Below are 54,942 nucleotides of genomic sequence, written 5' to 3'. Positions count from 1 at the left end.
GCGACAGGCGTCCCGCGCAGGGTTTCGACACCGGCCGGCAAGAGGCCACGACTGGCTCTCGTCAGTTCAAGAAGGGCCTGGCTCTTGCGATGTTCAAAAGCGCGAAGGTCAAGGCTGGCCTGGTCGCGCAGGGCGCGCGTTTCGGCTTCGACGACAGCATGTGCCTTGCTGATCGCTGCAATCAAGGCATCACTGGCGGGGCCGGAAAGACGGTCAACCGGATCGGATGCGGTAGACATGGCGGGAGCCTCGTTCATGCGCGTGCCTTCAGGCTGGAGTTGACGAAGTCAGCGATGCCGATGCCGCCACGGGCGGCAATCTGGGTGCTGATCTGCTCGGCCAGCATGGACTTCCAGATCCCGCCGGCCGTGCCGGAGCCGTAAACGCTCGCGGCATCATCCGGCATCATGCCGTCCACGAACTGCTGCAGGATCATCGCCTCGAACTTCTGAGCCGGCGACAGGGTGCCATGATTGACCGATGTGGCGTTGTACATGGCGACCCGGGCCCCGCCCGTGCCCCCTGGCAAGGCCGGAACGTCTGTGTATTCGCTGTCCACACTGTCCAGCGCATCGGCAAAGGGCGTGCCGTCAACGCCATCCGGTTCACCAGCGGCATAGGCGAGGCGTTCCAGCTTTGCGGCGGCAAGACGCGCGGTGGCCGGTTCGGCGGCGCGGGCAACATCGAGAACGAGATCGGTTGGCGGGGAGATCGCCATTATGCAGCTCCTGCGGCACGGTCCGGAACCGAAGATCCGGAGTTCAGGCTTCCATTGCCTTCGAAACTAGGTCGTCCAGCTTGTGGGAAGCTTGCGCCTCGGTGGTGATGTAGCGTTCCAGGATATCGGCAAGCCGACGGTTTTCTCCAGCCTGATGCTCCAGCCGCGCCACCGTGGCCAGCCGCCGTTCGGTCACTTTGAGCATGCGGCCTTGACGGGCCATTTCCGCCTCCACCTTCTCGCGCGCCTCTGACAGGCGGGCTTGCTCCTCGGCGATGGTCTTCAATCGCTGCGATGCATTGCGAATGAAGCGGTCCTGCAGGGCAAGGTCCCCCTCGGACAAGGCCTTCAGCACGCGCTCCTGCTTTTCGGCAAGTTGCTCGTCCTGCCGGTCGAGGTTGACCAGCATCCAGGCCGACAACTGATGGATTTGGCGCTGGAGCTTGAGGATGCGCCCGATTTCCTTGGCGTTCTTGGACATGAGAGCCTCAACTGAATTTGAGCCAGGTGACATATCCGTCGAGAAACAGGAGAAGGGCTTCTCCCAGTACGACGAACAGGAAGTAGAGCCCGCCCGCTATGACGAAGGGCATGGCGATGAAGTAGATCGGGATCTGCGGGGTCAATTTGTTGGCAAGGCCCAGGGCAAAGTTGACCACAAAGGCATAGATCACAAAGGGGCTGCCGATCCGCAGCGCCAGAAGGAATGTCGCAGCCAACTGATCGGTGAACCGGGCGAGGCCGCTCTGCACATCGAGGCCGGACCCGACCGGAACGGCCGTGTAGCTGTCGGCCAGTGCGCGGATCAGCTCCCAGTGCTGATTGGTGATGAAGACCATGGCCGTTGCCGTCAATGTCATCAGGTTGGCCAGCGGCGGGATCGCCTCGTTGCCCTCCACGGCCAGGCCTGGCATCGTTGACAGGCCAATGGACATGGAAATCAGCGTTCCGATGGTCTCCAGCGCGGCGATGAAGGCGCGGCCCATGAGGCCAAGCAGCAGCCCGACAAACAGTTCGGCCGCTATGAAACGCGTCACCGTTGCCAGTCCCTGATCCGGCATGGCCGCTCGCATCGAGGGCAGAAGCAGCGGCGACAAGGCCAGCGTGATCGCGATGGCCACCAGCAGGCGCACCCGGACGGGCACGCGGTCGCTGCCGAAGCCCGGGATCACCATCAGGCAGCTGCCAATCCGGCAGAACAGCAGGAAGACGGCCAGAACCGTCTCCGTGCCGAACCGGGCCAGGATCATCTCGCCCAGCATGATCAGGAAATGCTGCCGATGGTCGCGACATCCGTGCCTCGCGCGATTTCGAGATGGGACAGGACGGGCAAGGTCGGGAACATCCGCTCCACGATCATGCGGACATAGGGGCGGGCCTCAGGCGCAGCAACGATGGCAAAGCGCTTGCCGCCGCTCATATGGGCTTTCACGGCGGTTGACATCTGGGTGCCGAATTCCTCGACCAGTTGCGGCTCGATGTCGAACTCGACGACATCGCCCTTGCTGTCGCGCTTCATGCTCTGGTGGAAGGCCAGATCCCAGCGGTTGCCGAGGCGCAGGATGTTGAGCGGCCCGCCTTCGGAAAGGTCCCCGCAGATCTGCTGGGCAATGCGCATGCGCACATGTTCCACCACCTGTTCCGACCGACGGACATGCGGCACGATTTCGGCCACCGCTTCGAGGATCAGATGCAGATTGCGGATGGAAACACGCTCAGACAGCAGAAGCTTCAGCACCGCCTGCAGGCCGGAGTACGAAATGTGGGACGGGCAGATGTCATCGATCAGCTTGCGATATTCCGGATCAAGCCGATCCAGCAGGTTGCGCATGTCCTTGTAGGACAGTAGCTGCGGCAGGTTGTTGCGGATCACCTCGGACAGGTGGGTCAGGATCACCGTGTTGTTGTCGGCCGGAACGAGGCCATCCCGCTTCAACTCATCCTGATAGGCCATCGGCACCCAGTAGGCCGGCATGCCGAAGGCCGGCTCGCGGGTCGGCTCGCCCAAAAGCGGCAGGTTGCGGTTTTCCTCGGTCATGACGAGCAGTTCGCCAACCTTCAGTTCCTGCATCGCAACAACAGTGCCGTGGATCTTGATCTGATAGCACTTCGGATCCAGCATCAGGCTGTCGGACACCCGGATGTCAGGCACCACGAAGCCGTATTGCTCGGCGAACTTGCGGCGCATCTTGCCGACGCGGCGGGCCAGTTCGTTGTGGCCGACCAGCAACTGCGAGGCGACCTGCTTGCCAAGGCAAAGCTCGATCTCTGCGGTCTTCAGCGATTCCTTCACGGACTCTCGGCTGTCACGCTTGGTTTTCGCCTCAGCAGCTTCCGCAACCGCCTTTGCCATCTGCTCCGCCGCCGCCTTCTTCTTCGGGATCGAATAGCCGATGAAAGCCATCAAACCGCCAAGGAAGGCAAAGGGGAGAATGGGCAGGCCGGGCATGAGGGCAAAGATGCCCATCAATGCGGCCGCAACCATCAGCGCGCGCGGATATCCGGCAAGCTGGTTGAGAACCGCCGTCTCGGTCGCCCCGCGGGTGCCGCCCTTGGAAACCAGAAGACCGGCCGCCAGAGAAACGATCAGCGCCGGGATCTGGGTGACAAGGCCATCGCCAACCGACAGCTTGGTGAAGACGTCGGACGCCTCCCCCAAGCTCATGTCGTAGCGGGTGACACCGATGACGATGCCGCCGAAAATATTGACGGCGGTGATGATCAGGCCGGCGATGGCATCGCCGCGCACGAATTTCGATGCACCGTCCATCGCGCCGAAGAAGGAACTTTCCTCCTCCAGCTCGCGGCGGCGGCGCTGCGCCTCCTTGTCGTCGATGAGGCCGGCGGAGAGGTCCGCGTCGATCGCCATCTGCTTGCCCGGGATGGCATCCAGGGTGAATCGGGCACCCACTTCCGCGATGCGGGTGGCGCCCTTGGTGATGACGATGAAATTCACCACAACAAGAATCGTGAAGACGATCAGGCCGATGACGAAGTCACCGCTCATGACGAAGGTGGAGAAGCCGTTGATGATATGGCCGGCCGCATCAACACCTTCGTGGCCGTTGGCCAGGATCACACGGGTTGTCGCGATATTCAGCGACAGCCGCAGCATCGTCGAAATCAGCAAGATCGTCGGGAAGGACGAGAAATCGAGTGGCTTCTGGATCCAGAGGGCCACCATCAGGATCAGGACCGACAGGGCGATGGAAAGAGCCAGCCCCATGTCGATCATGAAGGCGGGAATGGGCAGGAAGAGAACTGCCAGGATCAGGGCGATGCCAACGGCAAAGCCAATGTCGCGGCGGCTTCCGTTGGGGGTCTGGCCGATGGCCGTAAGGGCTGTGTCCGACATGCCTCATCTCGTTTCGAGGGATCGCAGCTCCACTATCTGAGGTGAAGCTTGCGTGGGCATGGTGAGGACGAACTGTGCCTCTCGCCCCCCTCCCCCTTGTGGGGAGGGGTTTGGGGGTGGGGGGAGCAGCCTGAAAATCCGTGCGAAATTCTGGTGTTGTTCCGGAACTCTCAGTGCGCCCCATGATCTTGTGGCTTCCCGATCCCCCCACCCCTTACCCCTCCCCACAAGGGGGAGGGGGGCAGCGAGGCCTCAAGTACCGTCTGGCTCCCTATTCGGTTGCCCCTGCCTTCCGGAGGCGACAAGGACGCAGCAATTTACGTCGGGAACCATTGCCCCAAAGCGAGCGTGCTCCTCTCAATCAGAAGCCGTTCTCGATGCGACCGTAGACAAGCGCAGTCAGGGCATAGATTTCCGACCCGATGAACGGGGCAGCGATGATGATCATGACAAGGATCGCCAGGATCTTCGGAATGAAGGTCAGCGTGACTTCCTGCACCTGGGTCAGGGCCTGCACCAGGGCAATGGTGACGCCAACGACCATCGCGGGGACCACCGCCGGCGCAGAGCCGATGATGATCGCCCAGATGGCGTTGCGCACGAGGTCAATGGCATCGGCCTCGTTCATGGTCAGGAGATCTTCACGCCCGGACCAAGCAGGACCTTCTTGCCATTGTCGAGCGCCAGCATGGTGCCATCGCTGTAAACCTCGACCGACTTCACCAGACCGCTGACATTGGTGGTGCTATCCGTGACGGTGCGTCCGATGAGATCATCGACCTGGCCGAAGGACATGTTGGTCAGCATGGTCTCAAGCTTGGTGTTGGTCTTGATCGCCTGTTCGACCTGCGAAAAGCTGGCGAGCTGGGCGAGCTGCTGGGTTGCATCCACCGGATCGGTCGGATCCTGGTTCTTCATCTGCGCCATCATCAGCTGCAGAAAGGCGTTGTAGTCGAGGGTCAGCTGCTCCTTTGCCGATGCCGGGCCGGACTTTCCGGCCGGCGCCGCCTGATTTGGCTGGATGGCTGTTGGCTGGATCACGGTCATCTGTGTCTCTCCTTCAGGCGTGTCACGCCGCTTCGGTTTCGCCGGCATGGGCGCGATCGGCCACCTTGCCACTCATGATCAGGGCTTCGATCGGGTAGAGGCCGCGAATGGTCTTGAGCGCATCGAACAGTCGGTCTTCCGCCATCTGGACCTCGACTTCACCAAGACCATCGACGATGTCACGGTTGGAGAAGGTCTTGCGGGTGGAGGCGATCAGCACCTCGGCGAGGTCCCGGGCGGTGCTGGCGGCGACCGGGTCCATCAGCATCGACTGCAGCACGAAATAGATCTGCCGCAGCGGTGTCGTCGTGTCCTGCGGCTGCAGGACATGGGCCTCCAGCAGGAACACCGCGTTGTTCATGAGTTCCAGGTTCGTCTTGCGGTCCACCCGCAGCACGGCCCCGTTGATGAAGATGCGTTCACCGGCCTTGAGAGCAATATGCATAGAGTTCACCGTGCGAGGCTGTCGCGAATGATTGTGTTGATCTCGATCAGGGCGTCGAGGCTGTCGGTTTCCTGGCGGCGGATGCGCTCCAGTTCCTTGATCACCCAGATGCCGATGGAAATGAGGTCGGCCCGGATCTCGACCGGCAGCTCATTGGTCTCCTCAGCCAGGTTGTCGATGAAGTAGCTCCACAGACGGCGAGTGTTGTAGACCGCCTCGATGGTCTCGCGGGACCGGGGACCGCGCTCCCGCGCCAGCTCCAGCTGGGCAATCACAATGTCCATGGCTTCCCGTTCTTCGGCACGCGGGTCGCGGCCGAAGTCGTCAATCGCCTCGGCATAGGAAAAGTTATACATGGCACCTCTCTTGCGTCGTCATTCGGCTGGGCGCGGCAGGATCGGCCCAGGGCGGAACGGACCGGACGCGTCTCACAGGAAGTTCAGAATGCTCAGTCTCTGGATGCGGGAGCTGACCGCGTAGGTCGTCTCGAGCTGCGTGATCGCGGTGTTGAGGCGCACCGCTGTTTCCTCCTTGTTGACCAGTTCGAGATCGTTGACACGCCGGTTGAGGATGCCTGTCTGGACCTGAAGCCGGTCGCTGGCCGCCGACACGCGGGACTGCGCCAGGCCGACCCCGCCCTTGAGATTGGTGACACCGACAACGGCCTCACCCAGCAGAGAAATCGCCTTGTCGACAACGACCTTGTAGGTCTCCTTGCCCAGCGCTTCCGCGCCAAGGTCCGCCATCATCGTGAAAGCGGCGGCGAGCTGGCGCATCGGCTTCTCGTTGGCGCTGACCGAGCTGTTCAGGGACTCGGCGGGAGAGATCTGCGAGGTCATGGTCTGGTTGGTCGCCGAGGACCAGGTCGCGCCCCACTGCGGATCGGCAAAAAGGGCATCGAACGGACCGTTGAGGAAGGCTGTCATCGCGGCCGGTGTGATCCCGGCGACGCCGGGGTCCGTCTGGTTGAAGCCAAAGGCCCCGTTGAACGCTGTATCCACGGCTGTCTTGCTGGCGGAGGCCGGGGTCGCGAAGTAGTCGGTCACAGGCTTGGTGTCGGTGTTGATGCCGGAGAAGATGTAAGTGCCGCCAAGCTGGGTGTTCAGGCGGGAAATGAGCAGTTTCAGGCTGCCCTCCGCCTGCCCCTTGGCGACCGAGGCCGAGCCGTTGCTGTCGCGCACGGCGACCAAGGTCGCCAGGCTGTCCTGGGTCGTGCTGAGGAGATCCTTCAGCGCGGCCTGCGTCACATCGAGGCGAGAGGCGGTGAGCGCGTTGGTATCGATCAGGGCATCGAGCCGGGTGTGCTCGGCCCGGACGGAGACCGCCTCGCCCGTGCGGGCCCCCAGATCAAGCCCGATGTCAGCCTTGCGACCGGAGGAAATCTCCAGCTGCAACTTGGCGAGGTTGGCGGTCTGGCGCTGCAAGAGGCTCCTCGTGGAGTCCGACAGGGTGAACGTGGAGATGTAGGACGTTTTCATCTTGGGTTACCTCACCGCAGAGAGCAGGTCGTCGAGCATGCGATCAACGGCGGAAATCAGCTTGGCCGCCGCGCCATAGGCCCGTTCGATGTCGAGAAGCAGCGTCATTTCCTCGTCGAGATTGACGCCGGTGGCATTGGACAGGGCATCGGCCGTGCGCGTGACGATGACGGACTGAACCTCGACATCGGCGGCGGAAGACTTGCGCGCTGCCTGGAGCCAGCTGACAGACGAGCCGGCAAAGCCTTTCAGCGTGTCGGTCGGGTCAAGGCCGACGTTGCCATCAAAGACGCGCGGGGCGTTGAGCGCCGTGACATAGTCCTGGATCCGCGTTGCATAACCGGCATTGTTGGCGGGGTTATAGTCGTAGTCCGGGTTCAATGGATCGGAGATGCCACCATCGCGCAGACGTTCAATGCTGCCGCCCTGGTCTGGATCGGCATTTGCATTGATCCGGATGTCCCCGGCCAGACCCGCTGACAGGGTGGCCGTCGCCGGCAGGGCCGGGCCGCCGGAGTAGGTGAACAGGCCGGCCTGGTCAGGCCCGCCGCCACCGGACTGGTCCTGTTCCGCAAAGGCCTCGATCAGGCCGCGCGCAACTTCATCAAGCTGATTCTGATAGGTGACCGCCGTATCATCCCGCAATTGCACCAACCCGTGCAGACGGCCGCTGCCGATCGGCATGATCGCGTTGGGCCCGGCGACCGGAACGCCGTCGATGAAGATGGCATTGCCAACCGTCGTCGCGTTGAAGGTGTTTGTCGGGGCAAAGTTGACGGTGCGGGCCGTGGTCTCGAACAGGGTGACGCCGCTGTCGGTGTAGATGACGACACCGCCGTCCGAAGCCGTCAGGGTCGAGATGCCGATTTCCTCGGACAGGGCGTGCAGGGCCTTGTCGCGGGCATCCAGCGCGTCGGTGATGTCCGCGCCGGACGGCCCCCCCTTGACGATGATCCCATTGAGGCGCTCGACCTGCCCAAGCAGTTCGTTGATGCGGCCGACAGACGTACTGATATCCGCATCGGCCTCGGCGCGGACGCCTTGAACGAGTCCGGTGTATTCGTTGAGCAGCTGGACCGTGTCCTTGGCCGCGCCCAGCATTGTCTGGGCGAGGATGGAATTGCCCGGATCGGACGCATAGTTCTGGATCGTCGTTTCCAGCGTACCGAGCTGGGCGGCCGGGGAGCGTTTCAGCTCGGTGTCGCCAACTGTCTGCTCCAGCTTCTCCAATCCCGCCGCAACCGCATCCTGGGAGGTGGCCCGGGAGGTGGAGCGCAGCAGCGAGCTGTAGAGGGCGTTGTCGGTGGTCCGGCGAATGCCGTCGCTGCGCACCCCACCCACATGCCCGCCTTCGCTGACGACGGTGCTGAGCATCACGGTCTTGCGGGAGTAGCCGGCCTCCTGGGCTCCGGCGATGTTGCGGGAGACCGTCGCCGTTTCGGTCTGGCGCGCGCTCAGGGCCGACTGGGCGACCTTCAGGGCAACGGAAAGGCTCATGTCACATATTCCTTGCTGCTCGGCGCATCAGCGGACGAGGTTGACCAGTTCCTCCAGCAGGTCGGAGCCTGCCTTGAACACTTTCGAGTTCGCCGTGTAGCCACGCTGGGACTCGATCATCGAGGTCAGCTCGGTCGCCAGATCGACGTTGGAGTCTTCCAGCGCACCGACCACGACGCTGCCCAAGCCGCCCTCGCCCGGGAACCCGACGCGGATGTCGCCGGAGTTGTTCGACTGGGTGTAGATGTTGCCCGAGAGCGCCGTCAGCTTGTCCGGGCTCGGCACGTCGGCGAGCGGGATGCGGAAGATCTCCCGACGGGCACCGTTGGAGTAAACAGCACTGAGGATACCTTCTTCGTTGAACTCGACCGTCTCGACCGCGCTCGGCGCATTGCCATTGGCCTCAACCTTGGTGACCGCAAAGCCGGCCGCCAGCGACGTGCCGCCAGACAGATCCATGTTGAAGGTACCGCCGTTCGGGACGGTGATAGCGATGTCTGTCGGGCTGGTTGTGGCAAGTTTGCCGGTGGTGCGGCTGTAGGTCAGGGTCTGGGTGGAGAGTGCCGGGCCGGTGTATGGAAAACCGCCGCCGGGACCAGCTTCAGCAGCGTTGAAGACCGCGACTTCCCAGGTGGATTCGGTCGGAGATATGGCCGTCTTGGAGTAGTAGACGTCCAGCTTCACTTCATTGCCAAGGTTGTCAAACATGATGACGGACGTCTTGGCGGAGAACGTCGCGGTTGCGGCGTTGGCGGACGGCAAGTCGGCTGGTCCGACAATGGCTGCGTCCTCCGGCACGTTGGTCCAAAGGGTTGCCGTGCTCGTGGCGGTTGCCTCGAGCTGGTTCTGCGAGACATTGACATCTTCCAGACCGCCCAGACCGTTGGCGACCGGGGTTGCCGCAACGCCGCCATTGATCGGATAGCCCTGCAGGGTGAAGCCCGCCGTGTTGACCAGATAGCCTTCCTTGTCGATCACGAAAGCGCCGGCGCGGGTCAGGGACTGGGTGCCATCTCGATCGGCCACGACAAAGAAGCCGTTGCCGTCGATCGCAAGATTCAGCGACGACGTCGTGTAGCTCAGCGATCCCTGCTGCGAAATCGCCCGCACCGTGTTGGCCTTCACACCACCGGAGTTGTAGGCGCCGGTGCCCTGGGACAGGACCATCGAGGTGAATTCGGACGCCGCGCGCTTGTATCCGGTCGTGTTCGAATTCGCGATGTTGTCCGCGACTGTGCCCAGCTTGCTGGACTGGGCATTCATGCCGGACACGCCGGTACGCATTACGCCGTAAAGACTCATGGAACGTCTCCCGTTGCCAAAACTTCTGGAGACATTCAACGCCGTCAATCTTGCGTGAAGCTGTTGGGCGAACAAGCGCAGTCAAGTTGGCGAATTTTAATAAATTTTTAACTATAAATTACTGTGTTTAACTTTGAATTTGAGAAATTTATTGTTCACAAAACTTCATCTGTAAGTTTAATTCTGAGTAAATTGCTTTTTCACAGCAGTCATCCCCGCACAAGGCGGGGATGACCTCAATACGCGTGGCGCAGCGTGATCGAAATCACGTTCACAGAGCGGGGCTGACCACAGCATTTGTGCCAACGTGACCCGACACCGCGCGCACGAGGCACTCTCCCGCAAGCCTCGTTCAGGTCTTGCAGAATTTGCTGGCTTCCGGCGTCCACTGACCAAAACCGCTGGCGACCATGTTGGTGATGACCTTGCAGACATAGCGTTTCTGCGCCGGGTCGTTGTTGGGGCCGGCGTGATAGCGGGCGACCGCCATCGTCCAGGTCCCCTGGCGGGCGTGCAACTCGTTCAGAAAGCGGGCCGCATAGCGGACATTGGCGCGTGGCTCCAGCATATGGGCGACCGAGCGGAACTTCTCACCGTGGAAATGATGGTTGATCTGCATGCAGCCGATATCGATCAGCTTCTTGCCGCGTGCTTTGGCCGAGATCACCTCTGCCTCTGCGGCCCGGGCGGTCGCGGGGAACTTCGGTTCTCCCTCAATGTTGAGCGCGTAAGGCGAGAGGGAATTGCGCCGCCCGGTTTCCGTCAAGCCGACTGCGTAGAGAACGCCAAGCGGGATCTTGTAGGCGCGGGCGGCGGCGGCCATTTCCCGCTCGCAGATCGCCTGCCCCGGCGCGGCAAAGGCCACACCAGGTCCAAAGCCGAAAGAACCTGTCTCAGAGATAAACAGCGCCGCTGCGATCGCTGCGACTGTCCGTATGTGCTGCATGTGCTGCTTCTTCCTGGTCTTCCGTCAAGGGATTGTCCTGCTGCTGACCGCCGCGACCATTCTGTGTTTCGCTGCCGTCGCCGGTGCCCGCTCCCCCTGCAGGGCCACCGTCACCGGACTGGGCCGTCCAGCCAGCCTGCTGTCCCTGCAAGGAACCGTTGACCTGGAACATCGGTCGGTCATCGCCAGCTGCCTGGATAGTGATCGTGTCCGCCTTCTGGCCAACGGCGCGGAGCATCTGATCCAGAAGCTGCCGGTCCTGCTTGAGCAATTCCACCGTGTCCGGGTTCTGCGCTGACATGACCACTTCCACCCGGTCACCGATGAGGCGCAGCGAGACTTTCACGCTGCCCAGTTCCATCGGCTGCAGCTGGATCTCGAGTACCTTGACCATCGGGCGGGTCGAGGCGGCAGAGAACAGGCCCGCATTGGCTGAACCTTGCGCGGACGGAGCCGGACGCGGTTCTGACAAAGCCCCGATGATTGCCTCGCCCACTTGCTGAAGTGGCGAGAGCCGAAGTGACGGCGCGAAATGGGTTTCCTCACGCAGCACACGAACCTGACCGACCGCCGCCATGGCGCGCTGGCTGTCGCCGGACCGGGCTTCGCCGGCCGTGACGCTGACCTCTTCAGGGGCCACGGCAAAACGGGCAAAAAGACCGGCATCATCAAGTCCGGACAAGGTCCCTCCGGCCGGCAAGGCAACTGCGGCGGATGTTCCTGCCGATGCAACGGCAGCCTGCCCGACAGCCGGAACACCTCCAGCGACGGGCGGCGAGACCCGCGGATTGGCTCCTGTTTGTGGTCCTGCAAAAGCGGGGGCGCCGGACCGAGGCGCGCCGTACGAACCAGACAAGTTCGGAGAGGCCACTGGTGCTCCTGCAACGGGCACGGACGGGGCCAGGCCCAGCAAGGCCGCCAGCGCGTTTGTATCGCCCGCCACGCCTTGACCCGGGACATTCGTGGTCGGCGCGACAAGAAGCTTCAGGAGACCTGCCGCATCTTCCTGCGGCTGAAGGGCCCCGTCGGCCACCGGGGTCGTCTGGGGTTCCGAACCGGCGGAGGACGCCTGATCTGCCGAAGCGTCCTGATCCTTCGGTTGCGCCACGTCGCGCAACACGTCGGAGAACCCGCTTCCGGTATCCTCGCTGGCGTTCTCCTGACCGCGCCCCGCAACCGGTGCCGGAGCCTGCATGACGGCCGATGTGGTTACTGCCATGTTCGGGCTCCCCCCCGCGTATCGCCCAGAAGGGCTTCAGTTTCCTTGAGTGCAAGGTCCGCCTGCCGCATCACCGGGCGCTGCCAGTCCGGGTCCGCCGGAGCGGACACCTTGGCATAGGCTCCCACATCGCCAATCACGCCCTCGGGCGGATTGGGCCAGTGGCGCACATGGTTCAGCACGGCATAGACGGCATCCATCAGTTCGCGCTCGTCTGCCGCCAGTGCCTTGCGATCGATGGACCACAGCAACTCGCGCGTCTGCATGATGTCGTCCGGGGCGAGAGCGGAGGCCGCCTCATAAATCCGCAGACGCAGTTCCTCCGGTGAGCCTTGCACGACCAGTGGGCGCACCCTGTCCGCAGCCTTGCGGGCAATGTCGAGATGGCCTTGGGTCACCGCCTGGCGTGTAACGGCCAGAAAATAGGCCTGCTGCGCCACTGGCTCGAACTCGGTGAGCAGCGTCTCCAGCAAAGCAAAGCGTCTCTCGTCCGTTCCAAAGCCGAGCCCGTCGAGGGCAAGGCCGAACCGGCGCTGGAAATCGCCGGCATAGATCGATGACTTGAACCGGCGCAGATAGCGGATCGACAGCGACTGGAACCGGTCGATCTCGCCGATCTTGCCAGCCAGGAAGACTTCGCGGCGCAGGGCAGCTTCCTCCACCAGCGTTCCGGGCATCAGCAGCCGCGCCACGCTTAGCAGACGCAGCGCTTCCTGCGGATTGGCCGAGACTTCCAGAGCGGCCCGGACAAGCGCGATCTGACCACCGAGGTTCGGCGGCATGTCCATTGGCTCGAAGCCGGCCAGAAGACGGCGCGCTTCTTCGCCCTGGCCGTCCACATAGGCGATGGCGCCACGCATCAGGTCCATCTCGACAGCCGGCGGCGGCGAAAGCTCAACAAGCTGGCGCATCACCTTCGGGTTGCCGCCGCTCAGGAGGTAGATCACCGCCGCGCGGGCGTTGCGCTGGTCAGCCCAGGTATCCGAAGGTGCTGCGAGAAACTCCGCATTCATCCGGCCGAGCAGGGCCCGCTGGGCCAGGTGCGCCTCCCGACTGCCCTTGGCTACCTCGCCCTGCAGCGCCTGAAGCGTACGAACCAGCTCATAGGGCTGCGTTCCGGCCGGCGCAACCCGTGCGGCCAGACCCGCATTGGGAACCGCCGGATCGGCGCCGCCCGGTGCTGGGGCTGTCAAGGTTTCCCCGCCCGCCGGCAACCCGGTCTCGGCGTTCAGTGACCCGCACAGACCGGCTCCCAGCACCAGGGCCAAAGCCGCAGAGGCCAAAGACGGCCGTTGCCTCCGGCCGAAGTTTGCGATCCTTGCGCACATGCTCATGCCTCGCCCTCCAGAATGAAGATCTCGATGCGGCGATTGACCGGTGCCAGCGGATCTTCGGGCAGCTTGAGGTCACGGTCGGCATAGCCCTCGACCCGGTCGATGCGTGCAGCGTCAACGCCGCCCCGCTGCAGCATGTACAGGGCCATGTGCGCGCGGGCGGTTGACAGGCGCCAGTTGTCATAATCCCTGGACCGGAAAGGCCGGCCATCGGTATGGCCCCGGATGATGATCCGCCCCGGCTTGTTGGCGAGCACGCCGCCGATGCGTTCCATCAGCTTTACCAGTTCCCCGCGCGGCTCGGCCGAGCCGACAGCGAACATGCCGTAGTTCTGGTCGTCGGTCAGGCTGATGAGGACACCTGCCCCCTGCTGCTCGACATTGACCCGGGCGGCCGTGGCACTGAGCGAGGTTCCTTCCGCGCCTTGCAGCACCTGAGCCAGACTGTCGGCAAGCTGACGAGCATTGACTTCGGCAGCAGATGGGATTGCAGGCGTCTGGGCTGCAGGCGCCTGGGCCGGCTGCGCCTGAACACTTTCCGTCGTGGAGGCTGCCGGTGCCTGCGCCGCCACGACCTGGCTGATGGCAGACTGTGCCCCTGCACCTACCTCCGGGTGGCTGCCTGTCCCGTTGCCTGCAGCTGCGGCGTCCGCCGGAACGGAGGCCGTTTCGATATGGGGCGGGCGGGCAACGGCTGTTCCCTCAGGCGCTTCCGCCGAGGCGGCGTAGCTTGCCGTACCTGCCGGCACCTCGCCGGTCACCGCCGCTGTCTTGCCGCCTTCCTGTCCGGCCGTCTCCCGACCGGGCAGGAACTGCCAGTACATCGGATCAAAGGGATCGCGGAAAGCTTCGCCGCCCTGGGCGCCTTCCTGGCGCTGCGTTCCCAGCCCCTGGCTTTCCGGTGCGGCGCCAGAGCCAGGTGTACCGGCGACACCCTCGGCGAGTTGGTCCAACACGGCGTAGGGATCGCGGAACAGGGCAGTTTCCGTGTGGGTCGCCTTGAACTCGCCAAGGCCACGCCGCGCCGCGCTGGCATCGGTCGGGGCGGAACGGGTGGTCATCTCCTGACCGTTTGCCGATCCCGGCGTCCCGTCCGGATCCGGCGGGGAATTCATGATCACGTCGATCTCGGCAGGCTTGCCCTGCTCCGGCCCTGGCATATCGGGATCGTTTAGTCCCTTCCGGGTCTGGGTGGTCGAGGCGAGCTTCACCGGGTTGAAATATTGCGCAACACCCCGGCGGACACTGTCGTCGGTGACGTTGATCAGCCACATCACCAGGAAGAAGGCCATCATCGCGGTCATGAAATCCGCGAAGGCGATCTTCCAGACGCCGTTCTTCACCTGCTCGACTTCCAGAGGCGCCCGGCGGCGTACGATAACGATTTCGGTCGGCTGCAGTTCTGCGGTCATTCCACCTGCTCCCGGGCACTGCGGATCCGGCCGAGCCAGTCCGCGATCTGGGTTTCGATCACCGTATCCTCGAGCACGGCGCGCACTTCCGGCCCCTCGCCAACCACCAGCTTGACCCGGTCCTGCCGGGACCCAAGGCCCTCGACGACCAGTGGCAGGAGGTTTTCCGGGCCACTGACCTCGATCAGGCGACGATCTGTTCCCGCACCCGTGAGAATCTCGGCAAGGGCGACCCGGAAGCTTTCGACAGCCCGTGCCGCCACAGCCTCTTCAAGGAAAGGCAACAGCACCCGTTCGGCTGCTTCAGCGAGCGTGCTTTCGAGGTGCTCCAGGGCATCGGCGAGGTTCTCGCCAAGGCGCTCGGCCTCTTCCTGCTGATGGGCCAGACGGGCCGTCTCTGCCTCTATCTGCAAGGCCTCCACGCGGGTTTCGAGCTCGGCCTCGACCTCCAGTCGTGCGGCCTGGCGACCAGTGCGCACGCCTCGGGCATATTCAGCAGCGAGGCGTTCATCCACGGTCGGCTCCGGCGGCCGGTCATTGCCGAGAATGACATCGGCCATGACGACGTTTTCCTTGCTGAGGCGCGGAAAGCCAGGGCCGGCAAGCTCCGGGATATGCGCCGCGATCGGGCGATGCTGCATCAGACGCGCTCCCCTTCATACATCCATTGCTTGAGGATCGCGGCGGACTGTTCCTCGTCCAGCTCAAGCAGCGATTCGAGTTTCTTGATGGACGACTGGTTGATCTTGTTGGTGAGGTCGCTCAAGAGGGCCGTGTGATCGGGGGCAGCAAGGGCGCGCTGCTCGGAGAACGGCATCCCTTGCGCATCCAGCTCCCCGGCCATGGCCAGTTCGGAGATTTCGGTTGGTGTTTCGGCGCGCTGCGGCACGAGGACGGCAAGAGCAGGACGCAGGCCGAACCAGATCAGCAAGCCGGCAACCGTCATGATCGCAACAGCATTGATCACATTGCCGGACTGGCGCAGCAGCAGCTCGGTGATCGACAGCGGCGGGGCTGGAGCCAGATCACCTGCCCCTTCGAAGAACTCGACAACGGAGACCTTGATCGTGTCGCCACGTGCTGCACTGACGCCGGCAGACGAGGCCACAAGCTGCTCGATCTCGCCGAGTTGTTCCTTGACGGCGACCTCGTCGGGCGTGCCGCCCAGCGCCGCATGCAGGCGGGCCTTGTCGACCAGAACCGCAATTGACAGGCGCTCGACAGAATAGCCGTCCTGCGACGTCTCGATGGTCTTGGAGGAAATCTCGTAGTTGACCGTCTCCTCGCGGCGCTGGTTCTCCTCGCTCGAGCGTTCACCGTTTTCAGCCTGCACGTCCTCCTCGGGCAGGTTCTGCTCGACGGTGGTGGGGGTCTCGGTGCTGGAGTTCTGCGAGGTCTCGTTCTGACGGATGGTACGGACGGAGCGTTCCGTGCGCGATTCCGGGTCGAAGACGGTTTCAGAGATGCGGCGCTTGTCCGTGTTGAGATCGGCGGCGACGCTGACCTGGAAATGGTCAAGGCCCAGGTAGGGGGTCAGGGTCTTGCGGATGTTTTCCTGGATGCGGGCGCTGACGGCCGTCTCGAGGCTGGCCATCTGGCCCGCAGAGGCATTGGCCGGATCCTTGCCCGTGGCGAGCAACCCGCCGGACGTATCAAGCACCGTCACCTTTTCGGGCGACATGCCCGGAACCGAGGCTGCGACAAGGTGGCGGATGGCATCGGCTGTCCGGGTGTCATTCGGGGCATCCGAGCGAATGACGACGGATGCAGAGGGCGGCTGCTGGTCGCGGCGGAACGAGGCCTTTTCCGGCATGACGATGTGAACCCGGGCGGCTCGCACATCCTGCATCAGCTGGATGGTGCGGGAGAGTTCCCCCTCAAGTGCACGGACACGGGTCACTTCCTGCATGAAGGACGTCAGGCCAAGCGAGCCAACATCATTGAACAGCTCATAGCCGGTGCTGCCGCCGCGCGGCAGGCCCCGTTCGGCCAGCAGCATGCGGGCCCGTGCGGCAGCGCCATGGCTGACCATGACTGCGGCCCCGTCCGAGCTGATGTCATAGGGAATGCCGGCGTCCTGGAGCGCGGAGCCGATGCGGTTCACATCGTCGCCCTCAAGGCCGGTGTAGAGGGCCGTCATTTGCGGACGGCTCAGATAGTAGGCGCCCAGACCAACGGTCAGGACGGTGGCAAGTCCGATGAGGGCCAGTGCAACGAGGCGCTTGACACCCAGCTCCATCAGATTGGCCAAGAGTTTTTCGGCATGTTCACGGCCTGGCATTCCATACCCCTGTGCTCGTTCGGTCTGAACCTTGTCCAACTATCGCGGCGCTGGCTGGCGCGAGGCTTGTGTCGCCCCCAGCGGCGCGCAAAAAGGAAGAGGGCCGCGTCCAACAGAACGCGGCCCTCCAGGGTCCAGGCCTTACGGCCGAAGGACTTAGCGGAACAGCGAGAGGATGTTCTGGCTGCTCGAGTTGGCGATCGACAGAGCCTGGATACCGAGCTGCTGCTGGGTCTGAAGAGCCTGCAGACGGGTCGATTCCTTGCTCATGTCGGCGTCGACCAGCTGGCCGATGCCACGATCGATGGCGTCAGTCAGGGCGCCGGCGAAGTCCTTCTGCAGGTCCACGCGCTTCTTCACCGAACCCAGCAGGGTCGCTGCGTTGGTGATGTCACCCAGAGCGTTGTCGACGATCGAGATCTGCTCTTCCAGGCTGGTCAGGTCAGCGGCAGAGTCGGTCAGGGCCGAGATGTTGATGGTCGACACCTTGGCGGTGGTGCCACCAACAGTACGGTCGCGATCGAGGATGCCCGACTGGTCAGCGCTGTCGTAAAGTTCGGTCTCGGTGATATCGATCGCGATCGTGTCGATCGTGATCGCACCGCCGGAGCGGGTGAAGGAGCCAACGATTGTCTTGGTGCCGTTGTAGCCTGCCGCACCGGAGTCGACCGACAGCCAGTTCTCGCCGTTGAACACGGACGAGTCTGCGATGGTCTGCAGCTGACCCTGGAGTTCGGTGATGTCGGACTGGATCTTGCCACGGTCAACACCCGGCTGACGGGCAGCGACGAGCTTGGCCTTGATCTCGTTGACGACATCAACGGTCTTGTCCATGGCAGTGTACATGACGTCCACGGTTGCAGCGCCGAGGCCCAGGGCGTCCTTCACTGCGGAAAGCGCCATGTTGTCGGAACGCATGGTGGTTGCGATCGACCAGTAAGCGGCGTTGTCCTGGGCCGAAGCAACCCGGTAGCCGGTGGAGATGCGGTTCTGCACCTGAGCCATCGACTTGTTGGTTGCGTTCAGGGTCTGGAGCGCCGTCATGGCGGATGCGTTGGTCATCAAGCTGGACATGGTGGTCCCTTTCACATTCAAAATTTTTGAAGGGGACATACCGGGCTTTCACCGGTACGGCAGGGCGGCGTCATGCCTTTGAACGGTGTGTTGGGTTCCGCTCAACCTGTCGTGAGTTCAACCTAGGCCGACATGCTTGTGCGGGGCTGACTTGCTGTGATGGTGATGTGATTATCGAGTTTGAGGCGCGACGCAGGTCTCACGTCATGGTCACCACGCTGTCCCGGTTCGCATCACGGGTTCGGTTGGATCACCCCCCACCGACCGTTATCCCCGCCTTGTGCGGGGATCCGAACAAACGGTTCGGGCCAAGCTGTGATTTCGCGAAATGCACCGAGACTGGATGGATCCCCACACAAGGCAGGGATGACCCTGGAGGTGGATATACGCTGCCCCGAAATGCCAAAAGGGCGAGGCATTGCTGCCTCGCTCCGGGTCGCATCAGAACTCTATTTGCCGGCTAAATGAATGATCTCACCAGACTGCCGACAAGCAGGTTCCAGCCATCGATCAGGATGAAGAACAGCGCCTTGAACGGCAGGGAGATGACCGTGGGCGGGAGCATCATCATGCCCATCGACATGGTGATCGTGGCGACGATCATATCGATGACCAGGAAGGGCAGCGCGATAAGAAAGCCGATCTCGAAACCTCGGCGCAGTTCCGAGATCATGAAAGCGGGAACCAGCACCCGCAGTTCTACTTCTTCGGCAGAAGCAGCCTCGCCTGATGTGACACGGCCGGCCGCCAGTTCGTCGAACAGCACCAGATCCTGCTCGCGCACCTGACTGAGCATGAAATCGCGGAACGGATCGGTGATCCGGTCATAGGCGTCCATCTCGCTGATCTCGTTGTTCATCAAGGGCACCATGCCCTCGTTCCACGCCCGGTCGAAGGTCGGAGCCATGACGTAAAAGGTCATGAACATCGCCAGAGAGATGATGATGAGATTGCCGGGCGTTGTCTGCAGGCCGATCGAGGAACGCAGGAAGGAGAAGGCAATGGAAAAGCGGATGAAGCTCGTCACCATGATCAGGATGCCCGGCGCGACGGAGAGGACCGTCAACAGGGCCATCACCTGGACGATGCGCCCTGCCGTGCTGCCTTCGCCTTGCGGGATCAGATCAGACAGGTTCGGCAACGCCGGAACGGACTGGGCTGCGGCCAGCGCGGTCCCGGCCAGGAGGAAAACACAGGCAAGCCAGAACCGCGTCATTGCACCACCAGGGATTCGAGAATGAGCTCGCGCACCTTGCCACCGGATCGGGCGATGGCCCGTTCATTGAGATCCTCGCGCAGGTGCTGCAGACCGGCGGCCCCTTCGACATGAGCCAGAGTGATGGTGCGCAGATAGGCGAGGATGTCTTCCTCGATATAACCGGCCAGGAGCCCTGGATCTTCGATGTCGGTCTCATCCAGCACGATCGACGCCTGCACCCGGATCCAGGCATCCTGCGGGGCCGAAAGATTGGTCACCAGCGGCTTCAAGGGCCGAAGCCGCGAGGCGGTGGAGTAGACCGGCTGCGCCGGTGCCGGCGTCAAGGCGCTCTCGGCATTCACCGCGCGGCGGACCGTGTCGGTGAAATACAGGCCGGCCAAGGCACCCACGCCAGAGGCAAGGATGGTCAGAAAGACAACGGACCCCAGGAATCCGGTCGTGCTGCCGCCGCGACCGGACGAGGAAAAATCGGCATCAGCCATGGTTCGGCTCCGTCGAAAGAGGGGCATCAGTAGGGAACGACGGCGTCATAGAGCTGCTGTCCCCAGCCGGGCTGCTGGACTTCAGAAATCCGCCCCCGACCGCCGTAGGACACGCGGGCTTCCGCGATCTTGTCGTACTCAATAGTGTTGTTTCCGGCGATGTCACGGGGTCGCACGATGCCGGCCACGTTAAGGACCCGCATCTCGTAGTTGACCCGAACCTCCTGCGATCCGGAGATCACCAGATTGCCGTTCGGCAGCCGGTCGGTGACGACTGCGGCAACGGAGAGTTCGATCTCCTCCTTGCGGTCGATCGATCCGCGCGAGGCGGAGTTGGACCCCGAGGTCCCGTCAAGCGAGGCTTCGCCGCCAATCGACTTGCCATCCCAACCGGCAGACAGTTCGCCGCCAAGACCGATGGTCGAGTTGCGGCCGCGGTTGGAGTTGTTGTCCAGGGTCGCCTTGTCATTGATCGCGATCCTGACCGTCAGGACATCGCCAACACGGCGCGCACGCGGATCGGAGAAAAAGTCCTCGCGGCCGCCGACCCACAGGGAATTGTAGTCCTTGCGCGCACTTGGGCTGAAGGTGTTGAGCGGATAGACGGCCGCCGGCTGGGAGGCGAGCCCGTAGCCCACCGGCGACATGGTCGGCTCGCGGCCGAGATCCTGGAGCTGGCCGGCGCAGCCACCGGCCAGAAGACTCAGGATCAGTACCGTCTGGGGGGGAATGGACAAGCGCATCAGAGGCTTCCCTCGGCTTCGGATTTCGTGAGACCGGCCATCGAATGGGTCAGCTGGGCAGCGCGGGCCGGCTCCATTTCATCGAGGATCTGGCTGGCGGCGCGGGCGTTCAGCTTGACGAGAACCGCAACAGCGGTGTTCTCGTCCAGCGTGGCGAGTTGGGCGGCCGCCGCTTCCGGACGCATCCGCTGGAAGATCGCGACCACATGACCCTCGACCTCGCTGAGCACTTTCTCCCGCCGTTCCACCCAGGCCTCATATTCGGCCCTTTTGCGCTCCAGCTCGTGGATGCGGACCTTCACCTTTTCCTCAAGCGCAATCAGGTTCCAGGTCTGCCAGGCGAGCCGGGCATCATTGGCGGCGTTGCCGGTGTTGCGGCAATACATCTGGGCATCGCTGAGCCCGGTCTGCTCGTCCACCTGCACAGCCTGGGGCTTGGGCTGAGGCGCGTTCTGGGCCTGTGCCGGAGCGAAAGGCAACACGGCCATGGCAAGAACCAGGCCGGTGCGGGCGAGAGAGGGGCGGCGGCCATGCCGCGCGGGCAGGCAAGACTTGCGGACCATGGGGAGGGACGTCCTTTCCTGTCGCTGTTGCAGATGACTATGGCGCCTGAGGCTTGCGCGGGGCTTGGCCACAGCCACCGACCTGACGACAAGAAAAAGCCCCGCTCCAGAGGAGCGGGGCGAGCTTGATGACAAACCTTGACCTCACCGAAGTCATCCCGGCCAAGCGCAGCGACGAGCCGGGACCGGAGAGTCGAGACCTCTCTATTTCAATCAGTTAACCCCGGAGAGACCTCGGCTCTCCGGTCCCGGATCTCCGCTTCGCTGCGTCCGGGATGACGATAAAGGGTTTGTCAGCAGTCTGACGCCGCTCCAGAGGAGCGGGGCCATGTCTTTCAGCTTTTCCAGAAAACCGCCTACTGGATCACCAGATCCGCCTGGAGGGCCCCGGCGGTCTTGATCGCCGTCAGGATGGCGATGATGCCGGTCGGTTTCAGGCCGATGCGGTTGAGGCCCCGCACCAGGGTCTGCAGATCGGTGCCGCCGACAATGGCAAGCTGGCCGCCGGTCTGCTCCGCATCGATGAAGGTGCGCGGGGTGACAACCGTCTCGCCCGTATAGGAGAAGGGCTGCGGCTGCGAGACTTCAGGAGCTTCGGTAATGCGGACCGTCAGGTTGCCATGGGTGACGGCGACGGTGGAGACCTGGACGTCCCGGCCGATGACGACCGTGCCGGTGCGCTCGTCGATGACGACGCGGGCAGGCGTATCCGGCTGCACCAGAAGGGCTTCGATCTCCGCCATGAAGCGGGTGACATTGACCTTTTTCGGCGGGGTCAGGTCGATGGAACGGTAGTCCCGCTCCCGCGCCGTGTTGACGCCATAGGTCGCCTTGGTGTGTCGGTTGATGGCATCGGCGACACGCACGGCTGTGCGGAAGTCAGGATTGGACAGTTCCAGCACCAAAGCAGGAATGTTGGCAAAGCGGTCCGGCAGGTTGCGCTCGATCAGCGCGCCATTGGGGATGCGGCCAACAGTGGGAATACCCTGCTTCAGGCTTTCGGCCTGCCCTGTTTCGGAAAAGCCGGAGACAGCAACGGAGCCCTGCGCCACCGCATAGACCGATCCGTCCGCGCCCAGAAGCGGGGTCGCCACCAGCGTGCCGCCGGCGAGCGAGGCTGCATCACCGAGCGATGAAACGCTGACATCAATGCGCGAGCCCTGGCCGGTGAAGGCCGGCAAGGTGGCCGTGACCACCACCGCGGCGACGTTGCGGGTGCGCAACCGCGCGTCGCGGACATTCACGCCCATGCTGTCCAGCATCGACTGCAACGACTGCTCGGTGAAGGGAGAATTGCGCAACGTATCGCCGGAGCCCTGCAGACCGAGCACCAGACCGTAGCCGACAAGCTGGTTGTCGCGCACACCCTGAAGGGTCGCAATGTCCTTGATGCGGACCATCGCGGAAATCGGCGTTGCAGCGAGTGCGCCGCAGACAAGGGTGGCCAGCGCGAGGAAAAATCGGCGCATGTTGTCAGTTTCCTATCAGGATGGAGCCGTCCGACTGGACCTTGCCGGTGACGATGAGGCCACTGTCGATGTTGCGGACGCGGACAAAGGCGCCGACAACGCCGTTCTGCAGGGCTTCGGCCTGGGCGATGATGAAGAGACCGCCCTCCTGGAACACGAGCCGCGCCGGTTCACCGCGCTTGATCACCACATCAGGGGCGACGGCCGTGGCCGGGACAGGATGTCCCGGCTGCAACGTCCGACGCGCAACCTTGCCGACCATGTCCTCGCGGCTCATGACCACCTGGAACCGCCGGGTCGTCTTCTCCGGGAAGCGGCGAATGATGACCATATCCGCGCTGATGAGATCTCCCGGTTGAATGGTGACACGCGGCACCGGCAGATCGATGTTGGCGGCCTTCGCTGCGGACAGCGCGGCTGAGGCCACCATTCCGGCAACGAACATGCAGATGAACAGTCGCACGAACATGGCGCGCCTCCCTGTCAGGTCCGCGGTCAGCGGATGCCCTTGGTCACGACGCCCGCCATATCGTCGGCGGCCTGGATGACCTTCGAATTCATTTCGTAGCCACGCTGAGCCGAGATCAGCTCGGTGATTTCCTTCACCGGATCAACGTTCGAGGCTTCGGTGTAGCCCTGTCGAACGATGCCGAAGCCCGGCTCGCCAGCGACACCGCCGATGCCGACGCCAGAGGCTGCCGTTTCGCGGAACAGGCTGCCGCCGATCGGCTCAAGGCCGGCGTCATTGGCGAAGTTGGTCAGGGTGAGCTGCCCCAGTTCACGCGGATTGACCTCGCCGTCGAGCTGGGCAAAGACCTGACCGGACTCGTTGATGATGATGTCTGTGGTTTCCGGCGGGAACAGGATCGCCGGCTCGACCGTATAGCCGTCGAGCGTCACAAGGCGGCCTTCGGCATTCTTGTTGAAGGCACCAGCCCGGGTGTAGAGCGTCTCGCCCTCCGGCCCGGTGACCTGGAACCAGCCGCGCCCGTCGATGGCCATGTCCAGCTTATTGTTGGTGTTGGTCAGCGTGCCCTGCATATGCAGCTTGCGGATGGCGGCAGAACGCACGCCAAGGCCGAGCTGCGCGCCTTCGGGAACCGGATCCTCTCCGCCCCGGTTCGGCACGCCCTGCAGGCGCTCGGCCTGGTAGAGGAGGTCCGTGAACTCGGCCCGCGCCCGCTTGTAGGCCGTGGTGTTCATATTGGCGATGTTGTTGGCGATCACTTCGACATTGAGCTGCTGCGCGCTCATGCCGGTCGCCGCGATGGCAAGGGCTTTCATGTCACTCTCCGTATCCTGAACGTCGAAGCCGGTGGCTTCAGATCGTCATGCGGCTGATTTCCTGGTAGGCAGAGACCACCTTGTCGCGGATGGCGATGGCGGTCTGGAGCGAGGCTTCGGCAGCCATCACGGCCTCGACCACCTGCTGCGCGGAGGCCTTGCCGCTGATGCCGGAGATGGCAGCCGCCTCGCCGTCCTTGATCTTGTCGACCACGTCCATGGACACCTGCGCCAACGCATCGGAGAAACTTGCCTCGCCAACACCGTCAATCGGGGCCGCGGCGACCGGCGACGAGATGTAACGGGTCTGCGACACGCCTGAGGTAATGCCGTCAGAGGACACTTTCGTCAGGGAGGAAATCTGGTCGATCATGGTCAGGTCCTCAAAAGATCGATGGTGCGCATGACCATGGAGCGGGCCTGCGTCATCATTTTCAGGTTGGCTTCGTAAGAACGGTTGGTCTCGCGCATGTCCGCCATTTCAACGAGGGTGTTGACGTTCGGCATCTTGACGTAGCCCTGGTCATCGGCCGCCGGGTGGCCCGGGTCGTACTCGACCGTGAACGCCCCCTTGTCGGAACCGATGTCCTTCACCTTGACCAAGTTGGCGGAATAAGCCCGGTCGACCTCGCTCTCGAAGGTGATGGTCTTGCGGCGATAGGGATCGGCGCCCTTGGTCTTGCCGGTCGACTGGGCGTTGGCGAGGTTTTCCGAGACGACACGCAGGCGCTCGGACTGCGCCTGCAGGCCGGAGGAGGAAATCTTCAGGGTTGCGGTCAACGGATCGATCATCGCTTAGCCTTTCAGGCTGGCCAGGTACATGCGGTGGAAGGATTTGACGACGGAGGTGGTCAGCGCGTGGTCGCGTGCGACCTCGCCAGCCTTCATCAACTCCTGTTCGAGGCTGACGCTGTTGCCGGAATGCGAGACCTGCCAGGTATCGGCCTTCTCCACCTCGGCCGGATCGGGGATCTCGGCGGCGCTGCCCATGTGGGTGCCGTGTGTCGCGGTCATGGCCAGACGCGTGTCACTGAAAACGACATTGAAGGATTCAATGTCGCGGGCGGCGTAGCCTGGCGTGTCGGAGTTCGCCACGTTCTGGGCAATCGTTGCCTGCCGCACAGCCAGCCAGTCATTGTGCTGCGAGGCTAATCTTGTGAGGTAGACGGGTTCCACGTTTACTCTCCGAAACGGTGATCTCTGCCAAAAGGCGTAACGCGCCAAGCTTGCACCAAGCTGGTCATGGGGCTGGTCATGGGGCTGGTGGTGGGGCTGGTCATTCGGGTGGCGATAGCTCAGGGATTGCGCCAGGGAGCCTTATCGGTTATTGCGCACGTCCTTTTCGGATTGGCCTTGCGGACTGGCCTTTCCGCCGGGCATCGCCCAGGTCCGCCCTGCCCCGTCTTCACAGAGGTCCCCCATGCGCCCGGCTCTTGGTCTCGATTTCGGCACGTCCAACACAGTCCTCACCGCTGTCGATGCCAATGGCCAGGCGGACAGCCTCGCCTTCGGCGCCGGACCTGAGGAAGTAGACAGCCTGCCGTCCGTTCTGTCCTTCGTCGAACCGGCGCGCGGGGAAGCCGCAGGGGCTCGGGCCGATGTCGGGCCCTGGGCGATCCGGCAATTTCTCGACCACACTGGTGACTGCCGCTTCCTGCAGTCGCTGAAGACCTTTGTCGCCAGCCGGCTGTTTCGCGGCACCGGCATCTTCGGCAGGCAGTTCGACTTCGAAGACCTCCTGGAGACCTTCCTGCGCCGGGCTGGCGACCACCGCAGCGAGCCGCTGGATGCCGGTGCTGCGCGGCTTGTCATCGGCCGCCCGGTGACCTTCGCCGGCGGGGCGCCGGACGAGGCGCTGGCCATGCAGCGCTATCGCAACGCGCTGTCCCGCTTCGGCTTTTCCGATGTGCTGTTCGTCTATGAGCCGGTGGCAGCGGCCTTTGCGTTTGCCCAGCGCCTCGAAGGATCCGCCACGGTGCTGGTGGCCGACTTTGGCGGCGGCACGACCGACTTTTCGCTGATGCGCTTTTCCCGCGACGGCGGACGGCTGGCGGCGGAACCGCTTGGCCACGGCGGTCTCGGCATCGCCGGCAACACGCTGGATTACCGCATCGTCGACAAGGTGATCCTGCCGCATCTGGGCAAGGGCAGCCAGTATCGCAGCATGGGCAAGCTGCTCGAGGTGCCGCCGAACCTGTTCTCGAACTTCGCCCACTGGCATTTGCTGTCGGTGTTCAAGGCCTCGGCGGATTACCGCGAACTGAAGAAGATGCTGTCGTCCTGCGTCGATGATGACAAGATCGAACTGTTTATCGATCTGGTTGAAACCGATCAGGGCTACCCGCTGTACAAGGCCGTGTCGGAGGCCAAGGCCCGGCTGTCCTTTGCCGAGGAAACCGAGATCCGCTTTGCACCGATCGGGGCCAACTTTGCCGAACGCGTGACCCGGGCCGATTTCGAGACCTGGATCGAACATGACCTGACGCGAATCGATGAGACGCTGATGCGAACCCTGGATGCGGCCGGCCTTGGCCCCATGGACGTGGACAAGGTGTTCCTGACCGGCGGCACCTCTTTCGTGCCGGCAATCCGGGCGCTGTTCGCGCGCCGCTTCGGGCCGGAGCGCCTGAGCGGCGGCGAGGAATTGTCATCTGTCGCCAAGGGCCTGGCCCTTATCGGCGCGCGCGAGGATGCAGAGAACTGGACTGTCGCCGCCTGAAGCGACGAAGGCGTCCGGATGCCTGAACCTCTCCAGAACGAAAGCCCGGCATAATTAACTTGAACATGAATGACGCGAAGCTTAAGGATTTTACGCGCGCAGGTTTAAATTCCTCACAGGAAGCGAGGGCATCATGGCAGCAGAAGCAATCCTGGGATTCGGGTTTTACATAAACCCACAGCAGCGATCCTACGTGATCGAGTTTGCCATGGCCCGCACCCGTGAAAAGCACAGAGTGACCTTTGACGACGTGACCGCCTTCGGCCACATCGCCCAACTTGTCAACAATGCCTCACATTTCGCATTCGATCCCGAAACCGGCGAGATCCAGATCGGTGGCGGGCGCCTGCCCAGCATCGCGATCTGATTGCAAGCGGCCGTCCGAGAGCCTCAGCCCTCTTCCTCGTTCATGTCGATGTCGGCCATCAGATCGGCCGCGATGGCCTGGATGGCGTCATGCAACCGTCCGACATCGGCGCCGGCAGGCAGACGCAGGTCAGCGGACGCACGAAACAGCATCTCGCCTGACATCGATCCCGGCCCGACAAGGGTCTCGAGCGTCTCGATGCTGACGTTTTCTGCGGCAATCACCCGGGTAACAGCCCGCAGGATGCCCGGCTGATCCTGGCAGACGAGGTCCAGGCGAACAGTCCGGCCAGGCTCCTCGACATCCGGCATGCCAGTCCGCAAGGTCACGGCAATACCTTCGCTGGACAGTGCAGCTAGGGCGCTTTCCAGCGTGGCCGCACGGTCGTCGGGAACCTCGAAGCTGACGATGCCGGCGAACTCGCCGCCAAGCCGGGCCATGGAGCTTTCCAGCCAGTTGCCGCCTGCTGCGGAGATGACATCGGCCAAAGCATCCACAAGACCGGGGCGATCCTTAGCGATCGCGGTCAACACCATGTGACGGCCCATCAACGACTTCCTTCTGCGCGACACCGCTTCAATGCGGCCTCAACCAACCATATCGCCGGAATGCGACAGGGGCACCCGGGATTTGCAATTATTTTCAGGTTAGCCAGCGGCTTCTGCGACAAACGCAGCATCGACGGGAACCTGAAGCGCGGTGGCGAGATGGTTTGTCCTGGCCGCCAGCCCGACCACCGCAAGCAACTCGCCATACTGATCATCCGTCATGCCCTTTGCCCGGGCTGCCGCCGTGTGCGAGTGGACACAGTAACTGCAGCCATTGGCAATCGAGACGGCAATGTAGATCATTTCGCGCGTCAGGGGATCAATGCTGCCGGGCGCCGTCATCACAGCTTTGACCTCTGCCCAGGTGCGCTCCAGCCCTTGCGGATCAAACGCCAGTGCGCGCCAGAAGTTATTGATGAAATCCGAGTTGCGCGTCCTGCGGATATCGTCGAACACCGCCGCAACCCGTGGACTGGCTTCCACATCGCTGATGAGTTTCAATGTCGCCATGGGTTCCCCCTGCTTGATCTCGTCCCGGCTCAAATCCGGCAGTCTATCGATAGAAGCAGGAATTGGAACAACACTGGCGAACCAATGTCGGTAGGCAATGTCTGTGGGCAATGCCTGTGGGACGCGGCCCCGCCCTTCGCCGCGCTTGCTTGCAGGACAGGCCCGGATGTCGCACAAGGACGGGCATGATGTGCAACGCGCAGGAGACTGACATGGCACGGCGGATCCAACGGACCACGGTGACGCCGGGGCGCAAGGAGATGCGGCCCTATGGTGGCCCTGACATGCCTGGTGAACCCGCCACAGATGTTGCCGAGACGACGCCCGGAAAGCCGCGCCTGTCCGCACCGCAGACGCCGGGTCTGCGCTCGCGCGGGTTCCTGTCCCAAGGGGGATCACCTGATGGCGAGGCGCCGCGCAAGGCACGGGGCAAGAAGTCCCATACCAATGTGATAACCGCCCCCGGCGGCACGGGCCAGACGCCGCGCCCCGGCGACCTCACGATCCGGGCCAAACGCCTGCCCTCGCTTCGGGAAGAAAAGTCCGGTGACAGTTGATGGTCCCCCGCAAATGGTACGGTGCGCCTCCTCCCGCATCTCCCCGCGACCGGAAGCGATTGCCGTGATCCGGAACGTGAAGGGATGTGGCGCGTGACGGCTTCCCCCGTTGTCCTCGTCATGACTGCCGCTGCCTTGCCGACAGCCCGGCGCATTGAAGCCGCGCTTCCAGGGGCCAGCCTGCAGGCCTTGGCCGGGCGGCTTCCGGATGCAGACACCCAGTTCAGCGACACGATCGACCATATACGCGGACTGTTTGCGGCCCGGGTGCCGATCATCGCATTGTGTCCGGCAGAACTGCTGATCCGGGCGATCGCACCGCTGCTCCAGGCCGGAAGCAGGGCATCGCCCATCGTTGCTGTCTCGGAGGATGGGACAAGCGTGGTGCCTCTCGTCGGTGCGGCATTCGGCGGCAACGCGCTTGCCCGTCATCTTGCCGCTGTTCTGGGTGGACAGGCCGCGATCACCGCTCCCGGCAATCCGGTGCTGGCGCTGGCGCTCGACCAGCCGCCGGCCGGGTGGTGCCTGGCCAATCCACAGGACGCCGCCCCTGTCATGGCTGAGCTTTATGCGGGAGCACCGGTGCGGATCGAGGGCGATGCCCCCTGGCTCGTCGCCATGGGCCTGCCATTCGATGACAGCGCCGATATCACGCTCTGCGCAACAACGGCCCCGTTGACCGGCTCACCGACCTGTCTTGTCTATCACCCGCGCCGGGTCGTATTGGGCGCCGGTTGCAGCCAAACATGTAGGGCCGACGAGTTGATCGCGCTGGCCGAAGCTGCACTTCGGGAAGCCGACATCGCGGCGGGAACACTGGCCGCCGTCGCAAGCCTTGATCGCAAGGCCGGCGCACCGGCGCTGATCGCGCTGGCGCAGCATTTCGCCGTGCCCTTGCGGGTCTTTTCGGCAGAGGACCTGGAGCGCGAAACGCCCAGGCTGGCCAATCCCTCGGACCTGGTATTCGCACAGACCGGCTGTCACGGCGTCAGCGAAGGGGCAGCGCTGGCAGGCAGCGGGCCGCAGGGAGGGCTCATCCTTGACAAGCGCAAGAGCGAGCGGGCGACCGTGGCTCTGGCAGCCGCCCCCGGCCCGCTGGATCTGGTCGCAATCGGCCATGCGCCGGAGATCTGATCCCCAGCCTCAGGCGATCAGATGGGCAAAAGAACCCATGACCGCGCCGTCAACCAGCCCCATGTCCGCAAGCGGATCCCCAAGGGCGTCTGTAGCCGCGAACAGGCGCCCGGCCTGCCCCTCGTGCTGGATGCTGGCGTAGTGGAACTCATGGCCCTTCAGGCGGGAGCCAGTGCCCAGTCCCTGGAACGGCAAGTCGGCCAGAGCAGTCAGACGGCGGTACCCCAGATGCAACCTTCGGGCGGCGAAGCTTGTTTCCAGCGGGAGGAGGCCCAGCATCTCATGGCGTTCGCCGACCGCATCAATGAGCCCTTGCCCCAGGACCATATAGCCACCGCATTCGCCAAAAACCGGCACATTGCGGGAGGCGGCAGCGCGGATCGAGGCGCGATAGCGCTGGTTCGAAGAAAGCCGGCCGGCATGCAGTTCCGGATAGCCGCCCGGCAGATAGACAGCATCGGCAGACGCATTCGCAGCTTCATCCGCAAGCGGCGAAAACGGCAGGATTTCCGCTCCGGAGCGGCGCCAGCCGTCCAGCACATGCGGATAGGCAAAGGTGAAGGCCACGTCCCTGGCAACGGCAATCCGCTGACCCGGCGGCGGCAACAGGACCGGTGCCGGATCAGCGGATGGCCGCATCGGACGGGCCAGGGCAACAAGGGCGCTGAGGTCGACTGTTTCTGCGGCAAGTTTCGCGGCACCAGCAATAAAGCCGGCGAGATCGGCGTTTTCTTCCGCCTGAACCAGACCCAGATGGCGCTCCGGCAAGGCTAAAGTGTCCCGGCGAGGCAGCAAGCCCAGCACCGGCAGACCGAGCGGGTCAAGGGCTGCACGCAACATCTCGCCATGCCGGGCACTGCCGACCCGGTTCAGAAGCACCGCCGCAACCTGAACGTCCGCACGGTGATCGCGGAACCCGCGCACGAGCGCTGCAACGGACTGCGCCTGTCGGGAACAGTCGACCACGAGGACAACTGGAATATTGAGCGCGGCTGCCACATCCGCAGCGCTGGACGCCCCGTCACTGGCGCCGTCAAACAGGCCCATGGCGGCTTCTACAATCAGAAGATCAGCGCCGCGCGCCTGCGCGCTGGCCAGGCTCTTGAGGACCGCTGGCGGCATGGCAAACGGATCGAGATTGACAGACGGTGCGCCGCTGGCCGCCTCGTGAAACTTCGGATCAATGTAATCCGGCCCGCATTTGGCGGCGCGGACCTTGAGCCCGCCCGCGCGCAATGCTCCCAGCAGGCTGAGGGTCAGGGTTGTCTTGCCGGCACCGGAGGTCGGGGCGGCCAACATCAGCGCGGGTGCGCCACTTTCTGACCGGTCCAACTCGGAAAGGCTGCTCATTCCGCAGCACCCAGGCTTTGCAGCGGATCACCGAGACCGAGCGGATCGCCGGTCAGCGTGCGGCCGGCCAGAGCCCCAAGCCAGTCCAGACCGGCGCGCAAGCGCACCACCTCGCCGACGCAGACGATCGCCGGCGGCTCGAGCGATGCCGAGGCGGCATCTGCCGCACAGCAGGCAAGGCTCGTCTCCAGGACGCTTTGCTGGGGCAGCGACGCATTGCACACAATGGCCACAGGTTCTTCACCGGATCGTCCACAGGCCATCAATTCGCCGGCAATCTGGGAAAGATGCTTCATCGCCATATACATGATGATGACCGGAGAGCCTTCAGCAATGCCCTTCCAGTTAATGGCGTCAGGCGCCAGCCCGCTCTGGTCATGACCGGTCAGGAATGTCACTGCCTGATTGGTGTCACGATGTGTCGCCGGAATACCGGCATAAGCCAGGCCGCCAATACCGGCGGTGATGCCGGGAATGACCCGGAACGGAACATGGGCTCCGGCCAGCGCCAGGGCTTCCTCTCCGCCTCGACCGAAGACAAAGGGATCTCCCCCCTTGAGGCGCAGCACCCGTTTGCCGGAGCGGGCATAATCGATCAGTTTCAGGGTGATGTCACGCTGCTTCGGGCTTGGTTTGCCACCGCGCTTGCCGGCGAAATCGAGCAGGACGCCGTCCTTCGCAAAGGACAGGATACTGGCATCGACCAGGGCGTCATAGACGACCACATCGGCCTGACGCAGGCCATTCAGCGCATGCAACGTGATCAGGCCCGGATCACCCGGTCCAGCGCCGGCCAGCCAGACCCAGCCCGGCTCAAAGACCGGCAGGCTGTTGGCTAAGGAGAATCCGTTCAAGGCAGTGTTCATGCCTGATGTTTTAGCCCCCCCCGACCGCCGGGCCAAGCGGGGAAGCGTCGCGAAGCCTCACCCAAAGCGACAGGTCGCTGGGGCAAGCCGACAAAGCGCGAGGGCATCCGTCAGTCAGAGGATTGGCGGGGTGCGACGACGGCCTTCCAGTTCGGCGGCGCGCCGTGCCTCGGCCCGCAACCGCCAAACGGCCGCCAGGAAGCGATAGATGCCGACCGTATAACGCTTGCCGAGACGGCGCGGCTCCTGCATCAGGCGGAACAGCCATTCAAGACCAGCCATCTGCAGGAACTTTGGCGCCCGGACGACATCCCCGGAGAGAAAGTCGAACAAGGCTCCGACACCGATGCAGATCGTCGGGTTGAGCCGAGCCCGGTTGTCGACGATGAACTGTTCCTGGCGAGGGTTACCCATGGCCACCAGCAGCAGATCGGCCTTGGATGCGTTGATGTCCGCAATCACGGCATCGAGTTCATCTGGCCCGAAATACCCGTCGCGATATCCGGCGATGTGGTGGCCTGGATAGTTTTCCTCGATATGCCCGGCAGCGCGCGCGACAGGATCGGGCTTTGCACCAAGCAGATAGATGCGCAGCGGCAAGCCGATGGTATGGAGGATGAACGGGATCAGGTCCGTGCCATTGAGGTTCGCCGGGAAGGATGAACCCGTCAGCGCCCGGTTGGCGATGTCGACGCCAATGCCATCATTGAACAGCGTCATGCGGGACAGGGTCCGGGCGTAGGCCGGATTGTCCATCGCCTGCAGAACGGTGTTGGCGTTGCAGATGCCGACATCCATTTTCATGCGCAGAAGCAAAGCACTGCGCATCATATCGACAGCTTGAGCGCGGGTAAGCTTATGAATTCCGAGCGGACCGATCCGGGTAATCCCGGACCCTACTGGAGCACCCAGATTCAAGCTGGACATCAACATCTACGCCTCACCTGAATTTATTATTCTCGTTGGATCAGCAAGATGCCTCAAAGCCAGTGAATAACGGATTAAATTGGATTTTTTCAGATTTATACTGTAAATGCCGCGTCAACTTACTTTTTAAAACTCGAACAGTCACGTTAACTTTCGTTTAAGGATTTGCGGAAGGAAAGGCAACCGTCCTGTCAGATTTTTCAATGTGCCAGCCGCTGCCCCCTGAATTTGCCACTTGTTAATCATGTTTCCCCATTGTCACGGCAAGAGGACGCGCATCGGACGCGACCGGTTTTAGCCTTTCTTGGGCCTCGCCACAGGTGCCGGGGCAGTTGCGTGAGCGGTCGCTGACCATGGTCGAAGTCTCTGACATTCCAGCAATTCTGGCCCGAAAGGCGCGATGGCTGGTGCTTGTGCCAGCGCTTTTCATTGCCCTTGCCCTTGCCTATGCTCTGGTCAGGACGCCGCTGTACAGTGCATCGGCGGAGTTGCTGGTCGAGCCGCCCAGCGCCCAAATCCTGGGGCGGGACTTTTCCGGCCGCGACGGGGCATCGCCGCTGGAGAGCCTGGACGTCGACAGCCAGGCCTTTGTCGTGATGTCCAACCCTGTACTCACCCAGGTCGTCGAGAAACTGGACCTGAAGAACGATCCGGCCTTCTCCGGTCCCGGCCTGCGCCAGCGGCTGCTGCCATTCCTGTTCCCGCCGAAAGGCACTGACGAGGCACTGTCCGGCCTGGTCGAGGCCCTGCGGAAGACGCTGCAGGTCAGCCGGGTGGACCGGACCTTCGTGTTCCAGATCATTGCGACCCATCCAAACCGGATCCGGGCGGCGGAAATCGCCAATGCGACCGCGCAAGCTTATCTCGATGAGACGCAAAAGGCGCGCTCGGAAGGTCTGCAGCGCACCAGTCAATCACTGCAGGCCCAGGCCGAACAACTGGCCCGGCAGGTTGAACAGGCAGAAGCCGCCGTTGAAAAATACCGCGCAGACAATGACTTGATCGCCACGACCCAGCGCGGCCTCGTCGAGGACCAGCAGTTGCAGGACCTCAACACGCAGCTGACCCAGGCGCGCGTGGACCTCGAGAAAGCAAAGAATACCTTCGATCTGGTGCGAAGGCTGAGCGCGGCGGACGTCGAGGCCGGGGCCATCCCAGTCGATGTCGCCAACACAGTCCTGAGTTCGCTGCGGGTCCAGTATGCCTCGCTCGCCGAGCGAGAAGCCCGCGCGGCAACCACGCTCGGTGCCAATCATCCGCAGATGCGCGAGCTTGCAGCGCAGTTGCAGAACACCCGCCGGCTGATTTCGGACGAATTGTCGCGCATCCAGCGCAACATCCGCTCCGACTATGAACGCGCCCAGGCCAACCTGTCCGGACTGGAAGCCCGGATCGGACAGCTCAAGGTGGCCAACTCCGACCAGAACAAGGCACAGATCGAGCTGCGCCAGCTGGAAGCGGATGCCGACACCAAGCGCGGCGTCTATCAGCTGTTCATGAAGCGGGCGCAGGAACTCTCCGAGCAGCAGGACGTGCAGGCAACCAATTCCCGCATACTCTCGGCTGCCCAGCCGCCGCTGGCGCCAGGAGGCCCTTCGGCTCTCATCCTGGTCGCAGCAGCGGGGATCTTCGGCATTGCACTTGCTTCAGGCGTCACCGTGGGGCTTGAGATCCTCAGCGGGCGCCTCAACTCGGAGCGGGAACTGGTGGACTGGACCGGCGCGCCAGTGCTGACCAACCTGCCGCTGCAGGACTTGCGCAAGGGGCGCTCAGGTCTCTTCGGCCGCAAACAGGACACCGCGCCGCAGCTTTTGTCGGATGCGGCTGACCTCGGCCTCAGCCGTGTTGCCTATGCCTTGCGCTACGCGCTCGGCGAGGATCTGCCTGCCAATATTCTCGTGCTGAAGACCACGACCGCCATCGAGACCACGGAAGTGACCCGGGGCATCGCCGCGTCGCTCTACGACATGAACGAAGAAGTCCTGCTCGCCCATGCACTGCCGCAACCGAGCAAGGCAAGCAAAGCGCTGGAACAGCGGCGGACCACCGGTCGGCGCTACAACGAGGATCGCGGACGGGATCTGGAGGACCGCTCAAGGCGAGGTCAAGCGGAGCCACATGCACTGTCGCGCTATGTCAGCGTCGAGCGGCTGGATGATCGGCGCAAGTATGCCGGCCCAGCAATGTTCACCGAAGACGGGCAGGACTTCCTGCTGATCGACTGCGGATCCACCGAAAGCAATCCGATCCTCCCGGTCCTGCTGAAGAACTGCGACGCGATCGTGCTTGTCAGCCAGCTCGGCGTGACGCGGATGGCCGATCTCGACCGCACGTTGGCCTACCTGCAACCCTGGCAGGAGCGGGTGATTGGCAATGTCGTTCTTGAGGCCGCCTGACGCGCGCGTGACACTGCTCTCCGCTCCCCAGCCTGAGGACCGGGGACCGGTCTGGCTTGTCCTTGTCTATGCGGTGATTTTCGGCACCCTGCTGTTCAACCTCGGTCTGGCCTTCGTCAACACCAAGGTCATGGGCATTTCCCAGAACCATGTCGTGCTGAGCGAACTGGCCTTGACCGGGCTGGCCATGGGGCTGGCCATGACCCGGCGCGCAGGTCTTTACACCCTGATCACGCTCTACCTTGCCTATATGTTCATGCTGATGGCGCTCCGGGCACAGATGGACCCGAAGTCGGTGCGTGACGCGCTCGTGCCGATCATCTTCTATTTCGTCGGGCTCCAGATAAGGGATATCCGGAAAGTCGACCAGATCGTCCTGTGGTCCGCGCTTCTTGTTCTGGCTGTCGGGCTGTTCGAGTTCCTGCTGCTCGATTTCTATCTCGCCAATGTGAACATCTTTGAATATTACGTCGCGCGCGGAACCATCACCGCTGACACGAACTTCCTTGGCGAGGACAATGCCCTCTTTCACAGTGGCGTGCGCTACGGGGGCCGGAACTTCTTTGGCTTCCTTGGCGCTCACCGGGTCTCGTCCGTTTTCCTTGAGCCGGTATCAATGGGCAATTTCGGGGCGTTTCTCGTGCTCTGGGGCGTCTTCCGAAAGGACATGCAGCATCGCTACCTGCTGATCGGCATCGCCTTCACACTGATCATCCTGTGCGATGCGCGCTTTGGCATGTTTGTCTCCTTGCTCTTCTTTGTCGTTGCCCCGCTGCACCGGACGACACCCCGGATCCTGATGCTGCTGGCGCCGATTGCCATTGTCATCGCACTGATGATCTATGCTGCGGCAGCCAACCGGATCGGCTGGGACGACACCATGACCGGGCGCTGGCTCTACTCCGGCCAATTGCTGATGAAACTCGACTGGCGCGGCATTCTCGGCATCTCGACCAACGCCACCTATCTGTCCGACAGCGGCTATGCCTTTGCCCTGTTCCAGACCGGCGCCATCGGCCTCATGGGGCTTTGGGCGATCTATATCTACGCCCCGATGCGCAATGACGAAGGATGGAAGTTCAAGGTCCTGCTTGTCGTCTATATCTGCCTGTTGCTGATCGTTTCCTATTCGCTTTCAACGATCAAGACCGGCGGCCTGCTCTGGCTCTGTGCCGGGGCGGTCGATGCCTGGCAGCGGAACGGCGGCTCTGTGCGGCCGCAGCCATTCATGGCCCCGGGTCGGGGACGCAAGGGACAAACACAGCCGTGGCGATGGCGAGCCGCGGCCCGTCAGGCGAGCGCCGTCCGGTAGAGATCCTCATAGAGCTGAGCCGTCTGCGCCCAGCCATGCTGGCCGGAAGACGCAATCGCAGCCGCGCGCAGCCCGGAACCTCCACCCTCCAGGGCGGCAAAGGCAGCCTCGACGCTCACCGCCGCTGCCGCCGGGTCGGCAAAGCGTGCCAGGGCGACCATGTCATGCTTGTGCGCCAGAGACTGAAAGGCCGCGTTGGGCTCGACGATCGGTACCAGGCCGGCACTCAGGGCCTCAATCAGGGCAATGCCAAAGCCCTCATATTCCGAAGCACTTACAAACAGGCTGCACTGCTGCATGATCTCGCGGATCTGGGTGTTTGACGGGCCGACATGCAAGGCCACCGAGGCACCAAGGCCGCGCGCGTCAATCATCTGCCGGATATCGGCCGCGCTCCAGTCCGACGCTGAGCCTGCGATATGCAGACGCCAGTCCGGGTCGCGGCGGGCCAGTTGCTGCATCATGTCGAGCAGCAGGTCGAGCCGCTTGTTGTGCGAGAACCGACCGATGGTGATGAGACCCTTGCTTGGGTTTTCAGCGCTTGCGGACCCGAACTTCTCCAGATCCGCACCGTTCTCGATAAGGCGGACGCGAGTGGGCGCAATCGTTGCAAATCGGGCAAAGTCGCTCTCGCTGCAACAGGCCATGCCCTTGTAGCGGCTCGCAGAAGTCCGGGTCACGCTGTTGAACCAGAGCGACTTGAGCTGCCGGTAACTGGCCGTGTGAAAGAAGCCGCCATGGGTGGTGGCAACCATCGGGGTGTGACGGGCGAGGGAGGTGAGCGCCAGGAAGTCAAAGAAGAAATCGACGGCATGAACGTGAATGATGTCAGCGCCCTGGAGCTGGGAGAGAACCGAAGGGGCGAGCGGATACCGCGGCGAGCCACGAAACGGAATGCGGCAAATCTCGACACCATCAAGGGTTTCCCGCTGTGGCAGATGCTTGTCCGGCTCGATGAACAGCCGGTCCAATGTCACAACCCGGACACGGTCAAAGCGATCGGTCTGCCGGCGGACGAGATTGCGGACGAAATCCTCAAGACCGCCGACCATCGGATAGAACTGACGCACGACATGCACGATGGTGCGCCCGACAAAGGGCGGCTGCGCCAGGTCGACTGCATCGAGCAGAGCGCGATCAATGGTCATTTGAGATCTCCGGGCAGTCATGGGGAGCACCGAAACGGGTGGACAGGGCGCGGAAGGCACCATTGGCGCCGGCCAGAGCATGGGAAACCGGGCTTGCCGGCACCTCACCATTCTGGCGTGGCAGAAGATAGGGCGCATCCAGATGCGGCCGGAACAGACTGCCGGGATCGGTTGTGACAGCTGCCCGGAAACCCAGCTTTCGCACGATGTTCGCTTCCCTGGTGCCGCCGATGGAGGGGGGGCCATAGGGATAGGCGAACCAGTCGACGGGCCGGCCGAGCAGGGCTTCGAGATAGCGCTTGTTGTCACCGATGTCCGTTTCAACCTCGGCATCGTCCAGCAGCCGCAGGGCGCGATGCGTGGTGGTATGGGCCCCGATCTCGACCAGAGGATGGCGATCTGCAGCCCGTATGCCGGCCTCATCCAGCGCCAGCCGGTCAACGAGATCCGGCATGGACACCCCATGGGCGGCAAAGACCGGCGCGAGCAGGTCCGCCCGGGCGAAATCCTGCCAGACCCAGGCCGTCATGGATTCGAGCGCGGCCTGCTTCGAACGCAGATCACGGCACTCAAGCTTGAGCCCCATCGGCTCCATATGGATCACGTCACAGGTTACGGCGAGCTCGCGCAACCCGAGCCACCAGGCATTGATGGTCCGGTCGACCATGCCTGTCGGAACGAAAATCGTCGCCGGCGCGGCGAAACGCTCCATGACCGGCAATGCCAGATCGATATTCGACCGGTAACCATCGTCAAAGGTCAGGACCACGAACGGACGGGCCTTGGGGTTTGTTAGCCGACGAAGAGCTTCGTCGGCACCGACGAATTCACGTCCGGACGCCCGAAGGGCCGCAAGAATGGCGTCAAAGTCGTCGACCGGACACCCCTGCCCCAGGGTATTCTCAGCGGAGCGGACGAATTCATGAAACATCAGGATCACACCCTGCCCGCCGTACCGACGGCCGATCAGGCGATCTGCGCCAGAAGACACGAGCAGCGTCGACAGGCCGGTCTTCGCCAGAGCTTTCAAGCGAGCCTTTGCCGTCCCCTTCGGGGTGAGGGTTCGCATCATGTCCTCCTACCGGGCCGACAGCGCTGCCAAAGCCAGCCTTACGTCCTTTGATCTGAGTGCAAGCATTGATCCATTGGTTTTAAATATTCTTCCCAAACTCTCGTTCGATTTCTTAATTCAAAACTAACGTTAAATTTTTGTGTATTTACAGATTATCTCATAATTAACTTTCACATAGACAAACGGTTACATATTTTTGATTTGATTAAATTTCCGGCAGAATTACCGTTCCTCAACACTCCCCTCCTAGGATGCGCACAGCGAACTTGCTGGAGGGCTTGACCGAGATGCGACTGTTGATGGCCTGTGCTGCCTTCCCCCCGAACCTGCCAGGCGGTGCCCAGACGTCCTCGTTCATGCTTGCCAAGATGCTGCAAGGCCAGGGAATTGACGTCACTGTCGTCAATGTCGGAGACCGCAACGAACTGGGCGAAGTGCAGGGCATCCCGGTGCGGCGGATCAAGAGCCCGAACATCTATTGGGACTATCTGAAACGGCGGCCAAACTGGAAGAAGCCGATCTGGCACCTTCTGGAAAATGGCAATCCCTTCGCGCTGTCGGCAATGCGGCGGCAGATTGCGGAAGTAAAACCCGACATGCTGATGACGGTCAGCATCGAGAACATCAACGTGGCCAGCTGGGCTGCGGCAAAGCTCGCCGGCCTGCCGGTCGCGCATACGGCGTTCAACTCGTTTCTGATGTGCTGGAACTCGGTGATGCAGAAGAATTCGCAGAACTGCACGCGCCAGTGCGGTTCCTGCAAAGCCAGCTCACTTGGAAAGAGATTCTTTACCCGCTACGTCGACGGCGTCGTTGGCGAAAGCCAGGACGTCCTGAACAGGCATATGGCAGAAGGATATTTTCCCAATGCCATCATGAAACGCATTCCGGCCGTCCTGCCGCGCCTGTTTGCCGAGACGCCCCGTCCGTTCCCGGCCGACCGGCCCCTGCGGGTCGGCTTCCTCGGCCTGCACAGCCATTTCAAGGGCGTGGCCTATCTTGGCGATGCTGCAGCCATGATGCCTGCAGACGCAAATGTCGAGTTCCATATCGCTGGCGAGGGAGCGGAACGGGACAATTATGGCGAAGAAGTCCGCCGTCGTTTCCCGGCTGACCGGACAATTTTTTACGGCTGGGTAAAAGCGGACGAATACCTCAAGGAAATCGACGTGCTCGTTTACCCTTCGATTGGACGCGAAGCTTTTGGACGGGCCTCCATCGAGGCCTTCGCCCATGCGGTGCCGGTGATTTCGACGAGCATTGGCGGTGTCGCCGAGAACATCGCGGATGGTGTGAACGGCTTCCATGTCCCGCCGGCAGATGCCGGGGCACTCCGGGAAGCGATCTTGCGGCTGGCCGGGTCCCCAACCACTTATGAGCGACTGTCGCGCGGCGCGCTTGCCTCCGCGCACGGTTATCTTCCGGATCATCTTGGCGTCGAGTTCAGGACCTTCCTCGGTGACGTGATGACACGGCATGGCCACCGCGAACAGCTTGCGAGAAAGTTCCAGACGCGATGAGTCTCCTTTCGTCCTTGCGCTCCAAGGTTAATCTCAAGGAATTCGTCTGGTCCTTCTTCAGCCGGATGGCCTCTCCCGTACTCAGCTTTGCTGTCCTTCTGATGGCAAGCCGGGTGCTGTCGATCGAGGAATACGGTCTCTACAATTTTCTGTTCTCTGTTGGCTCGTCCCTCGGCCTTGTCCTGGTGCTTGGCCAGAACGTCCTGCTGCTGAAACACTTCCGCAGCAATGACGGCCCCGAGCATGCTGCGCTCAACCGCAATCTGCTGTTCACAAACATGAAGTGGATCGCGTCGGGCATCGCCGTGATGTTGATCGCCGCAGCGGCAGTCCAGTTCTTTGCTGTCGATGTCCCGCATCAGTATGATGCTTTGCCGATTGCCCTGATCTTCGCCTGTGTTTTTTCTATAAGCGAGTACATGCAGTACTATTTCCGCGTACGCGGAAACATTGGCCTCGCGCTAACGCCACGGGAAAACATCTGGCGCATCCTGTCACTCATTGCCTTGCCGCTCGCGGCATATACCGGTCTTCTGACCTCCGGCGCCAGGGCGATGGAAGTCGTTACGGTGCTGCTTGTCGCGGTTGTCGGCTATCAGGCCTACCGGCTTGTGGGCATCGAGGGATTTGGGTTCCTCAAGGCCAGAACATCAGGGCTCGACGCGGAGACCCGTTCGAATTGGACGCAGGAAAGCCTGTTCTTCACCGCGAACAGCTTCTTCGTCTCGGCAGCGCTTTATCTCGAAACGATCCTGATCGGCATCTTCCTCAGCCTCGAGGCTGCGGCCTTCTACTTTGTGGCCTTCCGGCTTGCCGCGCTGCTGATGCTGCCGGTCACGATCATTGATACGATCGGTGTTCCAATGGTTTCTGCAAAGCTGCAGGAACGCGATGTGCCGGGCGCTCAACGTCTGGTCTCGCTGCTGTCTGCCGCAAGCTTCGTGGGAACCTGCCTTGCCTTCGGCTTCATGATGCTGATCGGCAAGTTTGCCCTGTCACTGTTCGAACCCTCTTTTGCCGATCACTTTGAAGTGCTTGCCATCCTGTGTCTGGCACCGCTTACCCATGCCTTCTTTGGCCCAGGGACCAATCTGATGATGATCGGCGGCGGGGAACGCTATTTCCTCGCCATGCGCAGTGTTGTCTTTGCGGTCTATGTTGCAGCACTTGTCCTGATGGGCATCTACCTGGGAATGGCGGGGGTTGCGATTGCCGGTCTGGTGCATGGCCTTGCCGTTCTGGTGATCTGCCGGAACTGGACCCTGAAACAGGTCGGGGTAGACACGATGGCGACAACCGTATTCGTCGCCTTGCGTCGCTGGCGTTCAAGCCGCGATGAGCCGGATCCTGAGGAGCAAACTCGATGAACCAGCGTTGGGCCAGGGTTGCAACCGCAGCATCGATCGGGCTGGCCTCATGTCTGATGCTCTCGTCTTCCGAGGCAGCCCGTGCCGCCCAGTGCCTGCGCGGAGCCAATGTGGCCGGTGCCGAGTTCGGCGACACAATCGGCAAACTCGGGACCACGCATTTCTATCCGACGCGAGAAACCCTGACTTACCTGGCAGGCAAGGGCATGAATGTGGTGCGGTTTCCCTTCAAATGGGAACGACTGCAACCGGTGCTGTACAACCCCTTCGACATGAACGAACTGCAGCCGCTCGTCGACAGTGTCGCGACGGCGAAAAGCATGGGCTTCAAGGTCATCCTGTCGCCGCACACCAATGCGCGCCACTTCGGCAAACAAATCGGCTCCCGCGAAGTCCCTGCGAGCGCCTTTGCGGATTTCTGGCGGAGATTGGCCAGTCTCTACGCAAGCGACAACGACATCATCTTCCTGCTGCAGAACGAACCGGACTTTATGGATGCCGCTTTCTGGCTACCCTCCGCCAATGCCGGCATTGCCGCGATCCGAGCGACCGGCGCGGACAACATGATCCTCGTCCCCGGGACGATATGGACCAGCGCCTACCACTGGCATGCCGAGCAGAATGGCGGCAGCAATGCGCAGGTGATGAACGGGGTTGTCGATCCGCTCGACAACTATGCCTATGACATCCATCAGTATCCGGACGAAGATTTTTCCGGTACCAATCGTACCTGCCCGGCAAAAGACATAGCCATTGATGCCTTGCAAAGGGTGACGGACTGGCTCACGGAATCCGGCAAGCGGGCCATCCTGAGCGAGTTCGGCGGCACATCCTCCCCCGATTGCCTTACGGCAATTGACGAGATGACCGGTTTCATCAACGCCAACCCGGACACCTGGATCGGCTGGACCTACTGGGCGGCTGGAGACTGGTGGGGCGACTACCCCTTGTCGATCCAGCCGGCGACACGCGGCGGTCAGGATCGGCCACAGATGGATGTACTGGAGCCTCATGTGCTAGGAAGCGCTGGAGAAATTCCGCAATGTGCGTCGATGACCGCCTCCCTTCCCGGCCTTCGCAGTACCCGATAACACCTGGACCCCACCCATGACCGCTCCCTCTGACAGCCAATTGCGGCCGCGGCCCCTCGCCCTTGATGGATCCCCAGCCCTGCTGCTTGGTCCAGCCGGACTGACCGGCGTGGTGCTGATCGAGGACTGGGGCTATGAGGGTCTTTGTGCAAGACGCAGCATGCGCCTTCTGGCGGAGTTGCTGGCGCGCGAGGGTTATCCGGTGCTGCGGTTCGATCTGCCGGGAATGGGCGGGTCGGCGATTGCCCCGGAAGCGGTAACCGGCATCGACATGCTGGACACAGCACTGGATGCCGCAATCGAGGCGCTGCAGCGGGAAACGGGAGCGGAGCAGATCGTTCTGGCCGGCCTCGGCCTCGGCACGCTGTTGGCGGCACGACGGATGGCACGCAACCGCCAGAGTATCGGCGCCCTCGTGCTCATGGCACCGCTGCTGTCCGGACGGCTTTACCTGCGCGAGGCGCAGATTCGCGGCGCGATGATTGCCGAGCGCACCCGGATCGCGCCCGAACTGCCCGAAGGGGCCGCAATGAGCGTCGCCGGCCTTGCCATGAGCGAAGGGCTTTCGCGCGACATCAGGGCGGCAAGCCTTGGCGAAGCCGCTATTCCGTGCAAATGCCCGGTCCTGTGCCTGCCGCGTCCGGGACGAACGGGAGAAGAAGACTTTGCTACAGCACTGCTGGCCAACTCCACCGGCGCGGCCAGTGTACCGTTTGCTGGCTATGACGACCTGGTAACCGACCCGACCCTCTCGACACCTCCGCTGGCAGACCTTGCGGCCATCGGGAAATGGGTGCGCCAGACGCTTCCCAGTGCGCCGTCGCCTGTCCCTTCTGCTTCTGCTGCCGCTGCCGCGCCAAGCGACGGATTGCCGGCTGGGCTTTCGGCCCGTGTGACGGGTCTGGGGTTCTGCGAGGACGTCGTGACGCTCGGACGCCGGGGCACCCTGGTCGGCACCTGGTGCGAACCGGAAGAACACGCCCGGCGCGGACGCGCGATCCTGTTCCTGACCGCAGGCGGCACGCCGCGCGCCGGTTGGGGACTGGCGACACGGGAGACCGCACGGGATCTGGCCCGGCAGGGCATTGCTTCCCTGCGGCTGGATGTCTCCGACATCGGCGACAGCGCGGCAGCCCCCGGTGCGCCGGACCCGGTGCATTACAGCGCAAGGCAGCAGGAAGACATCACCGATGCGCTTGCCTTTCTGGAGACAAGAGACGCCGGCGAGATCATCGCGACCGGGGCCTGCAGCGGCGCCTACCTCGCCTTGCGCGGGGCCATCGCCGATCCGCGCATCAAAGGCGCTGTCTGTGTCAACCTGCAGCGGTTCTTGTGGGATCCGCGCGAGAACATCGGCGACCTCTTGCGCTTCGACCATGGCGATACGGCCGACTACGCCCGCAAACTGTTCGATCCGGCGCGGATGAAGAAGCTGCTCAAAGGCGATGTTCCTGTCTTTGCGCTCATCGGCTTTTTGATCCGGCGTGCCTTGAACAGGCTTGAACGGGCCAGCGCACCATATGCGCTGGGTCTGACGACATCCTCACGGCTGCACCGGCAGATCAACACTGACCTTGCAACGCTCAGTCAGCGTGGCCAGAGGACGGACCTCGTCTACAGCGAAGGCGATCCGGGGCTTGCGTTCCTTGCGCAGGCCTTGGGACCACGTGGCCGCGATGCCGGACGCTATGCCGGTCTGACAGTGACCTTCCTTGCCGATACGGACCATAATCTGACCCCCCTGACTGCACGCAAGGCCGTTCGGGACGCCTTGTTGCGACAGGCGATGGAACGCGAGGGCAGCTGACGCTGGGCGACGGCCAGCCCGGACTACTCCGTGTCGGGTTGGTTCTGCGGAGCGGCGGCGATGAAGGCGGGGAGTTCCATGGCGGCGGCGTGGATGCGCCGGATGACCGGATAGGGCTCCATGTCGACGCCGAAGCGGCCGTTGTTGGCGACCTGCGCGACGAGACAGATGTCGGCCATCGTCGGCGTGTCGCCATGGCAGAAGCGGCCGGTCTGCGGATCATTGGCAAGATGCAGTTCCAGCGGGCCGAAGGTCTCTGCAACCCAGGTGCGGAACCAGTCGGCGACCGCTGCGTCATCTGCGCCAAAACGGCTGCGCAGGGCGTTCAAGATGCGCAGGTTGTTCACCGGGTGGATGTCGCAGGCGATCATCTGTGAGAGGGCCCTGACCCGGGCGCGACCGGCCGGGTCACGCGGCAGCAGCGCCGGCTCCGGGATCACCTCATCCAGAAACTCGATGATTGCCAGCGACTGGGACAGCACCATGCCGTCCGACCACACCAGCGTCGGGACCAGCCCTTGCGGGTTAACCGCAAGATAGGCCGGATCGCGATGCTTGCCGAGCCGAAGGTGATGGAACTCAGGGCGGTAGTCGACGCCCTTGAGGTTCAGCGCAATGCGGGCGCGAAAGGACGTGGAACTGCGGAAATAGGTGTGAAGGACGACCTCGCCCATGGCGCTCTCCCGGTCTGGATGGACAGGGGACGATTGATTGCAAATGCAACCAATCCCCGTCAAGCGCCGACTGTGGCTATCGCCCCGTCCGGCAGGGTCCTACTTGCCGTCGAACCAGATCTTCCACTGCGGCACGGCGCGAGCAAAGGTGCCGCGGTGGCTGGTGTCGCCGGTGGAAATGGCTTCCGCCATCGGATTGCCGGCACCCATGGCCGACTGATAGTTCTGCGCCATCTTGGCAACGCCGACGGTGATCGCCTCGTCGGTGTCGCCGTAATAGTTGCGCACCGGGGTCTTGATCACCCAGCGATAGGACTGGGTTTCGGCGATCAGGCGACCATAGGCAGATGCCGCGAAATACTGCGCGTCAAAATATTCCGGGCGGATGAGCTTTTTCAGGTCCGTCGGGATGGAGGCCGGGTCGACCGGCTCGCGGACATAGGCCTTGCGGGCAAGATCATAGGTCTCGTCGGTGAAGAGCGAGCGGGCAAGACCCGGAATGCCGTAGTAATTCTCGAAAGAGAAGCTCGACAGGATGAACAGGCTGTTGACCCAGACCGCATCGTTCTTGCGCGGGAAGTTGAGGAAGCCGTTCAGCGCGGCGAACACGTCCAGCGGTGCACTGGCAGTAACCGTTGCCTTCACCGCAACGCCGTCGCGCTCCAGCTTTTCCAGCATCGCCATCGCTACAAAACCGCCCTGTGACCAGCCGGCAAGAAAGAGCCCGGTGTCTGAGAGTTTCATGTCGGCTATGACGGCGCGGCTGGCGGTCAGCATGTCAGTGGTGGCCTGCTGGTGGCTGGCCTTGACCATGTAGCCTTCCGGCTCTGTCGACAGGCCCATGCCGAAATAATCAGCGCCGATGAGCAGATAGCCCTGCCCTGCGAACTGCGCGATCATCAGCTGGGTTTCCGGGGACTGATCCGGGAAGGACGGCACCTCCTGGCGTCCGTAAACCGTGCCGTGCTGGTAGGACACCAGCGGCAGCGCGGTGGCGGCAATCTCCGGCACGGCGAGCAGGCCCGTGGCAATCGTCGGCTTGCTGTTGTGCTCCGGAATGACCGACGGATAGGTGACACGATAGAGCCGGACAGCATTGGTCGCCGGCGTATAGGTCTCGGTGATGCCGGCGAAGGCGGGCGTATCCTTGGTCAGGATCTCGTTCAGCTTGTCGACATCCCAGCGGCCGATCAACTGATAGGAAACACCGCTGGACACGCTGACGACGGGCTCATCCGCATGCGCCCCCGGAGCTGGCAGGAAACTCAGACCAGCAACAGCCGTGAGTGCAAGAACAAGTCGGCGAAGCGTCAGGACAACAGGGAGCACAGGATACCTCGGCAGCTGGGATGGGCGGCAGTCCCCCATTCGGTACACCAAAGGAGAGAAAAAACAGTTAGCGCAACATGCATTTGGCGCTACCTCAGGCGTGCTCCATCAAAAGCACGACAACGGTATTCCGCTCCAGTGCCTCGTAGCTGTGATGCACGTCGCCCGGATAGGCAAAGTAGTCGCCTGGGAGCAGTTCCTCCAGCGCATCCACAGGCCCCAGCCGGGCTCGACCGGTTGCCACGATGACATGCTCGACCGTACCCGGGATATGGGGCGGTGACCGGCGCACGCGACCGGGCTGGATGTCCAGCCGGTACAGATCGCGCCGGACGGACTGTGCGCCGGCGCTCAGCAAGGTGCCGGTGTAGTCGGCCAGTTCCGAACGGGTGGCCGGCCCCTCGCCCGCCCGGATCAGACGTGCCGGGACCCGGCGCGGACGATCAACCAGCCGGCTGAACGGAACCCCGAGAGTGACCGCCAGCGTCCACAAGGTCTCGACGCTGGGATTGCCGTTGCCGGCCTCGACCTGTGACAGCGTCGACTTCGACAGATTGGCCCGGCGGGCCAGTTCGCTGAGGCTGATACCGGCCTTTTCCCGCTCTTGGCGCAAGGAGTAGGCAATCCATTGCATCAGATCATCAGCGCCGGAACCCATGGCCGGCTCGGAAGTCTGGAGAGATCCGGCCGATGCGAAGTCCGGTGTGGGGCTGTCAGACGGCGTCAGCGGCTTGCTCCGTTCGAAATAAAATTCAATCGTTCGCCTTGACGAACGATTGAGCTTCGTTCAGTTTAGCAAACATGTGGACGATATTTCAAACGCCAATCTTCGAACCCCTGACCCGTCAGGACCTCCGCGACGTCGCCCTTGTGGGCGTGGCTGCGGCGATTGTCGGCCTGTCCTTCGGCGCTATTGCCACCGGCGGCGGCTTCCCGGTCTGGGTTCCTATCCTGATGTCGCTGGTGGTGTTTGCCGGCGCCTCGCAGTTTGCTGCCATCGGCGTGATCCTCGCCGGCGGCGGTCCTGTCGCGGCGGTCCTGGCCGGGTTGATCCTGAACGCCCGCCACCTGCCCTTCGGCTTTTCCATTGCAGACCGGCTGAAAGGCAGCCTGTTGCAGCGCGTTCTCGGGGCGCATGTTCTGACGGACGAGTCCCTTGCCTTTGCACTCAAGGACAGCAACCCGCAGTGCAGCCGGGCGCTGTACTGGGCCTGCGCGCTCAGCCTGTTCCTATCGTGGAACATTGGCACCGCCCTCGGTGCGGTCATGGGTGAGACCTTGGGGGATGCGGCGACATTCGGGCTCGACGCCGCCTTCCCGGCTGTCCTTCTGGCACTGGTGCTGCCGGCGCTGAAAGGCCGCCGGACGCAAGCCGCTGCCGCACTTGGCGCGGCCGTTGGCCTGTTGCTGACGCCGTACCTGCCGGCCGGCGTGCCGGTGCTGGTATCACTCGTCGGGCTCATCGCCCTGATCGGACAGAAACACGGGACTGAACCTCTCCCCAGTGAGGAGCCAGCCGAATGAGCAGCGCCGTCATGCCGATCACCGCGATCCTTGCGCTCGCCGCAGGAACCTTTGCCTTTCGCGCAGCCGGGCCGCTGCTGCACGGCCGGCTGAGCCTGTCACCCGCCCTGCAACGGCTTTTCACCATGGCGGCAGTCATCATGCTGCTGTCGCTGGTGGTGAACTCGGCGTTGCTCGACGGGGGCGGCTTTGCCGGTTGGGCGCGGCCACTCGGTGTTGCGGCTGCCGCTGTCCTCTATTTTGCGAAGATGCCGTTTCCCGTGATCGTCATCGGCGCAGCGGCAACGGCTGCAGGTCTGCGGGCACTTGGCGTTGCGTGACAATGCCGGCAGCGAACAGCGCCAGCCAGACATAGAGCGGCTGAAACACCAGACGTACCCAATAGTACCAGCCTGAAGACGGCAGCCCATCGACGGCGAGCCCATTCAATGCATTGGCAATGTTCGCCGGAAAGACACAGACGAAGTAGATCGCCAGCATAATGCCGGCGAGGCGCCGCGTGGCTGGCACCAGAAGGCCGATGGCGCCGGCGATCTCGCAAGCTCCTGTCACCAGCACCACCTGCTCCGCAAAGGGAACAAAGCCTTCGATCATCGGGACATAGCGTCCAACCGACAGGAAGTGATCAACGCCAAAAAACACCAGGGCTGCAGCCAGGCCGAGCCGCAAGCGGCTGGCCCAATCAGGGAGAGAGGCGATGCCAAGCCGGTCACCTAACAGAGTAAGGGCAGCAGTACCGACAACAAAAGCCAGAAACATCATGACAGACGCACCTCATTATGTGAACGGCGTCAACATGAGTGAAGTCCCTTATCATCACGGCAATCTGGCGACGACGATGCTCGACACCGCAAACGCCATGCTGGAGCAGCTACCGGCTGAAAAAATCGGCCTGCGAGAAATCGCAAGACAGCTCGGCGTATCGGCGTCCGCGTCCTACCGGCATTTCGGCAGCAGGGAGGCATTGATGGCTGCACTGGCGGCCCGTGGCTTCCGGCAGTTGTCCACTGAACTGGATCGGGCGGCAGCGCTGCCGGGCGACACACCGGCCCTGCAACGCCTCGGCCACGCCTATGTCCGGTTTGCACTCGCAAACCGGAACCTGTTCGACCTGATGATGCGGCACCCTCGGGACGGCACGTCTCCAGACCTCGAAGCCTCCTCCGCGGAAGCATTCTCCAGGCTGAGTGCTGCCGTCTCCGGCCTGACCGGAACGCATCAGCGGGAAGCGACTGTTGGTGCGTGGGCCCTTGTACACGGGCTGGCCATCCTGATCAGCGACCGCCAGTTGGCAAAGGACCTGATGCAGGGTGACACGCTCGACAGGCTCGTCGAAGTGACGACCGCAACCTATCTCGCAGGCCTGTCCAGCCCCACACAGACGAGTTGAAACGCCTCAACCGAACGCATAAAGCGCGGCGAGGCCGATGCTGCCGGCGATAATGCGCCACCAGGCGAAAGGGGCGAAGCCGTGGCGGCTGACGAAGTCGAGCAGGGTCTTGACCACGAAGGCGCCGGCGATGAAGGAGGTGACAAAGCCGATGCCGATGATGGCCGCATCATCCATCGAGAGGACGTCGCGGTTCTTGTAGAGATCATAGGCGAAGGCACCGGCCATGGTCGGCAGGGCCAGGAAGAACGAGAACTCCGCTGCCGAGCGCTTGTCCGTGCCCATCAGCAGCGCGCCGACGATGGTCGCCCCGGATCGCGACACACCCGGCACCATCGCCAGACACTGGCAGAAGCCGATGGCGAGGCTGAGACCGAGAGGATATTCCATCGCGTTGGTGTAGCGCGGGGTCAGCGGCAGGCGATCAACCGCCAGCAGCACGAAGCCACCCAGAATCAGCGTGATGCAGACGAGCGTTGGCGATTCGAACAACACCGTCTTGATGAAATCATGCGCCAGAACGCCGATCACCACAGCCGGGAAAAAGGCGAGGAGAACGCTGGCGGCAAAGCGGCGGGCCGCCGGGTCATGCGGCAGGCCGACAAAAACTTTCCACAGGCGACCGAAATACACTGACAGGATCGCGAGGATCGCGCCGAACTGGATCAGCACCTCAAACGTCTTGCCGGTGCTTTCAAAGCCGAGGAAATGCCCCAGAAGAAGCAGGTGTCCGGTCGAGGAAACAGGAATGAACTCCGTCAGGCCCTCGACAATTCCGAGCAGGAAGGCGCTGACAATGGTGTCGCTCGTCATGACAATTGGCTCCTCGAAAAGACTTCCCTGATGGGTATGGATGGGATTGAAACAACCGGCGTGGCGTGGTCTATGCGGACTTCGCGATGGCCGAGAGGCGGCGGAACGGAAACAGGATGCTAACCATATCCTACTAATCTGGTGTCCGCGCGCTGGGGGGCCGCGGCGCTGAAGGTCCAATCAACTTAATGCTCACGCTCTATCATCATCCGTTCTCTCCGTCTGCCCGTTTTGTGCGCCTGCTGCTCGGTGAGTACGGGGCAAACTTCGAGCTGAAGTCCGTCAACCCGTGGGAGCGGCATCGGGAATTCCTGATGCTCAATCCGGCCGGGACCGTTCCGGTGCTGGTCGAAAACGACGGGCCGCCGATCTGTGGCCCGTTGCCGATCATGGAATATCTCGACGAGACGCGCGGCTATGCCATGGCTGATCGCCGGCTGATGCCCGATCATCCGGACCGCCGCGCCGAAACAAGGCGGCTGGTCGACTGGGCGTTGCGCAAGTTCGATGACGAGGTGGTGGGCCATTTCGTGCGCGAACGGATCTACAAGCAGGACATGCCGCGCTCCGTTGGCGGCGGCGAACCGGATTCGGCAATCCTGCGCATCGCGCGTGCGAACATTCACCACCACATGCGCTATTTCGGCTATCTTGCAGCCTCGCGCAAATGGCTGGCCGGTGACCGCCTGAGCTTTGCAGATTTTGCCCTGGCCGCCGAATTCTCCTGTGCCGACTATCTGGGCGAGGTGCCGTGGGCAGAAGAGGACAACGTCAAGGCCTGGTATGCCCGGGTGAAGTCGCGCCCGAGCTTCCGGCCCCTGCTGGCCGAGAAGATGCTCGGCATGCCGCCGGCGCACAGCTACGCGGATCTCGACTTCTGACAGCGGCAACACCAGAGGCCGCATCAGCGCCAACCGGCCGCAAACTAAGGGCGGCACTGGATGCAAAAGCTCAGGCGCTCGGGTTCAGTTCGCTTGCGGTAACGCGGCCCGATGCCATCCCGCAAGCCCCTGCACGGCTACGGCATTTCCTCGACGCCGGCTTCCACGGCTCAATGGCGTGGATGGCTGAGACCGAAGCCCGGCGCGCCGACCCGCGGGTGTTGTGGCCGGAGGTTCGCTCGATCCTGATCCTGACGATGAACTATGGCCCCGACCGGGATCCGCTGACGCACCTGGCCGATCCGACAGTGGCTGGTATTTCGGTCTATGCCAGGCACCGGGACTATCATGACGTCATCAAGGGCAAGCTGAAGGAACTGGCCAGTTTTCTCGTCTCGCGCAGCGGCGGCGATGTGAAAGTGTTCGTGGATACAGCCCCCGTGATGGAGAAGCCGCTGGCCGCTGCCGCCGGCACCGGCTGGCAGGGCAAGCACACCAACCTGGTGTCGCGGCAACTGGGGTCATGGTTCTTTCTCGGCTCCATCTTCACGACTGCAGAGCTGGAGCCGGATACGCCGGAAACGGACCATTGCGGCTCGTGTAAGGCTTGCCTCACAGCCTGCCCGACGGATGCCTTTCCCGAGGCTTATCGGCTCGATGCCCGGCGCTGCCTGTCCTATCTCACCATCGAACACGCCGGGCCTATCCCGCATGAGTTCAGGCAGCCCATGGGTAACCGGATCTACGGCTGTGACGATTGCCTGGCCGCCTGCCCCTGGAACAAGTTCGCCCAGGCGGCTCAGGAGGCCAAGCTGCAGGCGCGGGCAGATCTCGTTGATCCACCGCTGGCGGGCCTGCTGAAACTCGATGACGCAGCCTTTCGCCAGATGTTCTCCGGCTCGCCGATCAAGCGTATCGGCCGCGACCGGTTCCTGCGCAATTGCCTCATTGCGGCAGGCAACAGCGGTGACGGGAGCCTGATCCCCGACATCCTGCGCCTTGCCGGCGATGCGGCGCCTGTGGTGCGGGGAGTTGCAGTATGGGCACTCGGCCGGCTGCTGCCTGCTGCCGAACTTGACATGGTGCGTCAAAGGCTGGCATCCGCCGAGACAGATGACGGTGTCCGGGCTGAGTGGCGGGCAACGCTGACAGGTGCCCAAGAAGACATCCGGCACTAACCGCGCCGGGCGGACCTTTACTGGGTCAGATGCGCGAATGCGGCGACAACTTCCTCATAGACCTGACGCTTGAACGGCACGATCAGGCCCGGCAGGCGGTGGGCCTCCTCCCAGCGCCAATCGCTGAACTCCTGGGAATGGCCATCGGGTGGCGTCAGGATGTTGATTTCACTGTCGTCTCCGTCAAAGCGGAAGGCAAACCACTTCTGCGCCTGACCGCGAAACTTGCCGCGCCGCGCCGTGGCGATCACGTCCAGCGGATAGTCGTAGAGGAACCAGTCCGGCGCTTCAGCCAGCAGTGTGGTGCTGGCGACCGAGGTTTCCTCGAAAAGCTCACGCCGCGCAGCCTCGAGCGGATCCTCGCCGGGATCGATCCCACCTTGGGGCATCTGCCAGGCAAATCCAGGATCGACTTTGCCATGCCCGTCATGGCGGCGGCCGGCCCAGACCAGCCCGTCCCGGTTGATCAGCATGATGCCGACGCAGGGCCTGTAGGGCAGGCCATTGATGGCATCGGGCCGGGCGGGGTCAAACAATGGGCCTTGCACGGAGTTCTCCCTGGGAACCTTGCGGGGGCGCGGCCGCAGCCGCGCGGGTCGGATGCTGCGGGTTTATCCGGTGTTCTGCTGCAAGGAAAGCATGGATGACGTGCTGGGTCAGCCCTGCGGCGCGCGATCAACCGTCGCACTGATCGGCACCAGCATCAGGCCGCGTTGCTCGAGATCGCGCGACCATTCCTCCAGGGCCTTGATCGTGACCGGCAATGCCGTTCCCGCGGCCACGGCAGTGCCACGCGAACGGGCGAGGCCTTCGAGCTGCAACAAGCGGGCGTTGATCTCATCGGCCTTCGGGATCGCATCCAGCACGATATCGACCCGGCTGAACGGGGTCTGCGCGGCGTTTGCAACGGCGGGCGCAACCGTGCGCGACGAGGAGCCGTCGTCGACAAACATCAGGCCACGCCGCGTAATCTCCTCAAGCAGATACTGCATGGATGGCTCGGTCGCCGTGAACCGGGTGCCGTGGTGATTGATCACGCCGACATAGTTGGTGAAGCGGCTGAGCAGCCAGTAGAGACGGTCCATGAACTCTGGACCGCGCAGGCTGACCAGAAGCGTATGCGGGCCTGGATCATTGTCCGGATAGTCAAACGGCTCGAGCGGCAACTGCAGCAGCAGTTCATGGCCGGCGGTACGGGCTTCGCGCATCCAGCGGTCGAGCCGGTCGCCATAGGGAGCGAGAGCGAAGGTGACATCCGGCGGCAGATTTTCCAGCGCATTGCGGCTGCCGGCTTCCGACAGGCCTATGCCGCCGATGATGATGGCAATCCGCGGCGCGGAGGCCGGTTCGGCGGCAATCTGCTTGGCATAGAGATCGAGCGGACGGATGCCATCGATGCCGACTTTCGGCACAAGCCCATGATCGGCTCGCTCGGTGACGCGGTCGTCCGGCAGCACGGACAACTCGCGGCGCGAGGCAACATTCAGTTCAGCACCGACGGGAGCATCTTCGAAGCGCGGACCCAGGGTGTCGACTCGGGCCTGAACGCCATCCGGCTTGGAATCGCCCGGAATGTCGGCATTCAGCTCGACAACGGCGATATCCCGCGACGACAGGCCCTCGACCGTGCGCTCAAGCGGAACGAAAGCCGTCGGCTCCCCGCCGAGCGGATCTTCCACCACGCCAATCCAGACCAGTCCGGTCATCAGAATGACCGTCATGATACCCATGCCGATCAGGCCAAAAGGCATGCGGAAGAACTTCCGCTTGCCCATGCCAAGGGGGGCTGTCAGGTCATTTCCGGCCATGTCGCGTCTTGCCAGTGCTTGAGGCCCATCCTGGGCAAACTTCCGCCGGGGTCATCCGGCGCATCTTCTGTTCCCTTGCGGGATATCAGGCTGCGGCTCAAGGCCTCCGGCCTGGCTCCCTTACGCGACACACGGGACCAGACGGGAAACTTGAGCCGCAGCTCGGTCTCAGTTCGGGACGACCGCAGCCTTGCCGCCAACCGGCGGGAAGGCGCTGTTCATCTGCACACCGCGCAGGAGATCCAGCGCGAGGTTGAGCTGCTTGTCATCCTTCGGATCAGCCGGGACATAGGCCTGGCTGCCGGATTCTTCCTTGCCCTCGGTGCTTTCAGAGGTCAGGTGGCCGCGCAGGCCGGCTTCGCCCTTGGTCTCCGCATTGCCCTTCATGTCTTCCGGCAGGTCCTGCAGGACCTCGATGTCCGGCAGGATGCCCTTGGCCTGGATGGATGTGCCGGACGGGGTGTAGTAGCGCGCCGTGGTCAGGCGGATCGCGCCATTTGCGCCGAGCGGGATGATGGTCTGGACCGAGCCCTTGCCGAAGGACCGGGTGCCAAGCACCGTGGCCCGGCGATGGTCCTGCAGCGCACCCGCCACGATCTCCGACGCAGAGGCGGACCCGCCGTTGACCAGCACGATGACCGGCTTGCCCTTGGCAAGATCACCGGAGCGGGCATTGTAGCGCTGGGTTTCCTCGGCATTGCGGCCACGGGTGGAGACGATCTCGCCACGCTCGAGGAAGGCATCCGACACGGCGATGGCCTGGTCAAGCAGACCGCCCGGGTTGTT

At 63.0% G+C, this 54,942-nt stretch carries 59 protein-coding genes (2 of these 59 only partly in view); 15 read left to right on the top strand and 44 right to left on the bottom strand.

The genetic code is table 11. From position 1 onward, the window contains the following. The 29 genes from ACTIFE_RS10580 to flgB all read right to left on the bottom strand — a co-directional run. Nucleotides 1-239, bottom strand: partial view of a hypothetical protein gene (locus ACTIFE_RS10580; RefSeq protein WP_439529117.1) — the 5' portion only. It extends 163 nt beyond the left edge of the window; only the first 239 of its 402 coding nucleotides appear in the window; it begins with the start codon at nucleotides 237-239; its stop codon lies off the left edge, out of view. Between the two features lie 14 nt (nucleotides 240-253). Then, complete coding sequence (locus tag ACTIFE_RS10575; RefSeq protein ID WP_439529116.1) at nucleotides 254-718, bottom strand: rod-binding protein; 465 nt, start codon at nucleotides 716-718, stop codon at nucleotides 254-256. A 43-nt stretch (nucleotides 719-761) separates the two neighbouring features. Beyond that, on the bottom strand, nucleotides 762-1,199 hold the full coding sequence (locus tag ACTIFE_RS10570; protein WP_439529115.1) for a flagellar biosynthesis protein R: 438 nt from the start codon (nucleotides 1,197-1,199) through the stop codon (nucleotides 762-764). A 7-nt stretch (nucleotides 1,200-1,206) separates the two neighbouring features. Further along, nucleotides 1,207-1,980: a flagellar biosynthetic protein FliR gene (locus ACTIFE_RS10565; RefSeq protein WP_439529114.1), complete on the bottom strand. Its 774-nt coding sequence runs from the start codon at nucleotides 1,978-1,980 to the stop codon at nucleotides 1,207-1,209. A gap of 2 nt (nucleotides 1,981-1,982) precedes the next feature. Beyond that, nucleotides 1,983-4,073 (bottom strand): flagellar biosynthesis protein FlhA, encoded by a 2,091-nt coding sequence (gene flhA, locus ACTIFE_RS10560; protein WP_439529113.1) that lies wholly within the window; start codon nucleotides 4,071-4,073, stop codon nucleotides 1,983-1,985. Between the two features lie 361 nt (nucleotides 4,074-4,434). Continuing rightward, nucleotides 4,435-4,701, bottom strand: a complete 267-nt coding sequence (locus tag ACTIFE_RS10555; protein WP_439529112.1) for a flagellar biosynthetic protein FliQ — start codon at nucleotides 4,699-4,701, stop codon at nucleotides 4,435-4,437. 2 nt (nucleotides 4,702-4,703) lie between these two features. Then, nucleotides 4,704-5,120: a flagellar hook assembly protein FlgD gene (flgD, locus tag ACTIFE_RS10550; protein WP_439529111.1), complete on the bottom strand. Its 417-nt coding sequence runs from the start codon at nucleotides 5,118-5,120 to the stop codon at nucleotides 4,704-4,706. 22 nt (nucleotides 5,121-5,142) lie between these two features. After that, the gene (gene flbT, locus ACTIFE_RS10545) at nucleotides 5,143-5,565 is read right to left on the bottom strand and encodes a flagellar biosynthesis repressor FlbT (protein ID WP_439529110.1); all 423 of its coding nucleotides are present in this window, start codon (nucleotides 5,563-5,565) and stop codon (nucleotides 5,143-5,145) included. 5 nt (nucleotides 5,566-5,570) lie between these two features. Further along, entirely contained in the window at nucleotides 5,571-5,921 is a 351-nt protein-coding gene (gene flaF, locus ACTIFE_RS10540; protein WP_106752553.1) for a flagellar biosynthesis regulator FlaF, read from the bottom strand. A gap of 72 nt (nucleotides 5,922-5,993) precedes the next feature. Then, on the bottom strand, nucleotides 5,994-7,043 hold the full coding sequence (locus ACTIFE_RS10535) for a flagellar hook-associated family protein (RefSeq protein WP_439529109.1): 1,050 nt from the start codon (nucleotides 7,041-7,043) through the stop codon (nucleotides 5,994-5,996). 6 nt (nucleotides 7,044-7,049) lie between these two features. After that, nucleotides 7,050-8,540, bottom strand: coding sequence for a flagellar hook-associated protein FlgK (gene flgK, locus ACTIFE_RS10530; RefSeq protein ID WP_439529108.1), 1,491 nt, complete (start codon nucleotides 8,538-8,540; stop codon nucleotides 7,050-7,052). Nucleotides 8,541-8,567: 27 nt separating this feature from the next. Beyond that, a complete protein-coding gene (locus tag ACTIFE_RS10525) occupies nucleotides 8,568-9,842 on the bottom strand; it encodes a flagellar hook protein FlgE (RefSeq protein ID WP_439529107.1) in 1,275 nt (424 codons plus the stop codon). A 352-nt stretch (nucleotides 9,843-10,194) separates the two neighbouring features. Beyond that, the gene (locus tag ACTIFE_RS10520; RefSeq protein ID WP_439529106.1) at nucleotides 10,195-10,788 is read right to left on the bottom strand and encodes a transglycosylase SLT domain-containing protein; all 594 of its coding nucleotides are present in this window, start codon (nucleotides 10,786-10,788) and stop codon (nucleotides 10,195-10,197) included. Then, nucleotides 10,736-12,007: a flagellar hook-length control protein FliK gene (fliK, locus tag ACTIFE_RS10515; RefSeq protein ID WP_439529105.1), complete on the bottom strand. Its 1,272-nt coding sequence runs from the start codon at nucleotides 12,005-12,007 to the stop codon at nucleotides 10,736-10,738. The genes ACTIFE_RS10520 and fliK overlap by 53 nt, the downstream gene beginning before the upstream one ends. Beyond that, nucleotides 11,998-13,200: a chemotaxis protein gene (locus ACTIFE_RS10510; protein ID WP_439529104.1), complete on the bottom strand. Its 1,203-nt coding sequence runs from the start codon at nucleotides 13,198-13,200 to the stop codon at nucleotides 11,998-12,000. The genes fliK and ACTIFE_RS10510 overlap by 10 nt, the downstream gene beginning before the upstream one ends. 137 nt (nucleotides 13,201-13,337) lie before the next feature. Continuing rightward, nucleotides 13,338-14,753 (bottom strand): MotB family protein, encoded by a 1,416-nt coding sequence (locus ACTIFE_RS10505; RefSeq protein ID WP_439529103.1) that lies wholly within the window; start codon nucleotides 14,751-14,753, stop codon nucleotides 13,338-13,340. Further along, a complete protein-coding gene (locus tag ACTIFE_RS10500; protein WP_439529102.1) occupies nucleotides 14,750-15,394 on the bottom strand; it encodes a hypothetical protein in 645 nt (214 codons plus the stop codon). The genes ACTIFE_RS10505 and ACTIFE_RS10500 overlap by 4 nt, the downstream gene beginning before the upstream one ends. Beyond that, nucleotides 15,394-17,034, bottom strand: a complete 1,641-nt coding sequence (gene fliF, locus ACTIFE_RS10495) for a flagellar basal-body MS-ring/collar protein FliF (RefSeq protein ID WP_439529101.1) — start codon at nucleotides 17,032-17,034, stop codon at nucleotides 15,394-15,396. The genes ACTIFE_RS10500 and fliF overlap by 1 nt, the downstream gene beginning before the upstream one ends. A 156-nt stretch (nucleotides 17,035-17,190) precedes the next feature. Continuing rightward, a complete protein-coding gene (locus ACTIFE_RS10490) occupies nucleotides 17,191-18,108 on the bottom strand; it encodes a flagellin N-terminal helical domain-containing protein (protein WP_439529100.1) in 918 nt (305 codons plus the stop codon). A 460-nt stretch (nucleotides 18,109-18,568) separates the two neighbouring features. Then, a complete protein-coding gene (gene fliP, locus ACTIFE_RS10485) occupies nucleotides 18,569-19,324 on the bottom strand; it encodes a flagellar type III secretion system pore protein FliP (protein ID WP_439529099.1) in 756 nt (251 codons plus the stop codon). Beyond that, nucleotides 19,321-19,809 carry a flagellar basal body-associated FliL family protein gene (locus tag ACTIFE_RS10480; protein ID WP_439529098.1) on the bottom strand — a complete coding sequence of 163 codons (489 nt, stop codon included), beginning with the start codon at nucleotides 19,807-19,809 and terminating at the stop codon, nucleotides 19,321-19,323. Before ACTIFE_RS10480 ends, fliP begins: the two co-directional genes overlap by 4 nt. Before the next feature lie 26 nt (nucleotides 19,810-19,835). After that, nucleotides 19,836-20,552 carry a flagellar basal body L-ring protein FlgH gene (gene flgH, locus ACTIFE_RS10475; protein ID WP_439529097.1) on the bottom strand — a complete coding sequence of 239 codons (717 nt, stop codon included), beginning with the start codon at nucleotides 20,550-20,552 and terminating at the stop codon, nucleotides 19,836-19,838. Then, entirely contained in the window at nucleotides 20,552-21,115 is a 564-nt protein-coding gene (locus ACTIFE_RS10470) for a MotE family protein (protein ID WP_439529096.1), read from the bottom strand. Before ACTIFE_RS10470 ends, flgH begins: the two co-directional genes overlap by 1 nt. 356 nt (nucleotides 21,116-21,471) lie before the next feature. Next, on the bottom strand, nucleotides 21,472-22,584 hold the full coding sequence (gene flgI, locus ACTIFE_RS10465; RefSeq protein WP_439529095.1) for a flagellar basal body P-ring protein FlgI: 1,113 nt from the start codon (nucleotides 22,582-22,584) through the stop codon (nucleotides 21,472-21,474). A 4-nt stretch (nucleotides 22,585-22,588) separates the two neighbouring features. Next, entirely contained in the window at nucleotides 22,589-23,053 is a 465-nt protein-coding gene (gene flgA, locus ACTIFE_RS10460; protein WP_439529094.1) for a flagellar basal body P-ring formation chaperone FlgA, read from the bottom strand. Between the two features lie 26 nt (nucleotides 23,054-23,079). Beyond that, nucleotides 23,080-23,868 (bottom strand): flagellar basal-body rod protein FlgG, encoded by a 789-nt coding sequence (flgG, locus tag ACTIFE_RS10455; RefSeq protein ID WP_439529093.1) that lies wholly within the window; start codon nucleotides 23,866-23,868, stop codon nucleotides 23,080-23,082. A 37-nt stretch (nucleotides 23,869-23,905) separates the two neighbouring features. Next, complete coding sequence (locus ACTIFE_RS10450) at nucleotides 23,906-24,241, bottom strand: flagellar hook-basal body complex protein FliE (RefSeq protein WP_439529092.1); 336 nt, start codon at nucleotides 24,239-24,241, stop codon at nucleotides 23,906-23,908. Nucleotides 24,242-24,243: 2 nt separating this feature from the next. Then, on the bottom strand, nucleotides 24,244-24,660 hold the full coding sequence (gene flgC / locus ACTIFE_RS10445) for a flagellar basal body rod protein FlgC (RefSeq protein ID WP_106752570.1): 417 nt from the start codon (nucleotides 24,658-24,660) through the stop codon (nucleotides 24,244-24,246). A 3-nt stretch (nucleotides 24,661-24,663) separates the two neighbouring features. Beyond that, a complete protein-coding gene (gene flgB / locus ACTIFE_RS10440; RefSeq protein WP_439529091.1) occupies nucleotides 24,664-25,044 on the bottom strand; it encodes a flagellar basal body rod protein FlgB in 381 nt (126 codons plus the stop codon). 244 nt (nucleotides 25,045-25,288) lie between these two features. On the opposite strand from flgB, the gene ACTIFE_RS10435 reads away from it, so the two are divergent. Both ACTIFE_RS10435 and ACTIFE_RS10430 read left to right on the top strand, forming a co-directional pair. Beyond that, nucleotides 25,289-26,587: an Hsp70 family protein gene (locus ACTIFE_RS10435; RefSeq protein ID WP_439529090.1), complete on the top strand. Its 1,299-nt coding sequence runs from the start codon at nucleotides 25,289-25,291 to the stop codon at nucleotides 26,585-26,587. Nucleotides 26,588-26,720: 133 nt separating this feature from the next. Continuing rightward, nucleotides 26,721-26,954, top strand: a complete 234-nt coding sequence (locus ACTIFE_RS10430) for a hypothetical protein (protein WP_439529089.1) — start codon at nucleotides 26,721-26,723, stop codon at nucleotides 26,952-26,954. Nucleotides 26,955-26,977: 23 nt separating this feature from the next. Here the strand turns inward: ACTIFE_RS10430 and ACTIFE_RS10425 are convergent, their stop codons facing one another. Both ACTIFE_RS10425 and ACTIFE_RS10420 read right to left on the bottom strand, forming a co-directional pair. Next, nucleotides 26,978-27,502 carry a glycine cleavage system protein R gene (locus ACTIFE_RS10425; RefSeq protein ID WP_439529088.1) on the bottom strand — a complete coding sequence of 175 codons (525 nt, stop codon included), beginning with the start codon at nucleotides 27,500-27,502 and terminating at the stop codon, nucleotides 26,978-26,980. 99 nt (nucleotides 27,503-27,601) lie between these two features. Next, nucleotides 27,602-28,012 (bottom strand): carboxymuconolactone decarboxylase family protein, encoded by a 411-nt coding sequence (locus tag ACTIFE_RS10420; RefSeq protein ID WP_439529087.1) that lies wholly within the window; start codon nucleotides 28,010-28,012, stop codon nucleotides 27,602-27,604. Between the two features lie 212 nt (nucleotides 28,013-28,224). Between ACTIFE_RS10420 and ACTIFE_RS10415 the strand changes: the two genes are divergently transcribed. Continuing rightward, nucleotides 28,225-28,569, top strand: a complete 345-nt coding sequence (locus ACTIFE_RS10415; protein ID WP_439529086.1) for a hypothetical protein — start codon at nucleotides 28,225-28,227, stop codon at nucleotides 28,567-28,569. A 93-nt stretch (nucleotides 28,570-28,662) separates the two neighbouring features. Further along, nucleotides 28,663-29,703 (top strand): cobalamin biosynthesis protein, encoded by a 1,041-nt coding sequence (locus ACTIFE_RS10410; protein WP_439529085.1) that lies wholly within the window; start codon nucleotides 28,663-28,665, stop codon nucleotides 29,701-29,703. A 9-nt stretch (nucleotides 29,704-29,712) separates the two neighbouring features. Here ACTIFE_RS10410 and ACTIFE_RS10405 read toward each other — a convergent pair whose 3' ends face one another. The 3 genes from ACTIFE_RS10405 to ACTIFE_RS10395 form a co-directional block, all read right to left on the bottom strand. After that, nucleotides 29,713-31,053, bottom strand: coding sequence for a cobyrinate a,c-diamide synthase (locus ACTIFE_RS10405; protein WP_439529084.1), 1,341 nt, complete (start codon nucleotides 31,051-31,053; stop codon nucleotides 29,713-29,715). Beyond that, on the bottom strand, nucleotides 31,050-31,919 hold the full coding sequence (gene cobA / locus ACTIFE_RS10400; RefSeq protein ID WP_439529083.1) for a uroporphyrinogen-III C-methyltransferase: 870 nt from the start codon (nucleotides 31,917-31,919) through the stop codon (nucleotides 31,050-31,052). Before cobA ends, ACTIFE_RS10405 begins: the two co-directional genes overlap by 4 nt. A gap of 114 nt (nucleotides 31,920-32,033) precedes the next feature. After that, nucleotides 32,034-32,747 (bottom strand): WecB/TagA/CpsF family glycosyltransferase, encoded by a 714-nt coding sequence (locus ACTIFE_RS10395; protein WP_439529082.1) that lies wholly within the window; start codon nucleotides 32,745-32,747, stop codon nucleotides 32,034-32,036. 431 nt (nucleotides 32,748-33,178) lie between these two features. Here ACTIFE_RS10395 and ACTIFE_RS10390 point away from each other — a divergent pair, with 431 nt between their 5' ends. Together ACTIFE_RS10390 and ACTIFE_RS10385 are read left to right on the top strand one after the other, a co-directional pair. Continuing rightward, entirely contained in the window at nucleotides 33,179-35,242 is a 2,064-nt protein-coding gene (locus tag ACTIFE_RS10390; protein ID WP_439529081.1) for a GumC family protein, read from the top strand. Between the two features lie 7 nt (nucleotides 35,243-35,249). Continuing rightward, nucleotides 35,250-36,554, top strand: coding sequence for a UDP-phosphate alpha N-acetylglucosaminyltransferase (locus ACTIFE_RS10385; RefSeq protein ID WP_439529080.1), 1,305 nt, complete (start codon nucleotides 35,250-35,252; stop codon nucleotides 36,552-36,554). Here ACTIFE_RS10385 and ACTIFE_RS10380 read toward each other — a convergent pair. Next, a complete protein-coding gene (locus ACTIFE_RS10380; RefSeq protein ID WP_439529079.1) occupies nucleotides 36,533-37,702 on the bottom strand; it encodes a glycosyltransferase family 4 protein in 1,170 nt (389 codons plus the stop codon). The two genes, ACTIFE_RS10385 and ACTIFE_RS10380, sit on opposite strands and share 22 nt — an antisense overlap. Next, a complete protein-coding gene (locus ACTIFE_RS10375) occupies nucleotides 37,692-38,771 on the bottom strand; it encodes a polysaccharide deacetylase family protein (RefSeq protein WP_439529078.1) in 1,080 nt (359 codons plus the stop codon). Before ACTIFE_RS10375 ends, ACTIFE_RS10380 begins: the two co-directional genes overlap by 11 nt. A gap of 290 nt (nucleotides 38,772-39,061) precedes the next feature. Here ACTIFE_RS10375 and ACTIFE_RS10370 point away from each other — a divergent pair, with 290 nt between their 5' ends. The 4 genes from ACTIFE_RS10370 (at nucleotide 39,062) to ACTIFE_RS10355 (ending at nucleotide 44,559) form a co-directional block, all read left to right on the top strand. Then, complete coding sequence (locus ACTIFE_RS10370) at nucleotides 39,062-40,294, top strand: glycosyltransferase (RefSeq protein WP_439529077.1); 1,233 nt, start codon at nucleotides 39,062-39,064, stop codon at nucleotides 40,292-40,294. Continuing rightward, entirely contained in the window at nucleotides 40,291-41,661 is a 1,371-nt protein-coding gene (locus ACTIFE_RS10365) for a lipopolysaccharide biosynthesis protein (protein WP_439529076.1), read from the top strand. Before ACTIFE_RS10370 ends, ACTIFE_RS10365 begins: the two co-directional genes overlap by 4 nt. Before the next feature lie 110 nt (nucleotides 41,662-41,771). Continuing rightward, a complete protein-coding gene (locus ACTIFE_RS10360) occupies nucleotides 41,772-42,752 on the top strand; it encodes a glycoside hydrolase family 5 protein (RefSeq protein ID WP_439529075.1) in 981 nt (326 codons plus the stop codon). A gap of 16 nt (nucleotides 42,753-42,768) precedes the next feature. Beyond that, entirely contained in the window at nucleotides 42,769-44,559 is a 1,791-nt protein-coding gene (locus ACTIFE_RS10355; RefSeq protein WP_439529074.1) for an alpha/beta fold hydrolase, read from the top strand. 23 nt (nucleotides 44,560-44,582) lie between these two features. Here ACTIFE_RS10355 and maiA read toward each other — a convergent pair whose 3' ends face one another. The 3 genes from maiA to ACTIFE_RS10340 all read right to left on the bottom strand — a co-directional run bounded on the left by maiA (nucleotide 44,583) and on the right by ACTIFE_RS10340 (nucleotide 47,220). Then, a complete protein-coding gene (maiA, locus tag ACTIFE_RS10350) occupies nucleotides 44,583-45,233 on the bottom strand; it encodes a maleylacetoacetate isomerase (protein ID WP_439529073.1) in 651 nt (216 codons plus the stop codon). A gap of 99 nt (nucleotides 45,234-45,332) precedes the next feature. Further along, nucleotides 45,333-46,562, bottom strand: coding sequence for an alpha/beta hydrolase family protein (locus ACTIFE_RS10345; RefSeq protein ID WP_439529072.1), 1,230 nt, complete (start codon nucleotides 46,560-46,562; stop codon nucleotides 45,333-45,335). A gap of 94 nt (nucleotides 46,563-46,656) precedes the next feature. Next, the gene (locus ACTIFE_RS10340) at nucleotides 46,657-47,220 is read right to left on the bottom strand and encodes a helix-turn-helix domain-containing protein (protein WP_439529071.1); all 564 of its coding nucleotides are present in this window, start codon (nucleotides 47,218-47,220) and stop codon (nucleotides 46,657-46,659) included. Between the two features lie 143 nt (nucleotides 47,221-47,363). On the opposite strand from ACTIFE_RS10340, the gene ACTIFE_RS10335 reads away from it, so the two are divergent. Together ACTIFE_RS10335 and ACTIFE_RS10330 are read left to right on the top strand one after the other, a co-directional pair. Further along, on the top strand, nucleotides 47,364-48,086 hold the full coding sequence (locus ACTIFE_RS10335; protein WP_439529070.1) for an AzlC family ABC transporter permease: 723 nt from the start codon (nucleotides 47,364-47,366) through the stop codon (nucleotides 48,084-48,086). After that, nucleotides 48,083-48,406, top strand: a complete 324-nt coding sequence (locus ACTIFE_RS10330; RefSeq protein WP_439529069.1) for an AzlD domain-containing protein — start codon at nucleotides 48,083-48,085, stop codon at nucleotides 48,404-48,406. Before ACTIFE_RS10335 ends, ACTIFE_RS10330 begins: the two co-directional genes overlap by 4 nt. On the opposite strand, the gene ACTIFE_RS10325 is transcribed toward ACTIFE_RS10330, so the two are convergent. Next, nucleotides 48,354-48,848, bottom strand: a complete 495-nt coding sequence (locus tag ACTIFE_RS10325) for a DoxX family protein (RefSeq protein WP_439529068.1) — start codon at nucleotides 48,846-48,848, stop codon at nucleotides 48,354-48,356. The genes ACTIFE_RS10330 and ACTIFE_RS10325 overlap by 53 nt on opposite strands. Between ACTIFE_RS10325 and ACTIFE_RS10320 the strand changes: the two genes are divergently transcribed. After that, the gene (locus ACTIFE_RS10320) at nucleotides 48,847-49,476 is read left to right on the top strand and encodes a TetR/AcrR family transcriptional regulator (RefSeq protein ID WP_439529067.1); all 630 of its coding nucleotides are present in this window, start codon (nucleotides 48,847-48,849) and stop codon (nucleotides 49,474-49,476) included. The genes ACTIFE_RS10325 and ACTIFE_RS10320 overlap by 2 nt on opposite strands. Before the next feature lie 6 nt (nucleotides 49,477-49,482). On the opposite strand, the gene ACTIFE_RS10315 is transcribed toward ACTIFE_RS10320, so the two are convergent. Next, nucleotides 49,483-50,289 carry an undecaprenyl-diphosphate phosphatase gene (locus tag ACTIFE_RS10315; protein WP_439529066.1) on the bottom strand — a complete coding sequence of 269 codons (807 nt, stop codon included), beginning with the start codon at nucleotides 50,287-50,289 and terminating at the stop codon, nucleotides 49,483-49,485. 188 nt (nucleotides 50,290-50,477) lie between these two features. Here ACTIFE_RS10315 and ACTIFE_RS10310 point away from each other — a divergent pair, with 188 nt between their 5' ends. Next, nucleotides 50,478-51,170, top strand: a complete 693-nt coding sequence (locus ACTIFE_RS10310; protein ID WP_106752594.1) for a glutathione S-transferase family protein — start codon at nucleotides 50,478-50,480, stop codon at nucleotides 51,168-51,170. Next, complete coding sequence (gene queG, locus ACTIFE_RS10305) at nucleotides 51,167-52,348, top strand: tRNA epoxyqueuosine(34) reductase QueG (protein ID WP_439529141.1); 1,182 nt, start codon at nucleotides 51,167-51,169, stop codon at nucleotides 52,346-52,348. Before ACTIFE_RS10310 ends, queG begins: the two co-directional genes overlap by 4 nt. A gap of 17 nt (nucleotides 52,349-52,365) precedes the next feature. Here the strand turns inward: queG and ACTIFE_RS10300 are convergent, their stop codons facing one another. The 3 genes from ACTIFE_RS10300 to ACTIFE_RS10290 form a co-directional block, all read right to left on the bottom strand. Next, nucleotides 52,366-52,896 carry an RNA pyrophosphohydrolase gene (locus tag ACTIFE_RS10300; protein ID WP_439529065.1) on the bottom strand — a complete coding sequence of 177 codons (531 nt, stop codon included), beginning with the start codon at nucleotides 52,894-52,896 and terminating at the stop codon, nucleotides 52,366-52,368. Between the two features lie 108 nt (nucleotides 52,897-53,004). After that, nucleotides 53,005-54,156, bottom strand: coding sequence for a divergent polysaccharide deacetylase family protein (locus ACTIFE_RS10295; RefSeq protein ID WP_439529064.1), 1,152 nt, complete (start codon nucleotides 54,154-54,156; stop codon nucleotides 53,005-53,007). A gap of 168 nt (nucleotides 54,157-54,324) precedes the next feature. Then, on the bottom strand, nucleotides 54,325-54,942 hold the end of the coding sequence (locus tag ACTIFE_RS10290) for a S41 family peptidase (protein WP_439529063.1). Its footprint extends 723 nt past the window's final position; the window shows 618 of its 1,341 coding nt (coding positions 724-1,341); its start codon lies off the right edge, out of view; it ends in the stop codon at nucleotides 54,325-54,327.

The organism is Pannonibacter sp. (assembly GCF_051860505.1).
Lineage (GTDB): Bacteria > Pseudomonadota > Alphaproteobacteria > Rhizobiales > Stappiaceae > Pannonibacter.
The sequence above is the reverse complement of the archived record's forward strand: the minus strand, read 5'-3'. Positions and strand labels throughout refer to the sequence as shown.

Coding starts and splice junctions, on each gene's coding strand:
- ACTIFE_RS10520 (WP_439529106.1), bottom strand. CDS start 10,788: ATGCAGCACATACGGACAGTCGCAGCGATCGCAGCGGCGCTGTTTATC.
- ACTIFE_RS10335 (WP_439529070.1), top strand. CDS start 47,364: ATGTGGACGATATTTCAAACGCCAATCTTCGAACCCCTGACCCGTCAG.
- ACTIFE_RS10320 (WP_439529067.1), top strand. CDS start 48,847: ATGACAGACGCACCTCATTATGTGAACGGCGTCAACATGAGTGAAGTC.
- ACTIFE_RS10535 (WP_439529109.1), bottom strand. CDS start 7,043: ATGAAAACGTCCTACATCTCCACGTTCACCCTGTCGGACTCCACGAGG.
- flgD (WP_439529111.1), bottom strand. CDS start 5,120: ATGACCGTGATCCAGCCAACAGCCATCCAGCCAAATCAGGCGGCGCCG.
- ACTIFE_RS10500 (WP_439529102.1), bottom strand. CDS start 15,394: ATGCAGCATCGCCCGATCGCGGCGCATATCCCGGAGCTTGCCGGCCCT.
- ACTIFE_RS10505 (WP_439529103.1), bottom strand. CDS start 14,753: ATGACCGCAGAACTGCAGCCGACCGAAATCGTTATCGTACGCCGCCGG.
- flhA (WP_439529113.1), bottom strand. CDS start 4,073: ATGTCGGACACAGCCCTTACGGCCATCGGCCAGACCCCCAACGGAAGC.
- ACTIFE_RS10315 (WP_439529066.1), bottom strand. CDS start 50,289: ATGACGAGCGACACCATTGTCAGCGCCTTCCTGCTCGGAATTGTCGAG.
- ACTIFE_RS10525 (WP_439529107.1), bottom strand. CDS start 9,842: ATGAGTCTTTACGGCGTAATGCGTACCGGCGTGTCCGGCATGAATGCC.
- flgA (WP_439529094.1), bottom strand. CDS start 23,053: ATGTTCGTGCGACTGTTCATCTGCATGTTCGTTGCCGGAATGGTGGCC.
- flgC (WP_106752570.1), bottom strand. CDS start 24,660: ATGATCGATCCGTTGACCGCAACCCTGAAGATTTCCTCCTCCGGCCTG.
- ACTIFE_RS10370 (WP_439529077.1), top strand. CDS start 39,062: ATGCGACTGTTGATGGCCTGTGCTGCCTTCCCCCCGAACCTGCCAGGC.
- ACTIFE_RS10380 (WP_439529079.1), bottom strand. CDS start 37,702: ATGACCATTGATCGCGCTCTGCTCGATGCAGTCGACCTGGCGCAGCCG.
- ACTIFE_RS10435 (WP_439529090.1), top strand. CDS start 25,289: ATGCGCCCGGCTCTTGGTCTCGATTTCGGCACGTCCAACACAGTCCTC.
- fliF (WP_439529101.1), bottom strand. CDS start 17,034: ATGCCAGGCCGTGAACATGCCGAAAAACTCTTGGCCAATCTGATGGAG.
- ACTIFE_RS10570 (WP_439529115.1), bottom strand. CDS start 1,199: ATGTCCAAGAACGCCAAGGAAATCGGGCGCATCCTCAAGCTCCAGCGC.
- ACTIFE_RS10395 (WP_439529082.1), bottom strand. CDS start 32,747: ATGCGCAGTGCTTTGCTTCTGCGCATGAAAATGGATGTCGGCATCTGC.
- flaF (WP_106752553.1), bottom strand. CDS start 5,921: ATGTATAACTTTTCCTATGCCGAGGCGATTGACGACTTCGGCCGCGAC.
- ACTIFE_RS10430 (WP_439529089.1), top strand. CDS start 26,721: ATGGCAGCAGAAGCAATCCTGGGATTCGGGTTTTACATAAACCCACAG.
- ACTIFE_RS10405 (WP_439529084.1), bottom strand. CDS start 31,053: ATGAGCAGCCTTTCCGAGTTGGACCGGTCAGAAAGTGGCGCACCCGCG.
- ACTIFE_RS10450 (WP_439529092.1), bottom strand. CDS start 24,241: ATGATCGACCAGATTTCCTCCCTGACGAAAGTGTCCTCTGACGGCATT.
- flgI (WP_439529095.1), bottom strand. CDS start 22,584: ATGCGCCGATTTTTCCTCGCGCTGGCCACCCTTGTCTGCGGCGCACTC.
- ACTIFE_RS10470 (WP_439529096.1), bottom strand. CDS start 21,115: ATGGTCCGCAAGTCTTGCCTGCCCGCGCGGCATGGCCGCCGCCCCTCT.
- ACTIFE_RS10310 (WP_106752594.1), top strand. CDS start 50,478: ATGCTCACGCTCTATCATCATCCGTTCTCTCCGTCTGCCCGTTTTGTG.
- ACTIFE_RS10555 (WP_439529112.1), bottom strand. CDS start 4,701: ATGAACGAGGCCGATGCCATTGACCTCGTGCGCAACGCCATCTGGGCG.
- flbT (WP_439529110.1), bottom strand. CDS start 5,565: ATGCATATTGCTCTCAAGGCCGGTGAACGCATCTTCATCAACGGGGCC.
- ACTIFE_RS10295 (WP_439529064.1), bottom strand. CDS start 54,156: ATGGCCGGAAATGACCTGACAGCCCCCCTTGGCATGGGCAAGCGGAAG.
- ACTIFE_RS10355 (WP_439529074.1), top strand. CDS start 42,769: ATGACCGCTCCCTCTGACAGCCAATTGCGGCCGCGGCCCCTCGCCCTT.
- flgK (WP_439529108.1), bottom strand. CDS start 8,540: ATGAGCCTTTCCGTTGCCCTGAAGGTCGCCCAGTCGGCCCTGAGCGCG.
- ACTIFE_RS10415 (WP_439529086.1), top strand. CDS start 28,225: ATGGCACGGCGGATCCAACGGACCACGGTGACGCCGGGGCGCAAGGAG.
- fliP (WP_439529099.1), bottom strand. CDS start 19,324: ATGACGCGGTTCTGGCTTGCCTGTGTTTTCCTCCTGGCCGGGACCGCG.
- flgH (WP_439529097.1), bottom strand. CDS start 20,552: ATGCGCTTGTCCATTCCCCCCCAGACGGTACTGATCCTGAGTCTTCTG.
- ACTIFE_RS10365 (WP_439529076.1), top strand. CDS start 40,291: ATGAGTCTCCTTTCGTCCTTGCGCTCCAAGGTTAATCTCAAGGAATTC.
- ACTIFE_RS10330 (WP_439529069.1), top strand. CDS start 48,083: ATGAGCAGCGCCGTCATGCCGATCACCGCGATCCTTGCGCTCGCCGCA.
- ACTIFE_RS10565 (WP_439529114.1), bottom strand. CDS start 1,980: ATGCTGGGCGAGATGATCCTGGCCCGGTTCGGCACGGAGACGGTTCTG.
- ACTIFE_RS10340 (WP_439529071.1), bottom strand. CDS start 47,220: ATGGGTTCCGGCGCTGATGATCTGATGCAATGGATTGCCTACTCCTTG.
- ACTIFE_RS10480 (WP_439529098.1), bottom strand. CDS start 19,809: ATGGCTGATGCCGATTTTTCCTCGTCCGGTCGCGGCGGCAGCACGACC.
- flgG (WP_439529093.1), bottom strand. CDS start 23,868: ATGAAAGCCCTTGCCATCGCGGCGACCGGCATGAGCGCGCAGCAGCTC.
- ACTIFE_RS10375 (WP_439529078.1), bottom strand. CDS start 38,771: ATGCGAACCCTCACCCCGAAGGGGACGGCAAAGGCTCGCTTGAAAGCT.
- fliK (WP_439529105.1), bottom strand. CDS start 12,007: ATGGCAGTAACCACATCGGCCGTCATGCAGGCTCCGGCACCGGTTGCG.
- ACTIFE_RS10420 (WP_439529087.1), bottom strand. CDS start 28,012: ATGGCGACATTGAAACTCATCAGCGATGTGGAAGCCAGTCCACGGGTT.
- ACTIFE_RS10325 (WP_439529068.1), bottom strand. CDS start 48,848: ATGATGTTTCTGGCTTTTGTTGTCGGTACTGCTGCCCTTACTCTGTTA.
- ACTIFE_RS10490 (WP_439529100.1), bottom strand. CDS start 18,108: ATGTCCAGCTTGATGACCAACGCATCCGCCATGACGGCGCTCCAGACC.
- maiA (WP_439529073.1), bottom strand. CDS start 45,233: ATGGGCGAGGTCGTCCTTCACACCTATTTCCGCAGTTCCACGTCCTTT.
- ACTIFE_RS10425 (WP_439529088.1), bottom strand. CDS start 27,502: ATGGGCCGTCACATGGTGTTGACCGCGATCGCTAAGGATCGCCCCGGT.
- ACTIFE_RS10575 (WP_439529116.1), bottom strand. CDS start 718: ATGGCGATCTCCCCGCCAACCGATCTCGTTCTCGATGTTGCCCGCGCC.
- cobA (WP_439529083.1), bottom strand. CDS start 31,919: ATGAACACTGCCTTGAACGGATTCTCCTTAGCCAACAGCCTGCCGGTC.